Below are 57671 nucleotides of genomic sequence, written 5' to 3' on the forward strand. Positions count from 1 at the left end.
AAATAATGGCATCAACAAACAGACACGCTATTGAGATATCAAGCAACACGCGCACATCGTCATCTTCCCGCTCTAGCGGTGTGAGTCAGAGGCTCGGATGCGCCAGCCGGTCAACCCGGCCCACGACTTTCGTTCCGTCGTCGTCCTGGCGCGAGTCACTACTCTAGCAGTTCTTCGCGGCCCAGTCCAACTCCGCTTCCCGTGTCCTGCGTCTCGGTCAGATCGCGGTGCGATCGTCCCGGTGAGCTGGTCACGGCCGTTCTCTCGGTTGCCCTCGAGACCGGATCCTCAGCTCGTCCCCATCCGCTCCGTGCCGCTGCTCCCGGGGGAACCTCTCGGCCTTTCGCGTCTGCGTCCTCGCTGCTGACAAGAAAGAAGATTACGCGCCGAGGGCCGATGGGGCAAACCCGCGATTTCAGCCTCCGTTCACCTGTTCTGACCGCCATCACTGCAGGTCACTAAGCCTTTTCCCGAGTTGGGAAAGCGCTCGTTCACCCCGATGTGACCCACGTCTGAGAGGGGGGTCACGGGGAGTTGCGGCGGCGGCCTTCGCCATGGCACTCCTCGAGCCGCCTCCGCCCGCGGCATGTGCGTCCAGAGCACCGCCCTCAAGAGCCTGTTCGCTGGAGTGGTCTCGCTATCGAGGTGGAGGCACTGGGAGGTAGAGACCTTCCTGCGCCTCCCCCAGGATGCAGATCGCCCCGGCGCCTCCTGATCAGGAGATGCCGGGGCGACCGAGCGAGCTGGGCGATCAGCCGACCACGCGCACCATGGCGGCGTTCTTGCGACCGCGGCGCAGGAGGAGGTGCCGGCCAGGCAGCGCCTGGAGATCACCGATCTCCTGGGCGAGGTCGTCCGCGGTGAGCTTCTCGCCGTTCACCGACAGTCCTCCTTCGTCGGCGCCGCGACGGGCGGCGCCCTTGGACTGCACGATGCCACTGGCCACGAAAGCGTCCACCAGAGGCGTCGTCGGCGGCAGCTCTGCCCCAGGCAGCTCGCGGGCTATCGAGAGAACGGTCGGCTCCTCGAGCTCCCGCACGTCACCGCGGCCGAACAGCACGGCTGCCGTGGAGGTCGCCTGCGCGGTGGCTCGCGACCCGTGGACCAGCGTGGTCAGGTCATCAGCCAGGGTTCGCTGAGCCGTGCGCTGGTGGGAGGACTCCACGGTGGCGCGCTCGAGCTCGGCGATCTCCTCCTGCGAGCGGAACGTGAAGTACCTCAGGTAGTTCACGACGTCCGCGTCGGCCGCATTGAGCCAGAACTGGTGGAACGCATAGGGGCTGGTGAGCTCGGGATCGAGCCAGACGGCACCGCCTTCGCTCTTGCCGAACTTCGTGCCATCCGCCTTGGTGACCAGCGGTGTGGTCAGCGCGTGCGCGTCGTGTCCCTCGACCTTGTGGATCAGCTCGACGCCGGAGAGCAGATTCCCCCACTGATCGTTCCCCCCGTACTGGAGGCTCACCCCGTGCCGACGGTGCAGTTCGAGGAAGTCGATTCCCTGCAGCACCTGGTAGCTGAACTCCGTGTAGCTGATCCCCTCATCGCTCTGCAGGCGACGAGAGACGGTCTCCTTGCCGAGCATCGTGCCCATGCGGAAGTGCTTGCCCATGTCTCGCAGGAAGTCCAGGGCGCTCATCTGCCCGATCCAGTCGAGGTTGTTCACCATGGTCACGGCGAACTCCCCCTCCAGGTCGAGGAAGCGGGAGATCTGTCCCCGCAGGCTGTCCACCCAGGCACCGACGATCTCGGAGTCGTTCAGCACGCGCTCCCCGGACATCCGCGGGTCACCGATGAGACCGGTCGCGCCGCCCACCAGGGCGTAAGGATGGTGACCGGCCAGCTGCAGGCGCCGCATGGTCAGGATCTGGGTCAGGTGGCCGACATGGAGGGAAGCCGCCGTCGGGTCGAAGCCGCAATACAGGCTGACCGGTCCGTCCGCCAGAGCGTTGCCGAGCGCCTCGCGCCCGGTGGTCTGTACGACGAGTCCTCGCCAGGCGAGCTCGTCCAGGACGGAATGCATCGATCGGTTCCTCTCGGTGGGGCACTGGGTGCCGGATGGTTCGGTGCAGGGCGCCGACGCCGACGCCGGTTCGCGCGGTGCACCGCAGACGCGAGCGGGCGTCCAGCGCCATTGTCACAGATCGGCGCCCGCCCGGTCGGAGTGGGTCGCAGGTCGAGGACCGGCGGCCTTCAGCGAGCCCCGAGCCGGCCCCCGAGACGAGGAGATCGGTTCTTCGGTCCAGAAGCGCCCGAGTCGCGACAGGATCAACCCGCGTCGCGCTGGGCGTCACCTCTGGAATCAGGCGTGGCCGGTGACCTGTCCGGTCACCGGCCACTGCCAGGGCGCCTCATCCGTCGTCGTGGCTCATGAGCCGGCGCCGGATGGCGGCGCGTGCACGTTCACCGATCCCGGGTGAAGCCCCGCAGCGCGGTGATCGTCTCGGCGACCGCCTGCTCCTGCTCGGCCACTCGGACCGGAGCAGTCCCGCCCTTGGCATCGCGCGAGGCGATGGAGCCCTGGACGGTGAGCACCTCGCGCACGGAGGAATCGAGGTGCTCGGAGATCGCGGCGAGCTCTTCGTCGGTGAGGTCCCACAGCTCCTTGTCCTGGGACTCGGCGACCTTCACGCAGGAACCCGAGATCTCGTGGGCGCTGCGGAAGGGCACTCCGCGCCGCACCAGGTGATCGGCGATGTCGGTCGCGAGCGAGAAGCCCTGCGGCGCCAGCTCCGCCATCCGGTCGGTGTGGAACACGAGCGTGGCCATCATCCCGGTGAAGGCCGGCAGTACCAGCCCCAGGGAGTCGACCTGGTCGAAGACGGGCTCCTTGTCCTCCTGGAGATCACGGTTGTACGCGAGCGGAAGGGCTTTGAGCGTGGTCAATAGGCCCACCAGGTCGCCCACGATCCGCCCCGCCTTGCCACGGGCGAGCTCCGCGATGTCCGGGTTCTTCTTCTGCGGCATGATCGAGGAGCCCGTGGAGAAGGAGTCGTCCAGGGTGATGAACGAGAACTCCTTGGTGTTCCACAGGATCACCTCCTCCGCCAACCGCGACAGGTCGATGCCGATCATCGCGAGGGTGAAGGAGAACTCTGCGGTCAGGTCCCGTGAGGCGGTCCCGTCGATCGAGTTCCACACCGAGTCGGAGAAGCCGAGCTCAGCGGCGACGGCCTGCGGGTCCAGCCCGAGGCTCGACCCGGCGAGCGCCCCGGATCCGTACGGCGAGCTGTCCGCGCGACGATCCAGGTCACGCAGGCGCTCCACATCGCGGAGCAGCGGCCAGGCGTGGGCCAGCAGGTGATGGCTCAGCAGCAGCGGCTGGGCGTGCTGGAGATGGGTGCGCCCCGGCATCGCCGCCCCGTGCACCTCGAGCGCGCGGGCCTGCAGCACGTCGACGAGATCGAGCACCTGGTCGCCCACGACGCGCGCCTGATCTCGGATGAACAACCGGATCAGGGTGGCGATCTGGTCGTTGCGGGACCGCCCGGCCCGCAGCTTCCCCCCGAGGTCTCCCCCGGCCCGCTCGATGAGTCCGCGCTCGAGGGCTGTGTGCACGTCCTCGTCGTCGGGCCCGGCGACGAAATCACCGGAGGCGACGTCGGCGGCGAGCTGGTCGAGCGCCGCCTGCATCCCCGCCAGCTCGTCATCGGTCAGCAGCGAGGCGGCGTGCAGCACGTTCGCGTGCGCCTTCGAGCCCCGCAGGTCGTACTGGGCAAGTCGCCAGTCGAAATGCGTGGACACCGACAGTGCGGCCAGCGCGGCCGCCGGGCCGGTGCCGAAGCGACCGCCCCAGAGGGAGGCACGCTCCTGGGCGGCCGACGGATCCCCGGCAGGTGTCATGCCCTGCGAGCTCATGCGTCGTCCTGAGGAGAGGAGAGGTCCTCGCCATTGCCGAAGGCGACGTCGCGGGCCGCAGCCTGCTTCGCGGCCAGGCCGTAGATGTCGATGAAGCCGCGGGCGCTGCCCTGGTCGAAGGTGTCGCCCTCGTCGTAGGTGGCGAGGTTGAAGTCGTACAGGCCGGTCTCGGAGCGACGACCGGTCACGGTGGCGCGGCCGCCGTGGAGGGTCATGCGGATGTCGCCGTTCACATAGCGCTGGGTCTCGTCGATGAAAGCGTCCAGGGACTTCTTCAACGGGGAGAACCACTGCCCGTCGTAGACCATCTCGGTCCAGCGGTCGCCCACGGTGCGCTTGAAGCGGGCCTGCTCGCGCTCGAGGGTCACGCGCTCGAGCTCCTGGTGCGCGGTGATCAGGGCCATCGCGCCGGGTGCCTCGTAGACCTCGCGGGACTTGATGCCCACCAGACGGTCCTCGACGATGTCGATGCGGCCGATGCCCTGGGCGCCGGCGCGACGGTTCATCTCCTGGATGGCCTCCAGCGCCGAGACCTTGCGGCCGTCGATCGCGACGGGCACACCGCGCTCGAAGGAGATGACGACCTCGTCGGCGACCGGCGGGAAGGCCGGGTCGTCGGTGTAGCTGAAGATGTCCTTGGTGGGCTCGTTCCAGATGTCCTCGAGGAAGCCGGTCTCGATGGCGCGGCCCCACACGTTCTGGTCGATGGAGAACGGGTTGTGCTTGGTGGTCTCGATCGGCAGACCCTTGCGCTCGGCGTACTGGATCGCCTTGTCGCGGGTCAGCGCGAGGTCACGCACCGGGGCGATGCACTTGAGCTCGGGGGCGAGCGAGGTGATGGAGACCTCGAAGCGCACCTGGTCGTTGCCCTTGCCGGTGCAGCCGTGGGCGACCGTGGTGGCGCCGAACTTCTTGGCGGCCTTGACGAGGTGCTTGGTGATCACCGGGCGGGAGATCGCGGAGACGTTGGGGTAGGCGTCCATGTACAGCGAGTTCGCCTTGAGCGCCTGCATGCAGTACTCCTCGGCGAACTCGTCGCGGGCGTCGGCGACGTAGGCCTCGACGGCGCCGCAGTCCAGGGCGCGCTGGCGGATGACCTCGAGGTCCTCGCCGCCCTGGCCGACGTCCACCGCGCAGGCGATGACGTCGGCGCCGGTGGCGTCGTGGATCCAGCCGATGGCCACGGAGGTGTCGAGGCCGCCGGAGTAGGCGAGGACGATGCGTTCGGTCACGGGAATGCTCCTAGTCGAGTTCAATCGGATGTCGTGGTCGGCGCGGTGAGGCGGCGCCGGGGTCGTCGTCAGGGGGTCGAGTGCTGCGGGTCGGCGCGATGGCGGCGGGGCGGGGCCGGAGGGTCGGGGGTGTCCCGTCGGCCGTCGGCCAGGTCCAGCAGCCGGGCGGCGAGGCGGTCACCACCGGCCGGATCGCGGGCGACCAGCAGCACGGTGTCGTCGCCCGCGATCGTACCCAGGACGTCGGGCATGACCGACCTGTCCATGGCCGAGGCGAGATACTGCGCACCCCCCGGTGGGGTCCGGACGACGACGAGGTTCCCGCTGGCCTCCGCGGAGACCAGGAGCCCTTCGGCCAGTCGTGGCAGCCGCGCTTCGAGCAGCTCGTTCTCGGCCGGCGGGCCCGCGGGTCGGGATGTGCCGCCCTCGGGCGGGAGCCGATAGACCAGGCTGCCGGCGGAGCCGCGGACCTTCTCCGCCTGCAGCTCGACCAGATCGCGCGAGAGCGTAGCCTGCGTGACCTCGGTTCCCTCCCCGGTGAGCAGCTGCGCGAGCTGCGACTGCGAGGAGACCTCCTGGTGGGTGAGAAGCTGGACGATGCGCTGCTGGCGCGAGGTCTTGGTCTGCGCGAGGGCTCGTCGTTGCTCGCTCATCGTCGCTCTCCCAGGGGGCGGGCATGCCCAGCGGTGGCCTCGGTGTCCTCGTCGGGACGGGCGAGAAGCCAGGCGAGCAGCGCCTTCTGGGCATGCAGACGGTGCTCCGCCTCGTCCCAGACCACGGACTGCGGCCCTTCGAGCACCTCGGCGGAGATCTCCTTGCCCCGGTAGGCGGGCAGGCAGTGCAGGACGATGGCGTCCGGCAGGGCGTGCGCGAGCAGTGCGGTGTCCACCTGGAACGGCACGAACGGCCGCTCCCGCTCGGTGGCCTGGGACTCCTGTCCCATCGAGACCCAGGTGTCGGTGGCCACGGCGTCGGCCCCGGCGACGGCGGCGACCGGGTCGTCGGTCACGGTGATCGATCCGCCGGTCGTAGCCGCGATCGCCTCGGCCTTCGCCAGGATCTCCGGCGCCGGCGGATAGGCGGCAGGCGTCCCGATCCGCACGTGCAGGCCGGCGGTCGCGCCGCCCAGCAGGTAGGAATGCGCCATGTTGTTCGACCCGTCGCCGACGTACGCGAAGGTCTGTCCGGCCAGTGCGTCGACGCCACCGCGATGCAGCGCGATGGTGGCGAGATCGGCGAGGATCTGGCACGGGTGGAAGTCGTCCGTGAGCGCGTTGACCACCGGGACGCCGGAGAGCTCCGCCATCTCCTCGACGCGATCCTGCCCGTACGTGCGCCAGATGATCGCGCTGACCTGCCGGCCGAGCACCCGGGCGACGTCGGCGACCGATTCCCGGGTGCCGATCTGGGCGAGGTTGCCGTCGACCAGGAGCGGGTACCCGCCCATCTCGGCGATACCCGTCGTGAAGGAGACCTGGGTGCGCAGGGTGGGCTTGTCGAAGATGACGGCGACCGACTGCGGCCCCGCGAGCGGGGTGCGCACGTGGCGGTCCTCGCGGAACGCGGCGGTGAGCTCGAGGACCTCCTTCTGCTCGGCCGGGCTCAGGTCGTCGTCGCGCAGGAAGTGGCGGGGCATGTCAGTTCTCTCCTTCGGTGGCCGCGGCCGCGAGCAGCTCGGGCAGGGCTGCGGTGAACGTGTCGAGGTCCGCCTGGGTGATGATCAGCGGCGGGGCCAGGCGCAGGGTGGACTCGTCGGGCGCATTGAGGATGAATCCGGCCTCCAGGGCCGCCGCGGCGACCTGCTTGGCGATCGGCCGTGCGAGGCCGATGCCGAGCAGCAGTCCGGCGCCGCGCACCTCGGTGATCAGCGGGTTCCCGAGCGCGAGGAGGTCGCGGCTCAGCTGCGCCCCGACGGTGCGGACGTGCTCGAGGATGCCCTCTTCGAGGAGGGTGCCGATCACGGCGAGTCCGGTCGCGGCCGCCAGCGGGTTCCCGCCGAAGGTGGTGCCGTGCTGACCGGGCTGCAGCAGGTCGTGGACCCTCTGCCCGAAGGTGATGACGGCGCCGACGGGGAATCCGCCGCCGAGGCCCTTGGCCAGGGTCATGACGTCGGGCTGGAGATCTTCGATCCCCTGGTGGGCGAACCAGTTCCCGGTGCGTCCCATGCCCGTCTGGACCTCGTCGAGGACCAGCAGGGTGCCGTGCTCACGGGTGAGCCGGCGCAGAGCGCGGAGGTAGGTCGTGCTCAGCGGGCGCACGCCGGCCTCACCCTGGATGGGCTCGGCGAACACGGCGGCGACGTCCCCGGGGGCCAGGGCGGCCGCCAGCGCCTCCTCGTCGCCCGCGGGGAGGAACTCGACGCCGCCGGGCAGCGGCTCGAAGGGAGCTCGGTAGGCCTCCTTCGAGGTCAGCGCCAGAGCGCCCATGGTGCGGCCGTGGAAGGAGTTCGTCAGCGCCAGGATGCGCGGCCGGCCGGTGCGACGGGCGATCTTGAAGGCCGCCTCATTGGCCTCGGAACCGGAGTTCGCGAAGAACACGGCGGAACCGGCAGGCGCTGCGGCGAGGGTCAGCAGCTTCTCGGCGAGCTCGATCTGCGGTGCGGTCGCGAAGAAGTTCGAGACATGCCCGAGCGTCTCGGCCTGCTTGGTCAGTGCCGCCAGGATCGCGGGATGGGCGTGGCCCAGGGTGTTCACGGCGATGCCGGCCAGCAGGTCGAGGTACTCCCTGCCGTCGGTGTCCCACACCCGCACGCCCGCGCCGCGGGCCAGGATCCGCTGCGGGGTGCCGAACACCGGCAGCAGGGCTTCTCGGTACCGCGCCCCGAGATCGCCCGAGGGCTCCCCGGCCCCGGCGGAGTGCGTGCCGACGCTCGGGGCGGCCGCCGCCACGAGGGCGCCGCCGCCCATGGAGAGCCCCTGCGAGCTCTCCGTCGGCGTGGTCGGATCCTGCTCAGACATAGTCATCTCTCCTGACCATCGTGCCCACACCCTTGGTGGTGAAGACCTCCAACAGCACCGCGTGCTCGATCCGCCCGTCGATCATGGCGGCGGTGCGCACGCCGGAGTCGACCGCGCCCAGCAGCGCCTCGGCCTTCGGGATCATCCCGGAGGTGAGGGTGGGCAGCATCCTGCGGAGCTCGGAAGCCGTGATCTCGGGGATCAGGGAACCGCGATCGGGCCAGTCGCCATACAGCCCTTCGACGTCGGTGAGCACGACGAGCTTCTCGGCGTCCAGGCCTTCGGCCAGCGCGGCGGCGGCGAGATCGGCGTTGATGTTGAGCACCTCGCCGGTGGGCACGCCGTCGGCGCCGACCTCCGGGGCGATCGAGGAGATCACCGGGATGCGGCCGCTGTCCAGCAGGTCGCTGATCGCCTCGATGTTGACGCCGTTGACGGCACCGACGTGTCCGAGGTCGACGTCCTCGCCGTCGACCACGGTCCCGCGGCGGGTGGCGGTGAACAATCGGGCGTCTTCCCCGGACATGCCGAGGGCGAAGGGGCCGTGCTGGTTGATGAGTCCCACGAGCTGGCGACCCACCTGACCCACCAGGACCATGCGCACGACGTCCATGGTGTCGGAGTCGGTCACGCGCAGTCCGCCCTGGAAGGTGGAGTCGATGCCGACGCGGTCGAGCATCTCGTTGATCTGCGGCCCACCGCCGTGGACCACGACGACGTGGATGCCGGCCAGGCGCATGAAGACCATGTCGGCTGCGAAACCGCGGCGCAGCTCCTCGTCGATCATGGCGTTGCCGCCGTACTTGACCACGACGATCTTTCCCCGGAAGCGCTGCATCCACGGCATGGCCTCGATCAGGACCTCTGACTTCTCGCGCGCCTCGGTGCGCGCGGCGTCGAGCTGGGCGAGAGGGTTCTTGCCGACCAGGGGGCCGTCGGTGCTCGTGGCATCGTCGGGGTCCGGGCCCGAGGGAGATGCCGGGTCCGGTGCGGGGTCAGGGACGCTGTGCGACGGGTTCATGAGGAATATGCGCTGTTCTCTTCGACGTACTCGTGGGTGAGGTCGTTGGTCCAGATGTCTGCGGTGACGTCGCCCGCGCCGAGGTCGACCTCGATGAGGGTTTCGCGCGGGGTCATGTCGACCTCGGAACGGTCTCGGTGGGCACCGCCTGCGCGGCACACCTGGACCCCGTTGACATGGACCGACAGGTGCTGGACATCGAAGGGGGCACGCTGCTCGGGCACGCATCCGGCGGCGGCCACGATGCGACCCCAGTTCGGATCGTTCCCGAAGATCGCCGCCTTGACCAGGTTGGAGCGGGCGATCTCGCGGGCCACCGCGAGAGCTGCCTCCTCGGTCGTCGCCGAGTGGACGACGACGTGAACGTCATGGCTCGCGCCCTCGGCGTCGGCCACCAGCTGGCGGGCGAGATCGGCGCTCACCGCGCGCACGGCCTCGGTGAGCTCCTCGGTGCCGACGGTGATCCCGCTGGCGCCGGAGGCGAGCAGGATGACGGTGTCGTTGGTGGACATGCAGGCGTCGGAGTCGACCCGGTCGAAGGTGGTGCGGGTGGCTTCGCGCAGCGCCGCCTGCGCGGTCTCGGAATCGACGTCGGCGTCCGTGGTGAGCACCACGAGCATGGTCGCGAGCTGTGGGGCGAGCATGCCTGCGCCCTTGGCGATACCACCGACGACGGCCCCTGCGGCCGTGGTGACCTCGGCGGTCTTCGGCACCGAGTCCGTGGTCATGATCGCGCGTGAGGTGTCAGCGTCGACGTCGGCCCCGGCTCCGAGCCGTGCGGTGGCGGCAGTGACCCCGGACAGCAGAGGGTCCATCGGCAGGCGCTCACCGATCAGGCCCGTCGAGCAGACCAGCACGTCCTGCGCGGAGACATCGAGGACGTCGGCGAGGTGCTCAGCGGTGCGGTGGGTGTCGGCGAAGCCGTCGGGCCCGGTGCAGGCGTTGGCGCCGCCGGAGTTCAGCACCACGGCGCGGGAGCGGCCGTCCGCCACCGCCCGGCGCGACCACAGGACCGGGGCGGCCTGGACCCGGTTCGTGGTGAACACGGCGGCCGCGGTATCGCGGGGGCCATCGTTGACGATGAGTGCGAGGTCCAGGGCGCCGGTGGACTTGATACCGGCGGCGAGACCGGCGGCACGGAAGCCGAGGGGGCGGGTGATCGACACGGGGGTCTCCTCACGAAGTGGTCGGGTCAGAGGGGGCGCAGCGGCGGCACGTCCGGACTTTCGGGGCCGAGCACCGCCCAGCAGGGTCAGGGGGCGATCGCAGTGCGCGTGAGGCCGGTGGCCTCCGGCAGGCCGAGCGCGAGGTTCAGGGACTGGATCGCGGCGCCGGCGGTGCCCTTGACCAGGTTGTCGAGGGCGACGACCACGGTGGCCTGGCCGCTGTGGCGGTCCACCGCGGCGCCCAGGCGTGCGGTGTTCGCCCCGGTGACCTCGCCGGTCGACGGGAAGATGCCCTCCTCGAGCACGGCGATGAAGTGCTCGTCGGCGTAGTCGCCGCGCAGGGCCGCGAGCAGATCCGCCGTGGTGGTGTCGCCGGTGATCGGAGCGTTGATGACCGCGAGGATGCCGCGGCTCATGGGCACCAGCACCGGAGTGAAGGTGAGGCGCAGGCCGTCCTTGCCGGAGGCTCGGCGCAGGTTCTGCAGCACCTCGGGGACGTGCCGGTGACTGCCGCCGACGGCGTACGGCGAGGCCGAACCGGAGACTTCGCTGAACAGCAGATGCTGCTTGGGCGATCTGCCCGCCCCGGAGAGGCCGACCGGCAGCACGGCGCTGAGCTGCGAGCCGTCGACGAGGCCGGCGCGCACGAGAGGCGCCAGGGCGAGGGAGACCGCCGTGGCATTGCAGCCGGGGACCGCGATCTCGCGCGCTCCGACCAGCAGATCGCGCTGACGGGTGCCGTCGGCCAGGGGCAGCTCGGGCATGCCGTAGGCCCACGTGCCGGAGTGCTCGCTGCCGTAGTACTCGGCCCAGTCCTGCGCGCTGTCGAGACGGTGGTCGGCGCCCAGGTCGAGGACCAGCACATCGGGATCATCGGCGCGCAGGGCGGCGGCGATCTGCCCGGACTGCCCGTGAGGCAGAGCGAGGACCACGACGTCGTGACCGCGCAGCGTCTCGACCGTGGTCTCCTGCAGCACCGGGTCGTGGCCGAGGTCGATATGCGGTGCGACCTCGCTGAGACGCCTGCCGGCGCTCGAGTGCGCGGCCACGGTCGCGACCTCGACGTCGGGGTGCGCGGACAGCAGGCGCAGGGCCTCTCCCCCGGCGTACCCGGAGGCGCCGACCACGGCTGCGCGCAGGCGGCGGGCGGCGGCTCCCTGTGACGCGTGGGCGGGCGTGGGAGAGACGGATGCACCGGAGGCCGAAGTCATGCCGGAAGTATATACAGTTCATTGCATGATCAGCCAGCTGGTGGGGCGACGACTTCAGGCCCGCTCGAGCATGCGGTGCTTCAGAGCCTTGCTCCACTCGTAGTTCGTCTGCGAGATCGTGTCGTCCTTGAAGGCGACGCCGTCCCGATCGACGGCGTACGAGAAGACCCCTCCCTTGACGGCACCCTCGGGCTGCCAGTCGGCAAAGGCGACCGCACGCGATTCCTCGAACGGCTCGGACGTGTCGTTCCATTCGTTCCAGTTGTCGTTCTCCTCGTAGAACGAGAACCCGATGAGGTACTGCTCGGAGTCGATGTGCGGCGCGAAGGTATCCCACGTGCCGTGCAACGAGGAGACAGCACGCCCATAGGACTGCACGAGCACGAAGTCGAAGCACTCGGCCGTGGCCCGGAAAAGGGGCACGGTGCCGTCCCTGTTGGTGTCGTAGATGAAGAGTCGATCTGTGCCGCTCTGGGGCCCGATCAGTCGCGACAGCTCCTGGAAGACGCCCACTGCGCGAGCAGTCTCGGCTCCGTCGAGACTGCGCTCCATGTCGATGTCGAGTCCGTCGAGGCCGTGAGCGTCCACCAAGGTTTCGACGAGATGCTCGGCGTTGTCCCTATGCCCCTGCGGCGTGTCCGGAAAAGCGGGGTCGAGTACGGCGCGTATGTCAGTGGTCCGGACTGCGCGGGTGCCGCGGTCATGCAGCGTCGGAACATACTCGTCCCGCAGGATGCCCCAGAACGGACTGTCGTCCGGCGTGTAGTCCGGGAAGACGAAGACCAGGTCGATCTCCGGCGGGATCTCGCCGATCGAGTTCGGCCGCGACGGATCGACCGCCCTGTCGTGCCAGGTGCGGAAATAGGCGAACTCGAGCGGGGGCGCGAGCTCGCCGAGAGCCGTGGCCGCCGAAGCACCCGGAGACTGGGCATGACCGGGCATTTCACCGCGTTCGGCAACTCCGCGGCCTGCCCCGTCTCCTCGGGAATGTCCGGGAGGAGCAGCAATCGCCCACGGAGAGGCTCCGAGGACCGTTGTCGTGACGGCCCCCGCGAGCAGGGTCCGACGAGAGGTGGTGCGAGACATCGGTGTCCTTTCCTGGGACGGGAATCGTGACCCGTCGTCCTCACGGGCACCCACGAACGGGCAACCGCTTGATAAACCGGATCCGCTGCGTGAACGGCAGTCGGGTCACGAGTGGGTAACATCGTCCGGTGCGATCAAGTTAACCGCTAAAGTCGCCACGTACAACCAATCATCGACGATTGCTCGGACTCCGAGGGAGCGTCCCGTTCACGAGGCGGTGTTCATGACCGAGCCTGCGCCTATCGATGCCCTGGGGTCGGCGGCATCGACGCAGCGCCCAGCGGAAGCATCCGACGACGGGCCCACCTCGGGCCGCAGACGCCCGACTGCTCGGTCGAGTCGACTGGCGGGCCTGGTCTACCTCCGGCAGCGCCTGACGATGTACCTGATCGTCGCGTTCGCGAGCGTCCTGGTGAACTTCATCCTTCCGCGCTTCATGCCGGGCGATCCCGCTACGCAGATGATCCGCGACATCACCAACCGCACCGGCGCGCCGCCGTCGGGGTATCAGACCCGCATGATCAAGGCCCGGTACGGAGACCCGGAGCGCCCGGTGCTCCTGCAGTTCTGGGACTACATCTCGCGACTCGTCCAAGGTGATCTCGGACAGTCCTCGCAGTACTACCCGATCCCTGTCACCGAGCTCATCGGTCGTGCCCTGCCCTGGACGCTGTATCTCGCCATCGTCTCCACGATTCTGGGGTGGATGATCGGCACCTACCTCGGCGCCCGCCTCGGGTGGAGGCCCGGCCGACGCCTCGACGCGATCCTGACCCCCGTCTCGATGTTCTTCAGCTCGATCCCTGCGTTCTGGCTGGGCCTGCTGATCGTCTGGTACCTCGCCTACAGCAACGGGTGGTTCCCCAACCAGGGCGCGTACAACAACTCGCTGGAGATCGACTTCTCCGACCCGGACTTCTACCTCTCCGCGCTCTACCACGGGGCGCTTCCACTGGTCACGCTGATCATCGTCGGGTTCGCCCGGTGGCTGTTCTCCATGCGCAACATGATGATCACGACCGTCAACGAGGACTACGTCCAGCTCGCCCGCGCCAAGGGACTCCCCGAGAACCGGATCCGCAATCGCTACGCCGCGCGGAACGCCCTGCTCCCGAACTTCACGGGCCTCGCCCAGAGCATGGGCGGTGCGCTCACCGCAGTGATCCTCGCCGAGACCGTGTTCATCTACCCCGGCATCGGATCGCTCCTGACCGGCGCCCAGGCCGCCCGCGACTACCCCGTGATGCAGGGAGTGATGCTCATGGTCATCTTCGCCTCGCTGCTGTTCAACTTCATCGCCGACTCCGTGTACGTCCTCCTGGATCCGCGCACCCGGGAGGTGACGTGACGTGCTGACGCGATTCCTCCTCATCGGCAAAGTGCAGATCGGCCTCGCGATCATCGGTCTGTTCACCCTCACGGCGATTCTCGGACCATGGTTCAGCCGGAACGTGCTCGAGATGACCCCGCAGCAGGTCGACTACCTGCACCTCAACGGCGGTCCTCCGGATTCCACGCACTGGTTGGGTACGACCAGCCAGGGGCAGGACGTCCTGTCGTGGATGCTCTACGGCACCCGCACCTCCATGCTCGTCGGCTTCGCATCCGCCGTGATCGGCACCTTCCTCACCATCGTCATCGGGGCGTGGGCGGGGTTCGCCGGCGGTCTCATCGACCGATTCCTCAACGGCACGATCCTGGTATTCGGGAACTTCCCGACGTTCGCGCTGCTCTTCATCGTCGCGGCCGCGTTCCAGAACGCGAACTGGGTCCTGGTCTCGATCGTCATCGGCGGCATCGAGTGGGCCGGCGGCGCTCGTCAGATCCGAGCTCAGACGATGAGCCTGCGAGGGCGAGATTTCACGACCGCGCTCCGAACCGTCGGCGAGTCCCGCGCCCGGATCATCCTGGTCGAGGTCATGCCCCACCTGCTCGGCGTCATCTCCCCCATGTTCCTCGGCCTCATCGCCGCCGGTGTGAACCAGCAGGCCGCACTGGCCTTCTTGGGGATCGGCAACCCCTCGGAGCCCTCGTGGGGCCTGATGATCAACTGGGCCATGACGCAGAACGCGCTGTTCCGCGGCCTGTGGTGGTGGTTCATACCCCCGGGCCTCGCGCTGTGCCTCATCGGCTTCGCGACCACGATGGTCAATTTCGGTCTCGACGAGATCACGAACCCCACGTTGTCCAGCAAGCGGATGAAGCTCATGCGCATCTTCCTCCGGGACAAGGCACGACCAGCGTCACCGACGCGTCAGAAGGAGATGGCTACGCGATGACCCTCACCACCGTCCCGAAGAACCTCGAGACCGAATCCGAGATCATCGAACGACTCGAGAACTCCTCGACGCTGCTCGACGTGCGCGGCCTCTGCGTCGACTACGTCACCGAAGCCGGGAACATCCGCGCCTGCGACGACATCAACCTCACCCTCAAGCGGGGAGAGATCCTCGGCGTCGCCGGGGAATCGGCCAGCGGAAAGTCCACCCTGCTCAACGCGCTGGGCCGGTTGCAGCGGATGCCCGCGGCCACGAGCGCCGGGGAGATCCGGTTCCATCCGACCGATGGCACGGAGTCCCTCGACCTCGCCGCCCTCACCGAGGACGAGCTGAGGCCATACCGGTGGACGAAGATCTCCGTCGTCATGCAGTCGGCGATGGCGAGCCTGAACCCGGTGATCCGGCTCGGTGAGCAGTTCACCGACGTCATCCGCACACATGACCCACGGCTCACGCAGGAGCAGGCTCGAGATCAGGCGGCAGATCTGCTGACCATGGTCGGTATCAGCGCAGACCGCCTGACCGCGTTCCCGTTCCAGCTCTCCGGTGGTATGCAGCAACGGGCATTGATCGCCCTGTCGCTCGCCTGCGATCCGGACCTCGTCCTCATGGATGAGCCGACGACGGCAGTCGATGTCGTGATGCAGAGGCAGATCCTGGACCAGGTTCTCGCTGCGCAGGAACGGCTCGGCTTCGCCGTCGTGTTCGTGACCCATGACCTCTCGCTGCTCCTGGAGATCTCCGACCGCATCGCGATCATGTACGGCGGCAAGATCGTCGAGATCGGGACAGCGGCGAGGCTGCACGACAGCGCGAAGCACCCGTACACCCGCGCCCTGCGTCGGGCCTTTCCGCCCCTGTCCGAGCCGGTGCGTCGACTGTCCGGTATCTCAGGTTCCCCGCCTGATCTTCTGGACCTGCCCCCCGGATGCGCTTTTGCTCCGCGCTGTGAATCAGCCATGGCGATCTGCCACCAGCGCGTCCCCGAGCTCCGCGACGTCCCCGACGGCCGCAGTGCGTGCTTCCTCAGCAACGGCGAGCTCAGCGAATCCGAACTGACGCAACAGCTGCCCGCGACTTCGAACCCTGGCCCCAGCTCTCGCCCTGCGGAAGGAGGCGATCACCAGTGACCAGACCCGAACCCAGAGTTTCCGCGGGGACTGTTCCAGCGCAGGACGCTGATGGCAGGCTCGCGCTCGCGCCCGACCATGGAGAAGACGCCGTCCCGGTCCTGGAGGCCCGCGACGTCCACGTGCATTTCTCCGGCACGGACAGCGCCGGCCGGCCGGTGACGATCCGCGCGCTCGACGGAGTCGATCTCAAGCTCTTCCCCGGTCAGATCAGTGCCCTCGTCGGCGAGTCCGGTTCGGGGAAGACCACCATCGCGCGACTCTTCGCGCTGATCCACAAGCCCACTCACGGCGAGATCATGCATGACGGGAAGCCCATACGCGTACGAGGAGGCCGCGCCGAGCGTGCGTACTACCGCAAGGTGCAGTTGATCTACCAGGACCCCTTCGCCTCCCTGAACGGACTGAAGAAGGTCCGCACCATCGTCTCCCGAGTGGTGAAGATCCACTTCCCCCGACTGGGCCGGGTCAAGAACCGGGAGCGGACCGCGGAGCTGCTCGAGAAGGCGAATATGACGCCCTCGGCGCGCTACCTCGACCGCTACCCCACGGATCTGTCGGGTGGGCAGCGCCAGCGGATCGCGATCGCCCGCGCTCTCGCCGTCGATCCGGACGTGCTGCTGGCGGACGAACCGACCTCGATGCTCGATGCGTCGATTCGACTGGATGTCCTGAACCTGCTGGGCGACCTCCGCGAGTCCGAGAACATCGCGGTCCTGTACATCACCCACGACATCGCGAGCGCCCGGTATCTCTCCGACCAGATCCATGTCATGTACGGCGGGAAGATCATCGAGTCCGGGCCGACGGAGAGCATCATCTCCGCTCCCCTGCATCCGTACACGAAGCTCCTGCTCGGCGCAGCTCCCGACCCCGCACGGTTCAAGGGCTCCGGCACACCGACCCATGAGCCGATCACGGACTCCCGGCCCGTCGACAACTCCTCGGACATCCCAGGGTGCCGATTCGCGGACAGGTGCCCCGTGGCCATGCCGAAGTGCACCTCCGAAGCCCTCCCCCTGTTCCGCAGCACCCAGGATGCCCACACGGTGCAGTGCTGGCAGGCGGAGAACGCCGCTGAGTATGAGCGGCAGTCGTGACACCGATCCCGGAATCACACGGACACTGCAATGAAGGAGTAGCTCCATGACACACCGAATGTCCACCACCACGTTCACTCGTCGCTCTCTGCTCGGCCTGGGCGCTGCCGCACTCACCGCCACCTCCCTGGCCGCATGCGGCAGCGGAACAGGGAGCTCCGAGAGCGGTGCCTCGGACACCGGCGGCTCGGGCGCGCGATCCAGCGAAGGAACGATCGACAACGACGGCATCCTGCGCATCGGCGCCCTCGTCGCGACCTCGAACGTCTTCCCGGAGAACTTCAACGTCTTCGGCGGCGGCGAATCCGCCCCGGGCAACGCCCTGTTCTGGGAGACCCTCTTCCGGATCTCCTCGACCGACGGCTCAGCGCTGGTCCCCAACCTCGGCGAGGATGTCGAGTACACGGAAGGGGGCAAAGTTGCCACCTACACTCTGCGCGATGACGTGACCTGGAACGATGGCGAGAAGTTCACCTCGAAGGATGTCGCCTTCACCTACGGCTTCATCTACGAGGAGCCCGGAACCGAGCCCGACGCGGAAGGGAACCTGCCGTGGCTCGCCAAGGCCATCGAGACGCCCGACGAGCAGACCGTCGTCGTCACCTACAACGAGCCGCAGTACACACAGGACCTCCCCTTGTCGCTGTACTACCCGATCTACCCCGAGCACATCTACAAGGATCTCGACCGCCAGAACTACCTGGACAAGGACCCCGTGGGCACCGGCCCCGGCCGCCTGAAGAACTTCTCCGGACAGCAGATCGAGATCGAGATCCGCGACGACTACTGGGGTGAGGTGAGCCCGGATCTCGCAGAGGTGCACATCGTGCCCTCCGGCACCGCAGGCAATATCGAATCGCAGATCACCCAGGGTGAGGTCGACTGGTCCCAGGGCGGCGCCCCGGGCGTCGTCACCAACTTCGTGACCATGGAGGACCACAACGGGTACTACTACTACCCGGATGGTTCGACCCGGGGGATCATCATGGCAACGCACAAGGGACCCACGCAGGACCCGGCAGTACGTCGCGCGCTGCGCGCAGGCGCGGACATGGGGATCGTCGCCGAAGCGGCCGGGATCGCCTACACAGTCCCCTCGGTGAGCGGTCTCGATACCGGTATCTATGCGTCCATGCTGAAGGACGAGTACAAGAGCCCGATGACCCCGGATGTCGAAGCAGCCAAGAAGGAGCTCGCAGATGCCGGGTGGACCGTCAATGAGCAGGGGCATCTCGAGAAGGACGGACAGGAGTACCCCCTCAAGCTCGCCATCCAGAACGACAATCCCGCCGAGATGACGACGATGCCGATCGTGGTCGACCAGTGGTCCACGAATCTCGGACTGACCATCGAGTTCACGCCGCTCCCGCCCGACGTCTTCGGACCGGCGCAGGCCAAGGGTGACTACGAGCTGTCCCTGTGGACGACCAATGCTGCAGGCGGCGCGTTCCAGGCGTTCACCATGTACATGCATTCGAAGATCTACGAGATCGGCGACGAAGTCGCCGACGGCAACTATGGTCGCTGGCAGATGCCGGACGCCGCGCAGGAAGCGATCATGGCGATCACCCAGACCCCGCCGGACCAGGTCGATGCGATCATCGAGCATTGCCAGGTGCTGCAGCAGGCTGTCGCTGAGGACGCCCCGTACATCCCGGTGCAGTCCAACGGCGCAGGTGGCATGTTCTCGACGAAGAAATGGTCCGGCCTCGAGGAGGCGTCGGAGATCGACTACTTCCCGCGCGTCGACGGCTACAACAACGTGGTCCAGACGATCGCGCAGTTCACGCCCTCGACGTGAGGATGACGTGCGGGGCCACCCTGAGGTGGCCCCGCACTGATCCGTACCAGGTCAGCTGATGTGAGCCGGGCTGCCGTAGAGGGGCTCGGTGAAAGCGGACACCAGCTCGGACTGGTCCCCCTCCTGCAGCTGGTAGGTCACGAACGCACCGCAGCCCTCGGCCACCGTCCGTTCCGCCAGCTCCCGCACGTGGTCCGGCGTGGCCCCTCCTCCGGGGCCGAGGTCGACGGCCGCCGCACCGTACTGCGATCGCGGGAGACCCGGGACGTCGAAATCACGGAAACTTCCGTAGTAGGGGTTCCACGCGTAATCGACCATGTCTCCCACTCGCTTCCCGTCGTACTCCTGGTTCTCGGCGGAAGGGCCGATCACGTAGAAGGTGATCAGCGCGTTCGGGAGTCGCTGGCGCAACGACTGCACGAAGTACACGAAGGAGAACGCATTGGGCTGACCGGTGCCGTTGGCTCCGTACTCCACCCATTCGTCATCGAGGTCCACGCCATCGAGTCCGTAGCGACGCACGACCTTCGTCACCTGCTGGGCGAATTGATCTGCCGCGCGCTTGTCGGGGAAGTTGGCGAAGCCCGCCCCCTGATGATTCCCGAGCACAGAGAGCACCACCTTGATACCCATCTGCTGGAGCGGGCGGACATAGGTGTCGACGTTGTCCAGGACGTGCTGGACGTTCTCGTTGAGATGCAGGTACGCCTGCTCGCCGTCGTAGTTGATGTTCGCCGCGAAGATCACGGCGATGTCGAAGCCCGGGCCGCCGTCATCGAGCACGTAGTGGCCGACATTCAGGAGTGAATTGTCGTTGACTTCGATGTAGGCGACAGAGGCGATCCGGTCGCCCCGTCGCGTCGGATCCGCGGCGGCGGGCCCGGCGAGCACGCCCGCCCCGAGCCCTCCGGCAGCCAGGCCCCCGACACCTGTGAACAGTGTCCTGCGATTGATGAGTGTCATGCAGTGTCCTCCAGTACGGATCACGTCCGGGTGCTCCGGACGATCGGAGCAACGCTGCCCCGACCCTTCAGACCTTAGTTACTTAACCGCATTAGTGCCAGGGGTTGGCGTCGGTGAGGTGACGATGCAGGGCGGTCAACCCGAGCTCCGCCACACGACCGAGCAGGCCGATCACCCCCGTGGACCGTGAAGGACTTCCGAGCGGCGTCGAGGCTGAGGTCGATGTAGCGGCCGGAAGCGAGCCCGCTGTCGCGCGGCGATCCCACGTCCTGAGTCCCCACCGTCATCGGTGTCAGCTGCGTGGAGCGCGCAGGAAGGGGATCACCGGCAGGCGGACCTGCTTCCCCTGGGAGCACTTCACGGTGCCGACGATGGCGTAGATGAGCTGGAGGACACCGATGACGAGATACAGCCCCAGGACGGAGAAGACCACGACCTCCATCACGGGATGGAACATCATCCCGCCGGTCGGCGACGGGGCGCCGGTGAGGTACGCGATCGTCATGCTGACCGCCAGCAGCACCGGCCAGCACAGTTGGGTGAGCCCCCAGTTCGCGGCACGCACGCCGTTGACTGCGGCGAGGCCGCCGTGCTGGCGCTGGGCCAGCCCCACGATGAGCTGCACGATGCCGGCCACCAGCAGCCCGAGGAACGGCACCGGGATGTAGGCGAGAAAGCCCAGCGCCCAGGCCACGGTCCCGCGTTTCTCCGGCACGACCGGCGCCGGGCCCGGGACATCCGACGGTGCTGTGCTCACGCCCGCAGCACTCCCCCGACGGCGGTCTCGACCGCGGCGATGCAGCGTGCGCGGGCCGCGCCGATCTGCTCGGAGGTCAGCGTGGCCTCGGTCGAGCGCAGACGCACCGAGAAGGCCAGCGACTTCTTGCCCTCGCCGATCTGCTCACCGGTGAAGACGTCGAACAGATGCACGTCCTCGGCGAGGTCGCCGATGCCCACCACGATCGCGGCCTCGACGGCGCTCGCGGGCACGGACTCCTCGACCACGAAGGCGAAGTCCTCCTTGGCCAGCGGGTAGGTCGACACCGGGACGGCGGGCACGACGCTCGGGGCCGAGGCGATGAGGGCCTCGAGGTCGAGCTCGAGAGCGCTGGTGCGTGCCGGCAGGGCGAAGTCCTTGACGACCGCGGGGTGCAGCTCCCCGGCGTACCCGATGATCGCGCTGGTCCCGTCAGCGCTGGTGCTGCGCAGTTCACCGGCGCGGCCCGGATGGAAGGGGGCGCGCTCGGTCCGGCGCACCTCGAGGGTGGAGCCGACGGCTGCCGCGACCCGTCGGGCCAGGTCGAAGACGTCGGCCCATCCCCAGGGAGCGGGCTCGCCCTGCCAGGAGTCCGGGCCGGAGGGGCCGCCGACGACCGCGGCGAGCACTCGGGTCTGGATGGGCAGAGCAGCCAGGACTTCCTCGAGCTCGGCGTCGGTGGGCCGGCCTGCGGCCGACGGGATCGGAGAGCGGACGTCGGCTCCCCGGGAAAGGGAGGTGGCGCCGAGCTGGAAGATCGCCACCGACTCCTCGCCACGACCAAGATTGCGGCGCGCGACCGGCAGCAGGGACTGCAGCAGCTCGGTGCGCATCAGCGGTTCATCGTCGGCCAGCGGATTCAGCAGACGCACGGCGCCACGGCGCGCGTCGTCGGCCGAGTAGCGCAGCCGGTCGAAGATGCCCTCCCCGACGAACGGGGAGGAGGCGACCTCGGTGAGGCCCGCCTCGGCGAGCGCACGGTTCGCCGATCTCCGGGCGCGCTGGGCGACGGTGAGGCCACGTCCGCCGGGAGCGGTGGGCAGCACAGAGGGGATCGTGTCGTAACCCACCAGTCGGGCGATCTCCTCGACCAGGTCCTCACGGATGGTGAGGTCCGGGCGCCAGCTCGGCGGGGTGACCTCGAGCGTGTCGTCCGAACCGGTCCGGACGGTGCACCCGATCATCTCGAGGCTTCCACGCACCTGCTCGGGGGTGTAAGCGATACCGACCACCCGCTCGGCGTCTCCGAGGGGGAAGGTGACCGGGGCGGGCTCGGTGACCTCCCCCTCGTCGGTGACGCGGGAATCGATCTCGCCCCCGCCGAACCGGGCGATCAGTTCTGCTGCGCGGCGAGCGGCCACCAGCGGGAGATGCGGGTCCACGCCGCGCTCGAAGCGCTTGGACGCCTCCGACGGCAGCCGGTGGCGGCGCGCGGAGCGGGCCACGGTGATCGGCTGGAAGGTGGCGGCCTCGAGCACGATGCTCGTGGTGGTCTCGGAGACTTCGGTGGATTCCCCGCCCATCACGCCGGCGACGCCGAGCACGCGCGCACCGTCGCCGCCGTCGCTGTCGGTGATCAGCAGGTCTTCTACGTCGAGCGTGCGCGTGACGTCGTCGAGGGTGGTGAGCTTCTCGCCAGAGCGGGCGCGACGCACCACGATCGGTGCGACGACCTTCTGCGCGTCGTAGGCGTGCAGGGGCTGACCGAGGTCGAGCATGACGTAGTTGGTGACGTCTACGATCAAGGAGATCGGGCGCATCCCGGCCTGGGTGAGGCGGCGGGCCATCCAGCGCGGGGTCTGCGCGGTCGGGTCCACGCCATGCACCTCGAGGGCGACGAAGCGGGTGCAGCCCGCACCGCCACGGATCGGGGCATCGTCGCGCAGCTGCACGCCGATGCCGGCGCCGCTCGCGGAGGGCGTCTGCACGGTGGTGACCGGATCGGTGTAGGCGGCGCCGGTGGCGTGGGAGTACTCACGGGCGACTCCGCGCATCGAGAAGCAGTAGCCGCGGTCCGGGGTCACATTGATCTCGACGACCTCGTCGGCGAGCCCGAGCAGGGCGATCGCGTCGTCCCCGGGCTCGGCGCTCAGGCCCTCCGCGTGACCGCGACCGAGCACGATGATGCCGTCCTCGCCCGTGGGATCCGGGCCCAGGTCCAGTTCGTCGCCCGAGCAGATCATGCCGTCCGAGGTGTGCCCGTAGGTCTTGCGGGCGGCGATCGCGAAGTCGCCGGGCAGCACGGTGCCGGGCAGCGACACCACCACCAGATCGCCTGCGACGAAGTTGTGCGCGCCGCAGATGATCCCGCGGCTGGGGCGTTCCGTCCCCGGCTGGGGATCCTTGGGGTTGTCGGCGTCCTCGTTGTGCTCCGGGCCGACGTCCACGCGCACCCAGTTGATCGTCTTGCCGTTCTTCTGCGGCTCCTTGACGAGCTCCAGGACGCGGCCGACGACCAGCGGGCCGGTCACCTGCGCACCGTGGATCGACTCCTCCTCGAGGCCCACCCTCGCAAGGTCCGTCGCCACCTGCAGCGCCGAGGACCCCTCGGGCAGGGTCACGTGCTCGGCGAGCCAGGTCAGGGGAATGCGGGGCATCTCAGATCTCCGTACCGTAGTGCTGGGAGAAGCGGACGTCGCCCTCCACCATGTCGCGCATGTCCGAGACTCCGTTGCGGAGCATCAGGAGGCGCTCGATTCCGAGTCCGAAGGCGAAGCCCTGGTACTCCTCGGGGTCCACCCCTGCGGCACGCAGCACGCTGGGATGGACCATGCCGCAGCCGCCCATCTCGATCCAGCCGGTCCCGCCGCACACGCGGCAGTTCGGGTCCGCATCATGCTCGACGCCCAGGCGGGCGTCACAGTTGAAGCAGCGGAAGTCCATCTCCGCGCTGGGCTCGGTGAAGGGGAAGTGGTTGGGCCGCAGGCGCGTGATCGGCTGACCGCCGAAGAGGTGCGCCGCGAAGGCGTCCAGGGTGCCGACGAGGTTCGCCATGGTCAGGTCCTTGTCGATCGCGAGACCCTCGACCTGGTGGAACATCGGCGAATGCGTCGCATCGATCTCGTCCGCTCGGTACACGGTGCCCGGGCAGGCGATGTAGAGGGGCGCGCCCCGCTCGATCATCGCGCGGATCTGCACCGGTGAGGTCTGGGTCCGCAGGAGCATCCCGGAGTTCTCCGGAGCCACGTACAAGGTGTCCTGCAGGGATCGCGAGGGGTGCTCGGCATCTGCGTTCAGCGCATCGAAGTTCAACCACGCCGACTCGATCTCGGGCCCTTCGGCGATCTCCCACCCGATGCCGACGAAGAAGTCGTTGATGCGGTCCTGCAGGGTGGTCAGCGGATGCGTGGCACCACGGGAACGCAGGTCAGTGGGGAGGGTGACATCGACCGTCTCCGCCGCAAGCGCAGCCTCCTCCTCGGCGGCGGCGAGCTCGTTCTGGCGCGCGGCCAGCTCCTTCTGCACCCGGCCCTTGCCCTGCCCGATCAGCTTGCCGGCAGCGGCCTTCTGATCCTTGGGCAGATCCTTGATGGCGCGGTTCGCGGCGGTGAGCACGCTGTGGTCGCCGACGTGCTCGATGCGCACCTGCTTCAGGGCGGCGGTGTCGGGGGCAGCGGCGATCGCTGCGAGCGCGGCATCGATCGCGACGGTGATCGTCGCGTCGTCGATGACCGGCATGTCGGGGGTCGAGGATGACTCGGACACGGGTATCGCTTTCGTCCAGGGGCAGGAGGGCGTGGGCGCCGGAGCGCTGTCACCGCCGGCCATTCTATGAGTCGATGCATGGGGAGTTCTCCCCGGTGCGTGCTCCCCATTCCGTCGGGTGCCCGATCTCTCTAGAGTTGACACTACCGAGGAGCAGTCTCCCTCGACGGCACCGACTCGGGCCACACGGTCCCGGGGCTCCGGGACGCGTCACCAGGTCCCGGAGCTGCGGCGCCCGGTCGGTGCGAGCGATCAGCGCCCGTACCGGAATGCAGAACGACGATGGGGGATATCGGGCGTGACCTTTTATGGAGCAGATACGCAGACGCTGCGGCAGCACGCCGAGGGAACGCGCCGTGCTGCGCAGGATCTCGGCATCCACGGGCGGCAGATCCTCCAGGTGACCGCCTCGGTCTCCTGGGAAGGAGAGGACGCCGCTGGCTTCCGTGACCGCTGCGCCGCCGTGACCCGGCAGGTCGAGGAGACGGCGTCCCGGCTCTCCGCGTTCGGCCTGCTGCTTCAGCAGCAGGCTGACGAACAGGATCAGGCTTCGAGCACCTCGGGGGACGTCGGATCGCTGCTGGGGCTGCTGCGCGGAGGCCTGCTGGGGGACGTCTTCGGGATGCTGGGGGGATTGCGGCCGGGCGACGGGTCGGTGGCATCGGCCGGGGTCGGGTTCGGTGGCTTCGGCCTCGGAGGCTTCGGAGGCTTCGGAGGGGGCATGGGCGGTGGGCTGACGAACACGCTCGATGCCCCGATCGATCCGAGCACGTTCGAGCCCGAGACCTCGACGACGGCCCACGGGACCGCCAGCACCAAGACCGGGGACACCACGACGTCCACCACCGTCTCGGAAACGGATGACGGCACCGTCACCACGGGCTTCGAGGTCGAGAAGGAGCGCTCCGTCCTCAAAGTCGGCGACGACGCGGCCTCCTCCGAGGTCACCCTCACCCGAGCCGAGTCCGGGAGCAAGACGGTCCACCCCGACGGCACGATCACCTACACCTTCGGTGCCTCGGTCGGGATGAACGGCGAAACCCAGGGCGAGGTTCGCGGGGTCGAGGCGGGCGTCGAAGGAAGCGCCGAGGCCACCAGCGGTTATTCCGTGACGCTCCCACCCGGCTCCACGATCGACGACGCACTCGCCGTCAACCCTTTCGATCCGACCACGATCCCGCAGGGCGGTTCCGTCACCATCACCAACTCCCTCGCGGGAGAGGTCGGTGGGAGCCTCGGCTACAAGGACGTGGTCACAGGATCCGCCAGCCTCAGCGGCAGCGAGCAGTACGTGACCACCGTTGCGCACACCGAGGGCGGCACATTCACCGTCGACCAGGGCCCGGGCAGTGTTCGCGGCATCAATTACGGGTTGCAGATCGGCCCCGATCAGGCCAACGTCACGATCGAAGGCGGCTGGGGAACGAAGGAGACAGTCGTCTCCCACGCTGAGTTCGAGAACTCGGAGGCGGGGCGCGCCGGCTTCACCAGCATGGTCACGACGGGGAACATGCCCCCCGCCGGGGCGGAGGGCGTCGTCGACCAGTTCACGGACACCATCCGTTCCCAGACCGACTCCGGGGGCCTGTCCGTGGGTGGTGAAGGCGACGCCGGCGAATGGTCCGCCGGCGTTTCTCAGGAGTCGGCCACCGTCTATGACGTCACGCGCGAGTACGCGGACGGATCCTGGGTGCGCGAGGAGCGTGCCGGGGTCCATTCGCCGGGCGGATCGGGGGACGAACCATATGGCGTCCGCCATACATCCTCCGCCGGCGAGCCCGAGTACGAGCTGCGGTACACCGTGAAGGGCAGCGCCGCACCCACCTCCTTCCACGACAAGTACGACGTGCCGTGGAGCACCGAGGACCAGCAGATCCGCGTCTCCCTCACCCAAGCGGAGATGGATCAGATCATGGAGAACACCGGGGGCATCTACTCGAACGAGAACACCGGGGGCCTCTACGCGAACGAGCTGGAGGCTCTGAGGACCTACGCGGGGGAAGGTCCCGACGGAGCCAGGAGGATGGCCGCGGAGTACAGCGGGGTCCCGGTCACCCAAGGCGCCGAGACCCAGCCGGGCATCGCTCCGGGCGTCACGCTCGAGGAAGGAGAATCACCCGAGCCCGGGCAACGGGGCGCCTCCGGTGGCGGCACGTCGTCCGGCGGCACTGTGGCCATACCCTCCGCCCGGTGACGAGTCACGACCTCCACGTCTGGGCCGCGAGGAGTCCCGGCCCGCCGTGCGGGCTCCCCATCGGCGCGCTCCGTCACCACCTTCCCATGGGGACCGCATAGCCTGGTGAGAACATCGTCTACCCCTCACGTCGAGGAGTCAGGAAGGTTCCCATGCCTACGACCGTCAAGGGCGTCGTCGCCCGAGCCGAGAAGCAACCCGCTCAGCTGGTCGACATCGTGATCCCCGATCCCGGCCCGAACGATGTGGTCGTCGACATCGAGGCCACCGGCGTCTGCCACACGGACCTCGCCTACCGCGACGGCGGCATCAACGACGAGTTCCCCTTCCTGCTGGGCCATGAGTCCGCCGGCCGCGTTTCCGTGATCGGCGAGAACGTCACGCACGTGGAGGTCGGCGACTACGTCGTGCTGAACTGGCGCGCCGTGTGCGGCCAGTGCCGCGCCTGCAAGAAGGGCGTCCAGCAGTACTGCTTCGATACCCATAACGCCTCGAAGCCCATGACGCTCACCGATGGCACAGAGCTGACCGCGGCGCTGGGCATCGGCTCCTTCGCCGAGAAGACGCTGGTCCATGAGGGCCAGTGCACGAAGGTCTCCGAGGAGGCTCCGCCGGAGGTCGCCGGGCTTCTCGGGTGTGGCGTCATGGCCGGCATCGGGGCCGCGATCAACACCGGGGCCGTCCAGCGCGGCGAATCCGTCGCCGTGATCGGCCTGGGCGGCGTGGGCTGCGCGGCGATCGCCGGTGCGAAGCTGGCCGGAGCCACCACGATCATCGGCCTCGACGTCGACGAGAAGAAGCTGGCCGCCGCGACGGAGCTCGGTGCCACCCACACGCTGCTGACCAAGGATCTCTCCCCGCAGCAGGTCGCCGAGAAGGTCCAGGAGCTCACCGACGGTTTCGGGGCAGACGTCGTCATCGACGCGGTCGGCATCCCGCAGACCTATGAGACCGCGTTCTACTCCCGCGACCTCGCCGGCCGCGTCGTGCTGGTCGGAGTTCCGCGCCCCGACGTAAAGATCTCGCTGCCGATGCTCGATGTGTTCGGCCGCGGCGGCTCGCTGAAGTCGTCCTGGTACGGCGACTGCCTGCCCGAGCGGGATTTCCCGTACCTCACGGACCTGTTCCTGCAGGGCCGCCTCCCGCTGGACCGTTTCGTCACCGGCCGGACCGACCTGGCCGGGACCGATGAAGCGCTCGATGCCCTGCACGAGGGTGACACCCTGCGCACCGTGGCGGTGATCGGCCGATGAGCGCCCGCCTCGCCCACGCCGTCACCTCCGGCACCTTCAGCCTCGACGGGGAGACCCACGAGGTCGACAACAACGTGTGGGTGCTCGGTGACGACGAGCAGTGCGTCGTCTTCGATGCCGCACACGACGTGAATACCGTCCTCGAGCTCGTGGGCGATCGTGAATGCGTGGGCATCCTGCTGACCCACGCACACGACGACCACGTGCGGATGGCGCCGGAGCTCTCCGAAGAGCTCGACGCACCGATCCTGCTGAACCCCGCGGATCGCGAGGTCTGGCAGCTCACCCACGGCGACCTTCCCTGGGACGACGAGGTGAGCGACGGCGACATGTTCACCATCGCCGGGGTCGACCTCGAGGCACTGCACACTCCGGGCCACTCCCCCGGTTCGACCTGCTACTACGTCGAGGAGATCGGCGCCCTGTTCAGCGGCGACACCCTGTTCCAGGGCGGTCCCGGCGCCACCGGGCGCTCGTTCTCCTCGCGCGAGACCATCGAGGAATCGGTCCGGGAACGCCTCTTCGTCCTGCCCGACGACACCGTGGTGCACACCGGCCACGGCCCGGACACGACCATCGGCGCCGAGAAGAAGGCCGCACGCGGCGACTGGCTGTGAGGGCGGCCGGGGGCGTCGAGAGCGGTGACGTCGGTGCCCCTCGGATCTGCTCTCGATCGGCACGCGGTGGGGCGGGTGATCCTGCCTCAGTGCCCCCGATCGTCTCGACGGCGGTCGCGTTCGCGCGGCCGCCGTCGTCGCGTGCGGTCACGAGTGCTACGACGCGACCAAGTGACTGAACTGCCGAGCACGATGCAGGACACACGACAGCCTTCAGCCTTCAGCCCTCAGCCCTCAGCCCTCAGCCCTCAGCCCTCAGCCCTCAGCCCTCAGCCCTCAGCCCTCAGCCCTCAGCCCTCAGCCCAGAATCGCACACAGCTTCGAGAGGCCATCCGTGCAGGTCGCAAGCGCAATAGAGTTATCCACATACCTAGATCTCACGAGCGCGGCGACGTAGAATAGTACTGACATTCGACGTAGCGGCGGGCTCGGTTCTCGCCAAGGATCGCGAGGAGGCGAGAGGCGATGGGCGAGTTCGACGACAACTCGGAACCCCTGCTTCTGGCACCTCCGAGCCCCGAGGCAGCCGCCGCCATGAAACAGGCGGCCGCCCGCAGGCGTCGACGTCGTCCGGTCACGCGTGAGGGCGTCCGCCAGGTCGGCATGATCCGCTCGCCGCAGGCGGCGCAGAAGCTCGCAGAACTGTGGGACGGCGGGAAACAGGACTCCCGCCGCCTCGCCGAACGGCATCACGTCGTCATTGCGACCTCGCAGGATCCACTGGGGCCCGAGGTGGACAAAGACGGCACGGCCATGGAGGCGTTGCACGTCTCCCTCGCCCTGCGCTGCACCCGGGCCCAGGCTTCCAGCACCATTCGCGAGTCCCACCGGATCGGCGCGCTCCTCCCCCGCTGCCTCGAGCGTCTGGGGCGCGGGGAATTCCCGGCCGCGTGGTTCGAGAAGCTCGTCGAGCGCACGAGCGACCTCGAGGACGATGCCGTTCTCGAGGTCGATAGCGCGCTCGCGGAGTGGGACCTCTCCGTGAGTCCCGAGTCGTTCAGCCTCCGCCTCGGGCATCTTCTGACGGCTGTCGCCTCGCGCAGCGAGGTGCCCCAGCATGCGACGCCCGAGGCGCGACGCCGTGTCGTGCTCGACCCTCCCCGGCCGGACGGCACCGGGTGCCTGCGTATCATCGGGCCGATCCCTGAGATCCTGGACCTCAGCCGCCGGTTGGACCTGGCGGCCCATGCCGTGAAGAACGCTCAACTGTCCGCCCTCGAGGCCGGCACGCCGATCCCGGCCGATGCTGATGGCTATATCGAACGCACCGGTGAGGTGCCGTCCATCGCGGGTACCCGCTACGACGTGCTGAAGGGCACCGCCTTCGACACCGCCGGAGTCGAGGTGCCCGAGGCCCGATTCCGCCTGAACGTGACCGTGCCCGTCATGACGCTGCTCGGGGAGTCCGATGCTCCCGGAATGCTCGACGGCACCACCCCTATCCCCGCCTCGATGGCCCGCGACCTCGCCGGGCGTGAGAGCACCTGGTACCGGGTTCTCACCGATCCGACCTCCGGCCGCTTCCTGCCCGTCCCTGCCGATCGCTACCGCCCGCCCGCCGAACAGATCGAGCATCTTCGCCTGCGCCATCCCACCTGCGCGGTACCCGGGTGCAATCGCCCCACCTCCTGGCTGACAGAGTCGGACCACATCAAGGAGTTCGACCACGAGGATCCCGCCTCCGGCGGCCCGACAGATGTGGTGAACCTGCACGAGCTGTGCCGCGAGCACCACCGGCTCAAGACGTTAGGGCTGCTCGATCCGGTGCGCGACGATGCGGCAGGGAAGACCTGGTGGGACGTCTCCGAGATTCTCATGACCATGCAGGAGGACGGTCGTGATCTGGCCACGGAGCAGGTCGTGGCCGAGATGACCGCCGTGTGGGATTCCTATGAAACGGCGCGGGCGATGCGCGAAGAGACCGCACAAAGGTGGCGCGAACTGCGAGAACAAGGGCTGGCGCCCGGTGACGAAGTGACCGGGCCGGACGGCGAGGACGGATGGTGGGTGGATGAGGACGGTCGACTGCGCCCGCCACCCGATCCGCCGCCGTTCTGACCTGCCCCGGCCAGCATCCCGGGGTCGAAGACGTCCCCGTCAGCGCCACCAGCCCGGTCTCACAACGTGAGGGGGATCAACGCTGCTCGCCAGGGTGCAGGGCCGTGCTCGCCAAGGTGAACGGTTGTGCTCGCCAGGGTGCAGGGCCGTGCTCGCGAGGAATCTCAGACGGACGGCTTCGCTCCACCGTCTCGCGAAGTCTCCTCGTCGGCGTTCTTCTCAGTCTCCGTCTCGGTGCTCTGGTCGGCGTTCCTGTCAGAGATCCTGTCGAAGCCCTGCCCCTCGGCCTCGGGACGGCTCTGCGCATCTGAGTCATGAGCACGCTGCCCGCCGGTGCCCGCCTTCCCGTGCAGCCCCGCGAGATACGCGTTGTAGGCCTCCAGCTCCGCACCCCCATCACGTTCTGCCTTGCGGTCGAACTGGCGGGCTCGTCGGTCCTCGGACTTCATCCACAGCACCGCGACGATGATCGCGTACCCGACAGTGGGGATCTCAGAGACCGCCCACATGATCGATCCGCCACGGATCTGGATCAGCTCCAGCTGCTCGGTCCCGTACATGCCGAGCTCGGCATACCAGGCCGGCGCGATCAGCCAGGAAGCCGAGACCAGCGCGATGCCGAAGAACGCATGGAAGGCAAGAGTGACCAGCAGCGTGATCAGCTTCAGCAACGGGTTGATCGTCTTGGTCGCGGGATCGATGCCGATCAGCACCCAGGCGAACAGATACCCCGAGGCGAGGAAGTGCACCGTCATCAGCACATGCCCGACATGGGTGTACATCGCGGCCTCGAACAGCGGCGAGAAGTAGAAGACCACCAGGGAACCGGCGAACACCAGGCCGGCCAGCGGCGGCGACGAGACGAACTGTGCGTACCGGGAGTGCAGCGCCGCCAGCACCCATTCACGAATGCTGCGAGAACCGTCGGTCCGCGGAGCGACAGCTCGGGAGAGCAGGGTGACCGGTGCGCCCAGCACCCACAGCGGCGGCGCGATCATCATCATCGCCATGTGCTGGACCATGTGGGCGTCGAAACGGAACCGGCCCCACGCAGCAGCTCCCCCGCTGGTGACCCACGCGAGGGCCACGCAGCCCAGTACGAAGGCGAGGGTGCGGTGCCATGCCCAGGCGTCGCCGCGCCGCGCGAGACGCACCACGCCGACCACGTAGAAGACGGCCATGGTCGCGGCGAGCAGCAGCGCGATCCAGTCGGGCTGGACCAGCGTGAACATCGTCTTGGGGCCGAACTCCTGCTCCGGCGGCAGATACCCCACCAGCGAGAGGATCTTCCGAGCGCCCTCGGCGGGGACCTCCTGCGGCACCGGCGGCGCGGAACGACCCAGGGCGATCGAAGCGCCGATCACGGCGGCCATCACGACGCCCTCTGTCGCGGCCAGGTGGCGGAAACGGAGCCGCTCGCCGAGCCGTCGACGCTGCACCGCCCCGATCCCTGCCAGGGCGATGAGGCCGATGGCCTTGGCGAGCACCACACGCCCATAGCCGGTGGTCAGCAGTTCTTCCCACCCGGACATCCGGATCGAGGCACTGAGCAGGCCGCTGATCGCCAGGCAGATGACTGCAGCCAGTGCCCAGGGCGAGAAACGACGCACCGTCACCGAGACCTGCTGATCATTCAGTCGCGGGGAGATCAGCGCGATCACCAGCAGCCCACCGGCCCACACGGAGACGGCCATGAGGTGCAGGACCATCGCGTTGACGGCATTGACGTGATCGAGGCTGGCCCCGGCGTGCCCGGCCAGGCCCAGAGCGGCGACTCCCACACCGGACAGCGCCAGACCCCAGCAGGCCAGAACCGTGGAGCGTGCGAGCGCGTATGCGAGGGCCGAGAGCCCCGCCGCGATGGCGATGGTGAGCTGCACCCGACCGAGATCCCCGTCCAGGGCGATGTCCCAGACGTTCAGCCCGGAGCCTGCACCGGCGGACTCAAGACCGCCCAAGGGGATCTGCGCCACCGAGGCCACCGCCCACAGCAGGGCACCGGCCGCCCCGAGACGCACCGTGCGTCGGCGCACCGGATCCAAGGTGGTGGCCTCGCGACGGGACGGGCCGGGCAGCAGCAGCACCGCCGTGCCGCCGGCGCCGACGGCGAGCAGCAGCCCGAGGTGGTGCAGAGCACGCACGACCGGCAGACCCCAGGTGACCAGCGGTGAGGCCGGGACAAGGGTCGCCGGCTCCGCAGCACCGGTGGCGAACAGACCGACCAGAGCCGTCGCGACGGTCACAGCGAACAGCACCGGGACGGCGAGAGCGCTGACCCGCGAGGCGCGAGAGGTCATTCCCCCGCCTGTCTGCGCCGCAGTGTCTCGAACAGGCAGACCGTCGCCGCAGTGTGGACGTTCAAGGATTCGGCGTGACCGGCGAGCGGGATGCGCACCGCGAGCGGTGCAGCAGCGAGCGTGCGCTCATCCAGGCCATGGGCCTCATTGCCCAGGATCCAGGCGAGACGAGTCGGCAGCTCGGCCGTGAACAGCTCTGAGTGCGCGTATCCGCTGGTCGCTGCGGCAGTCACGTCGGCCTCGGCAAGGCCGTCGAGCACCTCGGTGATCTCCGCGCCGGTGACCACGGGAAGGTGGAAGAGGCTGCCCACGGCGGCGCGGACAGCCTTGGGCGCATAAGGGTCCGCGCACGTGCGGGTGAGCACGACCAGATCTGCGCCGGCTGCGTCGGCCGTGCGGATCAGGGTGCCCACGTTGCCGGGATCGCGCACCTCGTGCAGCACGACGACCGTGACGGGACGCCCCACGGGGAGGTTCCCGATCGCGATGAGCGCGTCGGTGACGGTCTCGGCGGGAAGGCGCCCGAGCGCGAGCACGCCCTGCGGGCTCACCAGGGACGTCGTAGCGGAGGCGCCGGCAGTCCTGTCGGCGGTGCCTGTCCCGTCGGCGGGCTCCCCCTCGGGTCCGTTCTCGCGGACCATGGCGCGGATGATCTGCTCCTCGACCTCGCGCACGGGCACCCCGGCATCGCGTGCGAGGCCGGTCAGCTCGGGGTGGGCGGCAGCGGCGCGCGCGGTGGTGAAGACCTCCACGGCGAGCTCGGCCCGGTGGGTGAGCAGCGAACGGATCGCCTGCGGACCCTCGATGCGGAATCGCTGCTGCTTGCGACGCGCAGAGCGCCCGGTCAGTGCGGCCACCTTCCGCACCCGCTCGGAGCGGGGAGAGGTGATCGGAGACTGATCCGGGCGCTCGGTCATCGCGTGATGGTGCGCGATGTCAGACTGCCGGGGCGTTGACGTCCTCGGGGAGGGCGTTCTTCGCGACCTCGACCAGAGCGGCGAATGCCGGGGCGTCGTGGACCGCGAGCTCAGCGAGCATGCGACGGTCGACCTCGACACCCGCGCGGCCGAGGCCCTGGATGAGGCGGTTGTAGGTCAGACCGTTGGCGCGGGATGCAGCGTTGATGCGCTGGATCCAGAGCTGACGGAACTTGCCCTGACGCTTCTTACGGTCACGGAAGTTGTAGGTCTGCGAATGGAGGACCTGCTCCTTCGCCTTACGGTACAGACGGGAGCGCTGGCCGCTGTAACCGCTGGCCTGCTCGAGAATTTCCCGACGCTTCTTATGGGCGTTTACCGCCCGCTTCACGCGTGCCACGTGATACTCCTTCGATCGTGTCGTTCAGGGACGCGAGAGCAGGGCTCCCACGTGGGCGATCAGCGGCCCAGCAGCTTCTTCATACGCTTGACGTCGGACTTGGCGACAGAGGTGTCGTTGCCAAGACGGCGCTTGCGGGTGGAGGACTTGGTCTCCATGAGGTGGCGTGCATTCGCCTTCTCCCGCATGAGCTTCCCCGTGCCGGTCACGCGGATGCGCTTCTTGGTCCCCGAATGGGTCTTGTTCTTCGGCATGTTGCCTGTTCTCCTTCGTACGTTCTCAGGACTCGGAGCCGGTGTCGGCGTCGGCCTCGGTCGTGGACTCGGGGTCCTCGTCGCGGGCGGCAGCCTTCTCGGCGTCAGTCTTGCGCTTGCGGGCCTCGGCCATGGCCTGGGCCTTCTTCTTGTGCGGCCCGAAGACCATCACCATGTTGCGACCGTCCTGCCGCGGGTGCGACTCGACGAATCCGTACTCGGCGACATCCTCGGCCATACGCTGCAGCAGCTTCACGCCGCGCTCAGGACGGGCCTGCTCACGACCGCGGAATCGGATGATGACCTTGCACTTGTCGCCGCCATCAAGGAACTTCTCAACATTGCGGCGCTTGGTCTCGTAGTCATGCTGGTCGATCTTCAGGCCCATACGGATTTCCTTCTGGACCGTATTCGCCTGATTCTTCCGCGCCTCACGGGCCTTCAGGTTGGCTTCGTACTTGTACTTGCCGTAATCCATGAGACGGGCGACCGGCGGGTTCGCGCCGGGTGCGACCTCGACGAGGTCGAGGTCTGCTTCCGCGGCGAGACGCAGAGCGTCCTCGACACGGACCTCGCCGACCTGCTCGCCGGCGGGGCCGACCAGAAGGACCTTGGGGACCCTGATCTGACCATTGATGCGCTGTTCGCTGATGTTGGCTCCTCACCTTGGTTCGAGTCGGACACGACGAAAGGCCCCCGCTTCATGCGGAGGCCCCAAGGTGCGCGGCGTCGGAACGCCGATCGGACACTACTGCCCGACGACCAGGCGATGACGCCCGGCTGCAATACTGACCTGGCGACGGTTCGCTCCGAGCCCGAGGGTTCAGAGCTGCTTGCCACGAGGTGGGAAGGGACTCCACTTGAGGAACGATGTGACGAGGGTTTCGACCTGTTCCAATCGACTATCCTAGCAGGAGCGTCCGTGCAGTCCAGGTGATGTGCGTCGCGTCCCGCGAGCTGCGACCAGCGAGGAGTTTTTGGTGGATACCGACCGCGACCCTACCGGGGAACCTGAACCGGAGAGCGGCTGGCCCCTCTCGCCTGGCAACGCCCCTGACAATCCCTCTGGCAGCGCTCCTGACCAGGCCGGACAGGAGCAGTCACCGCCTTCGACGAGGCAGTCACCGCCGCCCGAGCAGGCGCCGCCGAGACCCGAGCAGGCGACGTCCGCGGCGGCCGGCACCTCCCCGGGGTACGGGTACGGCTACGAGGCGGCCCCGCCCGACTCCTCCGGGAGCACTGGATCCGACGAGCCCGCCGGATCCGAGGCGGGTGCAGCTCCGAGTCACAGCAGCGGCCCCGGCACTGCCTCTGGCGACGCCGGGACCTCAGCGGCAGGCTCTGATCCGTCCACCGGCCTGCATCCGCCCACCGGCGTGCACTCCCCGACCGGCCTGCGCGGCGCCACCACGCCCCGCGCGGTGCTGCGCCCGGTTCCCGACGGTTTCCCGACGCCTCCCCCGCGGCCCACCCGCCCCAATCGTCGCCCGGCCCCGAAGCTCGAACAAGAGGCAGCGCCCCCGCGAAACCGCTGGGTGATCGCCTCGGTCGCCGTGGTCGTGGCGCTCGTACTGGTCGTCGCCATCAGCGGCAGCATCCTCGCCTACCGGGCCCTCAGCCCGGAGTCGCCCGCCGCCTCCGCGCCGTCCCCGGCCGGTGAGGACGCCGGCGGCGCGTCCGCCACCGGCGAGCTCGCGCTCGGCGATGTGACCGTCCGCGAGGCCAGCACCGAGCTCGGCGTGCGCCAGGTCGGCAACGGGGCGAGCGAACCCATGACGCCCGAGGGCGAGTTCGTGATCGTCACGATCGACGTCGACAACGGCAGCGATGCCTCCGTCACGATCGAGGGCGGCGAGCTTCTGACGACGGCCGATGGCGAGACCTACGAGCCGAACGCGGACGCCGCTCAGGCGCACGTCGCCGACTCCCAGGGCTACGGCCTGGTCACCGCTGGCCAGAGCGGCACCTTCCACTTCGTGTACGACGTCCCGGTCGGCTCCGAGCCGACCGGTGTGCACCTCGACTTCTCCGGGAACGACTCAGCCGGAGAGGGAGACCTCCCTGTGGGCGGGTGACGCCGGCGGCCGCGGCGCGACCGTCGCGGCCCCTGCCCCCATCCTGCTCTGCCCGGCGAACCTGCTCTGCCGGCGAAGCCCTGGTCACCTCTGGTGGCCACCCTGGTCACCACCGGTGACCGTCCTGGCCACTATCCGTGGCCACACCACCTGACGACGAAGGACACCCAGTGAACGAGAACCAGAACCCCGCCGCCGCTCCCCTGGACGACACGGGCGCCGACGAGCTGCGCGACATCTCCGAGGTGGCAGCGGTCGAGATCATCACGTCGGCCTGCGTGCACCTGCTGAGCGCCGCCGCGGTGAAGGTCGGACTTGCGGAGGACGAGGAGACCGGGCAGTACCAGGATCTCGCCGAAGCGCGGAAGCTGATCATCGCCCTGGCCGGTCTGGTGACCGCCGCGGCCCCCGAGATCGGCAACGAGCATGCGAGGTCCCTGCGCGATGGGCTGCGTTCCCTGCAGCTCGCCTTCGCCGAGGCGCTGCCGTTCCCGGACGCTCCGGGCGAGGCCCCGGGCGAGAAGTACACCGGCCGGGTCTCCTGACGCCCGGGGCGCGTGGTCAGGAACCGAGGACGAGCCGCAGCGAGCTGATCCGTTCAGCGACCAGCGGCTCCGCGCCGAGCCGCGCGGAGACTTCGTCGACCACGGTGCGGACCGTCTGCGCGGTGAGGCCGGGAGACAGCTGGACATGCAGGTCGACCTCGCTGCGCTCCCCCGCCCTGGCCACCAGGTCCCTCACCTGATCCGTCGCCTCGGCGATGCGGGTCAGCGAATCGGCGACCTCGGGGTCCAGATGCGGGGGGATCCACTCTCGGCCCTGCGCGAGCGCCCACAGCACGGAGCGGGGCAACTGGATCGGGCCGCCCTCGGCGGCAGGAGTCGCCGCGTCCACGAGCAACGAGGTGCAGCCTTCCTGCACGGCGGCCTGCGCAGCCTGCGGTGCCACCACGGGAACCGGGCGGGCGTCGGCGCGCCACGCGGACAGCGCCGCGGACGAGGCGAAGATCGGCAGCACCCGGCCACCATCGGGCGCGATGATCGAGACCATCGCCATGTCAGCGCCGTTGTCCCCGGTCAGCCCGTGCGCGGTGGTGCCCGTCTCGGTGGCGACCGCCATGATGGGCACCAGCACGCGGCTCTCGGCGAGCGCGGCCACCAGTGCCTGGCGGTGCGGGTCCTGGCCGGCGCGATGCGCGGCCAGGGCGTGCGCGAGAGGGGCCGGGGCAGAACCGTCATCGTCCGGGAAGGGGCTGAGCGAGTAGTCGCGGCCTTCCCAGGACACGCCCGCGGTGTCGGTCAGGGGGGACTTCTCGCGGAAGTGGGCGGGCAGCGCAGGTCGCGCCTGCTCGCCGCGCGCTGTGGCAGCGGGGTCGCGGCGCCGGCGGTCGTCCCGGTCGGTCACGGGCGCCCCGCGACGTCCAGCGCCTCACCCATCGTGAACGCCTTGGAGTACAGGGCCTTGCCCACGATGGCGCCCTCGACACCCGCGGAGACCAGCTCGCGCAGGACACGAAGATCCTCGAGCGAGGAGATCCCGCCGGAGGCGACGACCGCGGCATCGGTGCGCGCACACACGTCGCGCAGCAGCTCGACGTTCGGGCCGCGCAGGGTGCCGTCCTTGGTGACGTCGGTGACGACGTAGCGCTGGCAGCCTGCCTCGTCGAGACGCTCGAGGGTCTCCCACAGGTCACCGCCCTCACGGGTCCAGCCGCGGGCGGCGAGCGTGGTGCCGCGCACGTCCAGGCCGACGGCGATGCGGTCTCCGTGCTCGGCGAGGATCTCCGCGGTCCACTCCGGGTTCTCCAGGGCGGCGGTTCCGAGGTTGACGCGTCGGCAGCCGGTGGCCAGCGCCGCGGCGAGCGACTCGTCGTCACGGATACCGCCGGAGAGCTCGACATTCATGTCGACGGCCGCGACGACCTCTGCCAGCAGAGCCGCATTGCTGCCGCGGCCGAAGGCGGCATCGAGGTCGACCAGGTGCAGCCAGCTCGCACCTCCTTCCTGGAAGGCGAGCGCGGCGTCCAGGGGCGCACCGTAGGCGGTCTCGGAGCCGGCTTCGCCCTGCACGAGGCGCACGGCTTGGCCGGACTGCACATCGACGGCGGGGAGCAGCTCGAGGATCGGAGCGGTCATGGGTGCCTCCTGGAAGCGGGATGGTGCGGGGTCGATGCCCGCGCAGGGGATGGAGTTCAGGGGTCGAGCACGGGCGGGCGCCGCGGCGATCAGCCGGTCTGGATCCTCCAGATCGCCACGGCGAAGCAGGCGAGACCTATCAGCGCGAGGCCGGCGATGGCCCACCACGGCTTCTGGGACCGGTAGAAGGACCAGGCACCGCCGAGGAACATGCCCCCGGCGAACAGCACGGCGAACGCGAGGAGCATCAGTGGTTCTCCTGCCCGGTCGCGGGGGTCGAGGAGCCGCCGGCCTCTCGATGCGGCAGCGTGGCCAGCCAGTTGGTCAGCAGCCTCGCGCCCGCGTCCCCGGACTTCTCGGGGTGGAACTGGGTCGCGGTCAGCGCATCGTTCTCGACGGCCGCGATGAAGCGGTCGCCGTCATGCTCGGCCCAGGTGACCTTCGGCGCGGGAAGGGAACCGATCTGTTCCATCTGCCACTGACGAGCCGCATAGGAGTGCACGAAGTAGAAGCGCTCCCCTTCGATGCCGTCGAACAGGCGCGTGCCCTCAGCAGCTTCGACGGTGTTCCAGCCCATGTGGGGCACGACCGAAGCGTCGAGCCGCGTGATCTCGCCGGGCCACTGCCCCAGCCCGTCGCTGCGCTCACCGTGCTCGGTCCCGGCGTCGAACATGATCTGCAGTCCCACGCAGATGCCCAGGACGGGGCGCCCGCCGGCGAGACGACGCTCGATGATGCGGTCCCCGCCCACGGCGAGCACCTGCTCGAACGTGGCGGCGAAGGCTCCGACGCCGGGGACGACGAGCCCGTCGGCCGCGAGGGCACGCTCGCGGCTCGCCGTGAGCTCGACGTCGGCCCCAGCCGCCTCGAGGGCGCGCACCACGGAGCGGACGTTGCCCGAGCCGTGATCGAGGACAACGACCCGCGGGCCGCACCCTGCGAGGTCCGGTCCCGCCGGCGCCGGGGTGGCCTGCGCGAGTTCGGGCTGCGCTGTGTGATCCGTCGAGGAGCCGGCCTCGGTCACTTGCGCTTCTTCCCGCGGGCGATCCATTCCAGGGCGTCGGCCCGGGTGACCGTGGAGGGGTCGATGCCCTCGTCCAGCTCGTCGAGCCCGGTCGCGCCGAGCAGAAGCTCCTCGACGACATCATCGACCGCTCCGAGCACGATCGCGGGCGAGACGTCCTCGCCGCGATCCCCGTTCTTGTATCGGGTCGCGGTCATGCGGTCGCCGCGGCGCCAGAACAGCACGATGCCGTTGCGCTGCAAGGCGGTCGAGGCGATCGAGGCGAGGTCATGGGCGGCAGTCTCCGCGAGCGGGCCGACAGCGATGGCACCCGTGCTGGTGTCGAGCGAGCGGCTGCCGGTGGGGATGTCGATCCCGTCGGTACGGGCCTCACGGCCCAGACGGATCGCGCCGGCCAGGGCCTTCGCGGAGGCGACGGAGGTGGCGACCACCGCGATGGTCGGTATCTCGGCCTCTGCCTCGTCCTCGGCCGCATCGGACAGGACGTCCTCGACGGTCAGCGGGGCGTCCTCGAGCGAGAGCCCCTCGGTCAGACGCGCGAACTCGGCATCGATGTCGTCCGCAGGCTGGCCGGACGCGTTCTCCTCCGGTTCCTCCGGGGAGCCCTCATGCGGATCGCGGGGGTCGGCGGTGCTCACAGGGCTCCCTTCGTGGAAGGCACGTCCAGGACGCGCTCATCGTAGGCGCAGGCGGCGCGCAGCGCACGGGCGAGAGCCTTGAACTGCGCCTCGACGACGTGGTGCGGGTCGCGTCCGGCAAGCAGCCGGATGTGCAGGCAGATCGCCGCGTGGTGCGCGAGGGACTCGAAGACGTGACGGGTCAGCGAGCCGGTGAAGTGCCCTCCGATGAGGTGCAGGGCCTGGGCCTCGCTCTCGCCGGTGTGCACGCAGTACGGGCGACCGGAGAGATCGACCACGGCCTGGGCCAGCGACTCGTCCAGCGGGACCATCGCGTCCCCGAAGCGGGCGATGCCCTTCTTGTCACCGAGGGCCTCGCGCAGTGCCTGACCGAGCACGATCGCCGTGTCCTCGACGGTGTGGTGCGCGTCGATGTCGATGTCACCGGTGGCCCGCACCGTCAGGTCGAAGCGGGCGTGGGTGCCCAGCGCGGTGAGCATGTGGTCGAAGAACGGCACGGACGTCGACACGTCGACCTGGCCGGTTCCGTCGACGTCGAGGGTGACCTCGACGGAGGACTCGCGGGTGCTGCGCGTGATGCTCGCCGTGCGGGACGGGCGTGCAGGGGTGGTGGGGTCGGTCATCGGGGGTCTGCCTCCTCGAGGGCGGTACGGAATGCGGCGTTGTTCTCGGGCGTGCCGACGGACACGCGCAGCCAGCCGGTGGGGCCGACGGCACGGACCAATACGCTGCGCTGCAGGAGCGCCTCGAACACGGCGTCGCGGTCGGCGAAGGTGCGGAACAGGATGAAGTTCGCGTCGGACGGTGCCACGGCGTGGCTCCGGGCGCTCAGGTGCTCGGCCAGGGCGTCACGCTCCGCGCGCAGCAGCGCCACCTTCCCGAGCAGCTCGTCACGGTGGGCGAGCGCCGCGCGAGCGACGGCCTGGGTGATGGCGGAGAGGTGGTACGGCAGGCGGACGACCCGCACGGTGTCGACGATCGTCGGCGCGGCGACCAGGTAGCCGAGTCGGGCACCGGCCAGGGCGAAGGCCTTGGACATGGTGCGGGTGACGACGAGGTTCGGGTGCTTCTCCAGCAGGGTGAGCGCGCTGGGCACGCCGTCACGACGGAACTCGCCGTAGGCCTCGTCCACCACCAGCAGGCCGCGAGTCTCGGCCAGGGCGGTGGCGGCAGCGTCGACCACGTCCAGCGCGAGCGCGGTCCCGGTGGGATTGTTCGGGCTGGTCAGCACCACGATGTGCGGCCGGTGCGCGGCGATCGCCGCGGTGACCGCCTCGACGGTGAGCGCGAACTCGGGCGGTGCCCCCCGTTCGGCCGTGACCCACGTCGTGTAGGTGTCTCGCGCATACTCCGGATACATCGAGTAGTGCGGGGTGAAGCCGAGCGCGGTGCGGCCCGGGCCGCCGTACGCCAGCAGCAGCTGATGCATGATCTCGTTGGAGCCGTTGGCGGCCCACACCGCCTCCGGCGCGGGGGCGCTGATGGCGGACTCCGCGGCGAGGTACTGCCCGAGATCGGCGCGCAGGGCGAGAGCCTCCCGATCCGGGTACCGATTCAGACCGACGGCGGCCTCGGCGGCGGCCCGGCCGATGTGTTCGGCGAGGGCGGGCGAGGGTCCGTAGGGGTTCTCGTTCACGTTCAGCGCATGCTCGACCTCGAGCTGCGGAGCACCGTAGGGCGCGTCGCCCGCGATGCCGTCGCGCGGCAGGGGCAGCGCGGCGGTGGCCGTGGTCGGAGTGGAGTTCTCAGGCATGGCCTCCATGGTAGTTCGCGAGTGGCCCGGACGACCCGCGCGACCACCACCGGGACGGGTCACGGCTCGGTCCCGCGGGCCGGGCGTGGCACCGTTCACAGGTGGCGGCAGCTGGGACGGCCGGGCCGGGCTCGCCAGTACCCTGGTGCGATGTTCCGTTCCCTGGGTGCCCTGGTCGGCGACCTGCTGGTCGTCATCCTCTTCGTCGCAGTCGGTTTCGTGCAGCACGGCACGCCGCTGACCTCGGAGAACATCTTTCTGGTGGGCTGGCCGTTCGCCGTGGGCGTGCTGCTGGGCCATCTCGCGATCCGGGCCTGGCGGGCACCGTTCCGGATCTGGCCGCACGGGGTGTTCGTGTGGGCGATCACTCTCGCGACCTCGATGGCGATCCGCACCCTCTTCTCTGCGGGCACCGAGGTGTCCTTCCTCATCGTCACTGCCGTGACGACCGCTGTGCTGATGCTCGGCTGGCGCGCGATCGCGCTGTTCGCCACCCGCAGCGAGCGGCCGCGACCGACAGTCGTCACCGGCGGCGAAGCCTCGACTCCGGCCGCTGCCGACAAGAAGCACACCTCGTCGAACTCCTGAACTCCTCGACCATGAAGCCTCCCCGGCAGGGCGCGATCTTCATGCCGCAGTAGGTGGGTCGCTGTCGAGGACGGTCGCCGGAACACCGCGATGCACTGACAGGGCTGTGGTGTTCCAGGCATACACCGACTCGAACGAGATTCTTGCTCGCGGGCAGCGCGGTGGCCGCGCTGCCCGCTCCCCCGGTCAGCTCTCGAAGCGGATATCGATCGCGGTGCCGTGGGCGGGCAGGCCTTCGGCCGCTGCCAGGGTGGTCGCGGCGCTGCGTGCAGTGGCCAGGGCGTCGCGGTCGTAGTGGACCACGTGGATGCCGCGCAGGAAGGTCTGCACCCCCAGGCCCCCGTTGAAGCGCGAGCTGCCGCCGGTGGGAAGCACGTGGTTCGAGCCGGCGGCATAGTCGCCCAGGCTCACCGGACTGTGGGACCCGACGAAGACGGCCCCGGCATTGGTGACCCGGGCGGCCACTGCGGTGGCGTCGGCTGTCTGGATCGCGAGGTGCTCGGCCCCGTACGCATCGACCACGGCGAGGCCCTGGTCGATGTCGTCGACCAGAACGACACCGCTCTGCATCCCGCGCAGCGCCTCCTCGATGCGACCCCGGTGCAGGGCCTTCGGGACCTGTGCGGCAAGCTCCGCCTCCACGGCACCGACCAGGGCCTCGTCGTCCGTGACCAGAACACTCGCTGCCAGCGGGTCGTGCTCGGCCTGGGAGATGAGGTCCGCGGCGACGAATGCGGGGTTCGCGGTGGCGTCGGCGAGGATCGCGATCTCGGTGGGACCCGCCTCGGCGTCGATCCCCACGACCCCGCGCACCAGACGTTTCGCGGCGACGACATAGACGTTCCCCGGCCCGGTGACGAGGTCCACGGGCTCGAGCGCCACCCCGTCACCGAGGTCCTCGGCACCGTGCGCGAGCAGGGCGATCCCTTGGGCGCCGCCGGCGGCGACCACCTCGCGCACGCCCAGCAGCGCGCAGGCGGCGAGGATCGTGGGATGGGGCAGGCCGCCGAACTCCTTCTGCGGCGGGGAGGCGAGCACGATCTCCTCGACACCCGCGACCTGAGCGGGCACCACGTTCATCACCACGGAGCTGGGCAGCACTGCTCGCCCGCCGGGGACGTAGAGGCCGACGCGGCGCACCGGCACCCAGCGCTGGGAGACCGTGCCGCCGGGGACCACCTCGACCGTCTCCTCGGGTCGTTCCTGGGCGGAGTCCACGCGGCGCACGCGGGCCGCGGATTCCTCGAGCGCAGCGCGGATCTGCGGATCGAGCTCCTCGAGGGCGCGCTGCAGCTCGGCCTGCGGGACCCGCAGATGCTCCGGCCGCACCCCGTCGAAGCGCTCGGAGGCGTCGAGCACGGCCGCGGCGCCGCGTGCGGCGACGTCCTCGACGACAGGACGCACGGCCGCAGTCGCGGCGTCGACGTCCAGCTCGGCGCGCGGCAGCGCCGCCGTGAGCTCGGCGGCGGTCAGGGTGCGCGCACGCAGGTCGGTCACGGCGAGGAACGGGGCAGGAACGGACATGGGCTCAGTCTAGGAGTTCGCCGAGCAGGCGGATCTCCCGGGCCGTGGAGTGGTCGGACCAGGAGATCACGGGTGGCCACTCCGCGATCTCTGCTTCCGCACTGGTCACGGCAGCGCCGGTGACCACCAGGATCCGCCCCCGAGGGAGCAGATGACCCGTGGCCGCCCGGTTCCAGGCCGTGCGCGCGGCGAGCTGCGGGAGGCGGAACCAGACGGCGACGATCGCCTCGAACTGCCGCCCGTCCTCCACGGGATAGGGCTCACCGCTCAGATCGGCCGTGATCGCCGTGTAGTCGCCCGGGGTCTCCGCCGCCCGGCGTCGCGCATCGCGGGTCGCCGTCTGCGAGAGGTCGATCCCGAGCACTCGATGTCCACGCTCGGCCAGCCAGATCCCGTGGCGCCCGTACCCGTCGCCGGGGCACAGGATCCGCGCGCCGGGCACGAGGCCCGCAGCCAGAGGACCGTCGGTGATGGCCCACGCCACGAATTCGTTCGGCTCGTCCCCGAACGGGCGACCGTGCTTCGCATAGCGCTCGTCCCAGTCCATGGCCTCCCCTCCGGTGTGCAGCAGACGCCATCCCGGGCATCGCGTCCACGATCGCACGAGGCAGGGGGATGCCCCGACGCAGTCACCAACTCGCCGTGCTCACCCCGGGGGAAGGACCTCCGGCGCCGTGGCGTCTCCCGAGGCGGCTAGTGTCATCCCCGTGCTCGTCGCCTTCCTCCTCACCCTCGTCGCCGGTGGCGCCACCAGCATCGGCGCCGCGCTCGGCGTCCTCGGCAGAGGCACGAATCCGAAGATGCTCGCCGGCGGTCTCGGGCTGTCGGCCGGGGTGATGCTCTACGTCTCCTTCGTCGAACTCATGCCTCAGGGCGCGCTCGTCCTCTCCGGCGGCGGCGCCCCGACCACGCGCGGCACGTCGCTCGCCGTGGTCTCCTTCTTCGTCGGCATCGCGCTGATCGCCGTGCTGGATCGCCTGGTGCCGACGGCGGTCAGCCCGCACGAGTTCGCCGGGCGCATGAGTGGCACCGCCGGGCAGGCCGAGGTGCGCGAACCTGATGAGCAGGCCGCCGACCGCGCCCTGCGGGCGCGGCTGCTGCGCACCGGAACGGTGACCGCCGCGGCCCTCGCCCTCCACAACGTGCCCGAAGGGTTCGCGACGTTCGTGGCGGCCCTGCAGGCCCCCGAGATCGCGATCCCCGTGGTCGCCGCGATCGCCCTGCACAACATCCCCGAAGGACTCGCCGTCGCGGTGCCGGTGCGCCGCGCGACCGGCTCCCGGAGCAAGGCGTTCTGGCTGGCCACGATGACGGGTCTCGCCGAGCCGGTCGGCGCGATCCTCGGGTTCCTGCTGCTCGCACCCCTGCTCAGCGGCAGTGCGATGGGCGCGATCCTGGCCGGCGTCGCCGGGGTGATGGTGTTCGTCTCGCTCGATGAGCTGCTGCCCGCCGCCGAGGAGACGGGCGAGCACCATACGGTCATCTACTCGCTGATCGCCGGGATGGCGATCATGGCGGTGACCCTGATCGTGCTGTGAGCGCGCACCACCTCGGGTACGTTGCTGCGTCAGGGGACGTCCCCCGGGGTCGGAACGTCCCGGGGCGATCGGCAGAGGGGGCACGCGGCATGGTCGGGCACAGCAGAGGCGCGCGCCGCCGTACTCGCACGGCGAGCGCGCTCGCCATCGCGGCGATGGTGCTGGCCCTGGCGGCCTGCGACGGGAGTCCCCGCGGGGACGTTGACGACACCACCCGGCCCGCCGACCCCCTGGACCCCCGCGTCGTGGCCGAGTCCGCGACCACCAGCGTCGATCCCTCCTGGCTCTGCGATCCCGGAGGCGACGCCGACGCCCCCGAGCACAGCGGGGAGCCCGGCGTGCTCTCCCCCGGGTCGGTGCAGGCCGAGGGCAACCACGTGACGGTCACCGGAGCGTTCCGACTCGGCGAGGATTCCGAGTACGGCGGTTTCATCCCTGACGCGGAGATCGTGCCCTCGCATCCGGAGAACCGGGGCGCCCCCGCGCAGGGGTACGAGGGCCAGCTGGGCGTCGAGGGTGCGCCGGCACCGCCGATGGTGGCCCGTGAGCGGGTCGAGGTCCCGGGCGAAGGTGCGGCTCCGTCCTCCGCGACCGCCCAGCTGACCCTCGGCACCTGCGATGACGCCCCTCTGCCCGATGGCCAGTACCTGCTCTCCCTCTCCGGCGGCGGGGTCGACGGCCCCGGGCGCGACGAGGACGGCTGGAGCTCGTCCCAGGATGTTCTGCTCGACGTCGTCGGCGGCGAGCTGCGAGCGGTGCCCGGCGCGGTCACCGCCCCTGAGGGCGAGATCCCCGCGGATCTCTCGCCGCTGGGGTGCCGCGCCCCGCTGAAGGCCGTCGGCGACGGCGACGGCCTGAACGTCGCTGTGAGCGAGCAGGAGACCAGCGTCTCGACGCTCTTTTCCGAGGAGGCGGACGGCGTCGCCGTCGATGCCCAGGTCACCGTCACCGCGAAGGATCTCGGCACCCGGGCCCTGCTGCAGGGCGTCGTCCTCACGTCCCCCGACAGCGGCACCGTCGTGGCCGGTGCGCGCAACGCCCCCGCTGTCGGCCTGCAATGGATCGACGAGGACGGTGTGAGCACGGCGGAATCCGCCTGGACCACGCGACTGACCTGCACCCACGCCCCGCTGAATGCCGGAAGCTATGAGGCCCATGGCTTCGCGGTCACGGTCGACCAGGAGGGGGCGACGCACATCGTCCTGTCGGACCCGTGGACCGTCGACGTCGTCGAGGGCGACGCGGCGGCCTGAACCGCGCTGCTCGGGCACCCGCCGACGGGCTCCGCGAGAGCCTGCACGAGGAGCGCCGGGAGGCCCTCGTCACGTACCGTGGTGGCATCCGCACCGACTCCGCGGGCTTCTGCCCGCCGTCCATTAGTCTTGACGTCAAGACAAATGCCGCACCGACCCGAGGGAGCCCCGCGACACATGGCGCGCATCATCTACACCCACACCGACGAGGCACCGATGCTGGCGACCGCATCGTTCCTGCCGATCCTCGACGCCTTCTCGAACACCGCCGGGATCGACGTCACCACGCGTGACATCTCCCTGGCCGGTCGCATCGTCGCGGTCTTCTCCGACCTGCTGCCCGAGGACCAGCGCGAAGCAGATGCACTTGCCGAGCTGGGCGAGCTGGCCAGGACCCCCGAGGCCAACATCATCAAGCTGCCCAACATCTCCGCTTCGGTGCCGCAGCTGAAAGCCGCCATCGCGGAGCTGCAGGGCCTGGGCATCTCCCTGCCGGACTACCCCGAGTCCCCGTCCACCGACGAGGAGAAGGACATCCGCGCCCGCTACGACTCGGTCAAGGGCTCGGCCGTGAACCCGGTGCTGCGCGAGGGCAACTCGGACCGCCGTGCGCCTGCCGCGGTGAAGAACTTCGCCAAGGCGCACCCGCACCGGATGGGCGAGTGGAGCACGGACTCCAAGACCTCCGTGCCGACCATGGGCAAGGACGACTTCCGCGACAACGAGCAGTCCGTCGTCCTTCAGGCCGAGGACACCTTGTCGATCGTGCACATCGCCGCCGACGGCAGCGAGAGCGTGCTCAAAGCATCGCTGCCGGTGCTGACCGGAGAGATCGTCGACTCCACCGTGATGCGCGCCGCAGCGCTGGACGCGTTCCTGCGCGAGCAGATCGCCGCTGCCAAGGAGCAGGGTGTGCTGTTCTCCCTGCACCTCAAGGCCACCATGATGAAGGTGTCCGACCCGATCCTGTTCGGTCACGCAGTGACCGCCTTCTTCCCCACCCTGTTCACCCAGTTCGGTGATCAGCTCGCCGCAGCGGGCCTGTCCGCGGACCACGGCCTGGGCGGCATCCTCGCCGGCGTCGAGGACCTCGAGGAATCCGTGCGCGAGGGCGTCAAGGCCGCCATCGAGCAGGATCTCGCCGACGGCCCGGACCTGGCGATGGTCAACTCCCACAAGGGCATCACCAACCTCCACGTCCCCTCCGATGTCATCGTCGATGCGTCGATGCCCGCGATGATCCGCACCGCGGGCCACATGTGGAACCAGGACGACGCCGAGCAGGACACCCTCGCGGTGATCCCCGATTCCTCCTACGCCGGCGTCTACGCGGCGACCGTCGAGGACTGCCAGACGAACGGGGCCTTCGATCCGACCACCATGGGCACCGTCCCCAACGTCGGCCTGATGGCGCAGAAGGCCGAGGAGTACGGCAGCCACGACAAGACCTTCGAGATCGAGGCCGACGGCCGGGTCGAGGTGCGCGACGCCTCCGGTGCCGCTCTGATGAGCCACGACGTCGCCACCGGGGACATCTTCCGCGCCTGCCAGGCGAAGGACGCCCCGATCCGCGACTGGGTGCAGCTCGCGGTGCGCCGCTCGCGCGAATCCGGGATGCCCGCCGTGTTCTGGCTCGACGAGTCGCGTGCCCACGACCGCAACCTCATCGCCAAGGTCGAGGCGTACCTGGCCCAGGAGGATGTCGACGGACTCGACCTCCAGATCCTGTCACCCGTCGCGGCCACCCAGCACACCCTGGCGCGCGTGCGCCGGGGCGAGGACACCATCTCGGTGACCGGCAACGTGCTGCGTGACTACCTCACCGACCTGTTCCCGATCATGGAGCTGGGCACCAGCGCCAAGATGCTCTCGGTGGTGCCGCTGATGAACGGCGGCGGCCTGTTCGAGACCGGTGCGGGCGGCTCCGCGCCCAAGCACGTCCAGCAGCTCGTCGAGGAGAACTACCTGCGCTGGGACTCCCTCGGCGAGTTCCTCGCCCTGGCCGAGTCGCTGCGTCACCTCGCGCGCACCGCGGACAACGCGCGCGCCCGAGTTCTGGCCGACGCGCTGGACCGCGCCACCGAGACCCTGCTCAGCGAGGGCAAGTCCCCGCAGCGCAAGCTCGGCTCGATCGACAACCGCGGCAGCCACTTCTACCTCGCCCTGTACTGGGCGCAGGAGCTGGCCCAGCAGAGCGAGGACACCGAGCTCGCCACCGCCTTCGGCCCCATCGCGAAGGAGCTCGTCGACGGCGAGCAGACCATCGCCGAGGAGCTGCTCGCGGTGCAGGGCGAGCCAGCGGATATCGGCGGCTACTACCGCCCGGACCTGGAGAAGATCGCCACGGTGATGCGTCCGTCGGCGACCTTCAACCGCATCCTCGAGGAGATCTCCGCGGCGCTGTGACGCCGCAGCCCTCCTGAAGACCGCTGTCGACGCCGGTCCGGCCGCCCTGCGCGGACCGGGCCGGCGTCGGCCGTTGTCACGTCCGATCCTGTTTCCGCCCGGTCGGTGGCCGGCTTGCCCCTCACCTGGAAGGTGCGTCCGTGACCGTCATCTCCTCCCCCGTCGACGGCATCGACCTGCGCTACGACGTCCGCGGCAGCGGCGCCCCGGTCGTGCTGCTCCACGGCTCCGTGCTCTCGCGGGCGATCTGGCGCGGGCTCGGCTACCTCGAGCCCCTCGCCGCCGATCACACGGTGATCCGGATGGACCTGCGCGGCCACGGCCGCTCCGGCGCCCCGCACGATCCTGCCGCCTATACCCAGGAGGTCTTCCTCGCGGACCTGCTGGCCGTCCTCGACGCCGAACGCATCGGCCGCGCCGCGCTGGTCGGCTACTCGCTCGGCGCCCGCATCGCCCTCACCGCGGCGCTCGAGCATCCTGCGCGCGTCTCGCGCCTGGTGAGCCTCGGAGGGTCTGCCGCCGCGCAGAGGGGGCAGGTGGACTCGGTGTTCTTCCCAGGAGTCATCGACGCGGTGCACGAGGGCGGGATGGAGGCGTTCTGCGCCGGACAGGAGCTGGGGCCGGAGGTCACGTCGCGCCGCGCCCGTGCCACCCGTACCGCGTTCCTCGCCGCCGACCGCCGCGCGATGGCAGCCCTGTTCACGGCCACCGATGCCACCGCCGGCGTGCCCGAAGAGACCCTCGCGCACTGCCCGGTCCCCGCGCTGTGGATGGCGGGCACGCAGGATCACCCGCGGTACGAGGAATCGCGTCGGGCCGCCGCCGCCATGCCTGATGCAGACTTCGTGGCGCTGCCCGGCCGCGATCATGGCGGGACCCTGTTCCCCGCGGACGAGGTCCTGGACCATGTCCTGCCGTTCCTGTCCTGACCCGCAAGGAGGAGTTCCATGGCCGTGATCCGTGACATCGTCCTGGACTGTCGGCACGCCGCCGCCCTGGCCCGTTTCTGGGCGCTGGTCCTCGACGACTACGAGGTGGCTCCGTACGACGACGAGGAGCTGGCGCGGCTGCGCTCCCTCGGGATCACCGACCTGGAGGACGATCCCACGGTCCTCGTCGAGGGCCCCTCGGGCGCCCCGCGGCTGTGGTTCCAGAGCGTCCCGGAAGCGAAGACCGTCAAGAACCGAGTCCATCTCGACGTGACCGCCTCAGACCTCCGGGCGGAGGTCGAGCGGCTCATCGCGCTGGGGGCGACACGGTACGAACCTTCTTCCGCGCAGGACGACCTCGTGGTGCTGTGCGATCCCGAAGGCAATGAGTTCTGCGTGGTCCGTGCCTGATCCTCGGCCGCTGCGCCGCGCCCGTCACCCCACGAACTGGCGTACGAGGGCGATCAGCGCGACGACGACGATGATGCCGCGCAGCAGCCACTCGGGCATCAGCTTGGCCAGGTGTGCGCCGAAGTAGCCGCCCAGCAGTGCCCCGACCGCGATGGCCGCGGTCGCAGCCCAGACGATCTCCGCACCGGCCACGACGTACGCGATGACATACACGAGTGCGGCCGCGAGGTTCACGATCAGGCTCATGAGGTTCTTGACGCTGTTCACGGATCTCATGGATCGCCCTGTGAAGGTGCCGAGGATGCCCAGGTAGAGGATGCCCTGCGCGGCGGTGAAGTACCCGCCGTAGACGGATGCCGCACCCATGGAGCCGATCAGAGCCGGCGAGCGCAGGGGGCTGCGCTCGGGCGCGGCGTCGGCGGTCCCACCCCGACGTGTCGCTCGTCGGTCCTGCCTCAGACGGAGCGCCGAGGTGAGGCGCTTCTGGAAGATGACCATGAGCAGGGCGACCACGATGAGCACGGGGACGACGACGTCGAGTGCCTCGGCCGGGGACACCAGCAGCAGGATCGATCCGAGGGTGGCGCACAGCGCCGCCGTGATCGCAACAGGGGGTAGATCGTGCTTCTCAGCGGCGATCTCCTTGCGATAGCCGACGACGGAGCCGATCGTCGAGAAGAGCATGCCGACGGTGTTCGTTCGCACCGCGACGCCGGGCGGGATGCCCAGAGCCAGCAGTACCGGGAGTGTGAGCAGGGACCCCGAGCCGACGGCCGCATTGATAGCACCTGCGAGCGTGCCCATCACGAGCAGGACGATGAGGGAGACGGGTTCCACGAGGGACGACCCTACTGCTGGGAGCGATCCGGTGGCGCGCCGTCCGGGCCGCGGGCACCCTGAGGCGGGACCGGGGAGATCAGTCCGCGAGGTCTTCGAGCGCCTCCTGGAGCACCACGGCATGATTGTGCTCGCGGTCCTTCGACGCGTACAGCAAGGTGATACGGGTTGCTGCTGCCTTCCGAGCCCGCTCCAGCAGCTCCTTCGCGGCGCCGCTGTCGTCGAGCTCGCGGCGATAGTGGCGGGAGAACTCCTGGAAGTCCAGGTCGCCGCTGTGGAAGGCCGTGCGCAGTTCCGAGCTCGGGGCAGCGTCCTTGTCCCAGACGTCGTGCGCCACGCGTTCCTTCTTGATGCCGCGCGGCCACAGTCGGTCCACCAGCACCCGGTGCTCGCCGGTGCCGGAGCCGTCATCATTCAGAATGTCGTGCACCTTGGCCACGGTGATGTCGATCGTGCTCATGGCGTGCTCCTTCCCGCGTGGAGAGAACAGGACCCGGCACGCGCAGTGCGGGCCGGGTCCTGGTGGCCGGATCGTGCCGGCCTCAGCTCAGCTCAGTTCGGGCGATCACCGGGTCAGGCGAGAGCGGCCTTCGCGGCGTCGTAGTCCGGCTCCTCGCTGACCTCGGCGACCTGTTCGGTGTAGACGACCTTGCCCTTGGCATCGGTCACCATGACCGCGCGGGAGTGCAGGCCGGCCAGCGGCCCGTCGGTCATGGTCACGCCGTAGTCCTCGCCGAAGGAGGAGCGGAAGTCGGATCCGGTGACGACGTTCTCGAGGCCCTCGGCTCCGCAGAAGCGGGCCTGGGCGAACGGCAGGTCCTTCGAGACGCAGACGACCACGGTGTTCTCGAGGCCGGCGGCGAGCTCGTTGAACGCGCGCACCGACATCGCACAGGTGCCGGTGTCCAGCGAGGGGAAGATGTTCAGGACGACGCGCTTGCCGGCGAGGTCATCGCTGGCGATGGGCGCGAGATCCTGGCCGACGAGCTCGAAGTCCGGAAGGGCAGAGCCTTCGGCGGGCAGTTCGCCGAGAGTGCTGACGGGGGTGTTCTTGAAGGTGATGGAAGCCATGACCCCATACTCCCGTTCCTCCCTGTACGTCACAACCTGCGCCCTGGGAGTCCCGGCACCGCACAAGCACGGTCATGCCGTCGCGAGAGCGATCAGTCCATGGTGGCTTCGAGCCGCTGCGTCTGCTCGGCGACATCGAAGTCGGCGGCAGGCCACTGCGGATCGATGCCCTCGAGCGCATCCTTCAGCAGCTGCTGGACAGCGATCCGCGCGTACCACTTGCGATCCGCCGGGACCACGGTCCACGGGGCGTGCTCGGTCGAGGTGGCGCGCAGCGCTCGGGAGTACGCCTCCATGTAGGCGTCCCAGTGAGATCGCTCGTCCACGTCGCCGGGGTTGAACTTCCAGTACTTGTCCGGGCGCTCGAGCCGCTCCATGAGTCGCTCCCCCTGCTCTTGGCGGGAGATGTGGAGCATGACCTTCACGACGACGGTTCCCGCCTCGGTGAGCTCCTTCTCGAAGGCGTTGATCGCCGTGTACCGGCTCCGGATCTCCTTCGCATCGGCCCAACCGTGGACCCGATGGATCAGCACGTCCTCGTACTGGGAGCGATCGAAGACGCCGATCATCCCCGGCCCGGGGGTCCGCTTGCGGATCCGCCACAGGAAGTCGTGGCGCTTCTCCGCCGCCGTCGGGGCCTTGAAGGCCGTGATGTCCACTCCCTGCGGATCGACGCTGCCGACCACGTGGCGCATGATGCCGCCCTTGCCGGAGGTGTCCATCCCCTGTACGAGCAACAGCACGCTGCGCCCGTGCCGGTCTCCGTGGTGGGTCGCGTAGAGCCGCTCCTGCAGGTCGTCGAGGACTCCGTCGCGCGCGGCGAGCAGCTCCTTGCCGTCGGCCTTCTTCCCCTCGAAACCCGGGGTCGCGCGAGGATCGAACTCGGTCACATCCCCCTTCCACCCTGGGGAGATGGTGAAGCCCTCTGGGCTCCGGTCTGCGGACTTGTTCTTTTTCGCCATGTCGGCAGGCTAACGCGTGCGACCTCGCCGCGCGACGGACCCACCGCATTTGACTCTCCCGATCCGGCGGCGGAGTGTCGAGCCATGACGATCACCGCCATCACGAACGCCCACGTCCTCCCGGTCTCCTCCGCCGCCTTCGACGGCACGGTCCTCTTCGAGGACGGACGGATCGCCGACCTCGGCCCCGACATCGCTGTTCCGGCGAGCGCCACGGTCCTGGATGCCGACGGGGCCTGGCTGCTGCCGGGCTTCGTCGACGCGCACGTGCACCTCGGCGTCGACGAGGAGGGCGAGGGTTGGGCCGGCCAGGACACCAACGAGATGACGGCCCCGGTGATGGCCGCTGCGCGGGCGATCGATGCGATCAATCCGCGAGATATCGGTTTCGACGACGCGATCATCGGCGGGGTCACCTCCGTGAACGTCAATCCGGGCTCCGGCAACCCCATCGGTGGCCTCGCTGTCGCCCTCCGTACGCACGGTCGGGTCGTGGACGATATGGTCCTGCGCAGCCCGTCCGGGTTGAAGGCGGCCCTCGGGGAGAACCCCAAGCGCGTGTACGGCGAGCGCCAGCAGACCCCGTCGACCCGGCTCGGCGTCGCCCTGACCATCCGTCAGGCCTTCGCGACCGCGCGCGCCTGGATGGCGAAGGACGAGGCGGATCGTGAGGCAGACCTGATGTCGCTGGCCCTGTCCCGCGTGCTGAGCCGGGAGATCCCGTGGCGCCAGCACTCCCACCGGGCCGACGACATCGCCACCGCTCTGCGGATCGCCGAGGAGTTCGGCTACGAGCTGGTCCTGGACCACGGCACCGAGTCGTACCTGATCGCGGACAAGGTCGCCGCCGCCGGTGTCCCGGTCCTGTACGGGCCGTTGATCGTCTCCCGTTCGAAGGTCGAGGTGCGCCATCGCACCCCGAAGGCGCCCGGCATCCTCACCGCGGCCGGGGTGAAGGTCTCGATCATCACCGACCATCCCGTGGTGCCGATCGAGTTCCTCATCCACCAGGCGGCGCTCGCAGTCAAGCACGGTATGGACCCGGCCGACGCCCTGCGCGCGATCACCCTGAACCCTGCGGAGGTGCTGGGCCTCGGTGACCGCATCGGCTCGATCGAGGTGGGCAAGGACGCTGACCTGGTGCTGTGGGAGGGCGACCCGCTGGACGTGCGAAACCGATCCCTGCGCGTGTGGCAGAACGGGCTCGAGGTCATGCACCGCGACGAGGCCGGGGAGCCGGTGATCGCCGCGCGCTGAGAGGGGCGCAGGTGCGGATCAGTCGTCCACGGTGACCTCACGGGACTCGACGTCGACCTCGACCTCGACGTCGTCGCCGTCAGAGCGCTCGATGTCGATCTGGTAGCGGACGCGACCATCATCGGAGTCGAGATCCCAGCCGGAGACCCGACCGTCCTGCTCCTGCAGCGCCAGCTCGATCGCTTCGGCGGCCGGGAGCGGAGCGCTGACGTCCACGGCCGGATCGTCCACCTTGTCGTCCTCCTCCTCGTGCTCGACGACCTCCCCGGTCGCGGCGTCGACGTCCAGGTCGTGCTCTCGCCCGTCGACGGCCACCTCGATCTCCCATATCCAGCCGCGATCGTCGTCGTGATCGATCTCGATCGAGACCAGCTCGCCGCCGCCTGCCGCCTCCACGGCGATCGCCACGGCGTCCGCGGCGGGAACCGGCAGCTCTTCGGTCGCCAGATCGGCGGACTCCGGCAGCTGCGCGGCGGCGCCGGCGGAGCCCGCGTGCCCTCCGCCATCACTGCTCGCAGAATCCTCACCCGTGTCGGAGGCGGCACCGCCGCCGTCGCTTGAAGAGCCGCCGTCATCGCCCCGCTCGATGCCGCCCGCCTCCCCGTCGCCGGCCCCGCTGCACCCGGCGGCCAGCGCGAGGACGAGCGTGCCGAGCGCTGCCGCGCGAGCAGCGTGGACGGCGCGGGGACGGATGATGGTGCGGGCCATGGTGGATCTCCTCCTGGCGGGGCGAGGCCCCGCGTGACTGAACGATGACCCCAGGTTACGGACGCCCGCCGTGCCCGAGAAGGACCCTGAGAACACTCTCATCGGGGCCTCATCGACGCCGAACCGCGCCCCCGCTGCCTCGTCCGGGAAGGTCGGCTGCGCGGTCGGCGTCGCAGGATCCCCGAAGGTCCCTTCCCCCACCTCGGTCCCGGCCGTACGGTGAGTGGAGTCCCTCCGGGATCCCCGTTGGCTCCAGCAGCAGGAAGGCGTCATGACCACCATGTTGAACTGGCCGAACTCCCCCGCCCACGCCCCCACCGACGAGGAGCTGGAGCAGCTCCATGCCTGGTGGCGGGCCGCGAACTACCTGTCGGTCGGGCAGATCTACCTGATGGACAATCCCCTGTTGCGCCGTCCGCTGCAGAAGGAGCACGTCAAGCCCCGTCTGCTGGGACATTGGGGAACGACTCCGGGCCTGACCTTCCTGTACGCCCACGCGAACCGGGCGATCCGCCAGCGCGGGCTGAAGGCCATGTACATCACCGGGCCCGGCCACGGCGGCCCGGGACTGGTGGCCGCGAGCTACCTCGAAGGCACGTACTCCGAGGTCTATCCCGCCGTGAGCCGGGACGACGACGGCCTGAAGCGCCTGGTCACCCAGTTCTCCTTCCCCGGCGGGATCCCCTCGCACGTCGCCCCGGAGACCCCCGGGTCCCTCCACGAGGGCGGCGAGCTGGGCTACGCCCTCTCCCACGCCTACGGCGCGATGTTCGACCGCCCCGAGGAGATCGCCTTCACGGTGATCGGCGACGGTGAGGCCGAGACCGGCCCGCTGGCCACCTCCTGGCACTCGAACAAGTTCGTCAATCCGCAGCAGGACGGCGTGGTGCTGCCGATCCTGCACCTGAACGGGTACAAGATCGCGAACCCCACGGTGCTGGCCCGCATCGGGGACGAGGAACTCGCCTCGCTCCTGCGCGGCTACGGGCACACCCCGCTGTTCTTCACCGGCGGCTTCGACGACGAGGACCCGATGGAGGCGCATCAGCGCTTCGCCGCGGTGCTCGATACCGCGCTGGACCAGATCGCACAGATCAAGCAGGACGCCCGCGTCGACGCCGAGGCCGGCCGCGAGACCGCACGTCCCGCCTGGCCGATGATCGTCTTCCGCACCCCCAAGGGCTGGACCGGCCCGAAGGAGATCGACGGCAAGCAGACGGAGGGCTCGTGGCGCTCCCACCAGGTGCCGCTGGCGAGTGCCCGGGACACCGAGGAGCATCTCGCCGATCTCGATGCCTGGCTGCGCTCGTACCGGCCCGAGGAGCTGTTCGATACGGACGGACGGCTGCTGGAACCGATCGCGGCCACGGCCCCGGCCGGCGAGCAGCGGATGTCGGCGAACCCGGCGACCAACGGCGGCTCCGTGCTGAAGGCGCTGCGTCTTCCCGACTTCCGCGAGTACGCCGTGGAGGTTCCCGCGCCGGGTGGCACGATCGCGGAGGCGACGAAGGTACTGGGCACGTGGCTGCGTGACGTCATCCGCGACAACCCGGACAACTTCCGGATCTTCGGTCCCGACGAGACCGCGTCGAACCGACTCCAGTCGGTGTACGAGGTGACCGACAAGCAGTGGAATGCGGACTTCGAGGACCACGATCGCCAGGAGCATCTGGCCCGCGCGGGCCGCGTCATGGAGGTGCTCTCGGAGCACCAGTGCCAGGGATGGCTCGAGGGGTACCTGCTCACGGGCCGTCACGGGATGTTCTCCTCCTACGAGGCGTTCATCCACATCGTCGACTCGATGGTCAATCAGCACGCGAAGTGGCTGAAGGTGACCAATGAGCTGGAGTGGCGTCGGCCGATCGCCTCGCTGAACTATCTGCTCAGCTCTCACGTCTGGCGCCAGGACCACAACGGGTTCTCCCACCAGGACCCCGGCTTCATCGATCATCTGGTCAACAAGAAGGCCGAGATCGTGCGGGTGTACCTGCCGCCGGACGCCAACACCCTGCTGTCCACGTACGACCACTGCCTGCGCTCACGGCAGTACGTGAACGTGGTGGTGGCCGGGAAGCAGCCGGGCCCGACCTGGCTGAGCATGGACGAGGCGATCGTGCACTGCACGCGCGGCCTGGGCATCTGGGAATGGGCCGGCACCGAGCGTGAGGGCGAGGAGCCGGAGGTCGTGCTCGCCTGCGCCGGGGACATCCCCACCATCGAGACCCTCGCGGCCGCGAAGATCCTGCGCGAGCAGGTGCCGGGTCTGCGGGTGCGGGTGGTCAACGTCGTGGATCTGATGCGTCTGCAGG

The 57671-nt window shown here is 69.4% G+C and carries 52 protein-coding genes (1 of these 52 running past the window's edge); 19 read left to right on the forward strand and 33 right to left on the reverse strand.

Annotated features, from left to right (window positions below; genetic code table 11):
• Positions 1–751: 751 nt before the first annotated feature.
• From tyrS to INT51_RS00050, 10 genes are all read right to left on the reverse strand, one after another.
• The gene (gene tyrS / locus INT51_RS00005) at positions 752–2020 is read right to left on the reverse strand and encodes a tyrosine--tRNA ligase (protein WP_193103146.1); all 1269 of its coding nucleotides are present in this window, start codon (positions 2018–2020) and stop codon (positions 752–754) included.
• Between the two features lie 380 nt (positions 2021–2400).
• On the reverse strand, positions 2401–3855 hold the full coding sequence (argH, locus tag INT51_RS00010) for an argininosuccinate lyase (RefSeq protein ID WP_193103147.1): 1455 nt from the start codon (positions 3853–3855) through the stop codon (positions 2401–2403).
• On the reverse strand, positions 3852–5087 hold the full coding sequence (locus INT51_RS00015; protein WP_193103148.1) for an argininosuccinate synthase: 1236 nt from the start codon (positions 5085–5087) through the stop codon (positions 3852–3854). Before INT51_RS00015 ends, argH begins: the two co-directional genes overlap by 4 nt.
• A 68-nt stretch (positions 5088–5155) precedes the next feature.
• Positions 5156–5740: an arginine repressor gene (locus INT51_RS00020; protein WP_193103149.1), complete on the reverse strand. Its 585-nt coding sequence runs from the start codon at positions 5738–5740 to the stop codon at positions 5156–5158.
• On the reverse strand, positions 5737–6723 hold the full coding sequence (gene argF / locus INT51_RS00025) for an ornithine carbamoyltransferase (RefSeq protein WP_193103150.1): 987 nt from the start codon (positions 6721–6723) through the stop codon (positions 5737–5739). The genes INT51_RS00020 and argF overlap by 4 nt, the downstream gene beginning before the upstream one ends.
• 1 nt (position 6724) lies before the next feature.
• On the reverse strand, positions 6725–7993 hold the full coding sequence (locus INT51_RS00030; protein WP_370540774.1) for an acetylornithine transaminase: 1269 nt from the start codon (positions 7991–7993) through the stop codon (positions 6725–6727).
• Positions 7994–8036: 43 nt separating this feature from the next.
• Complete coding sequence (gene argB, locus INT51_RS00035) at positions 8037–9065, reverse strand: acetylglutamate kinase (protein ID WP_226831785.1); 1029 nt, start codon at positions 9063–9065, stop codon at positions 8037–8039.
• Positions 9062–10231, reverse strand: coding sequence for a bifunctional glutamate N-acetyltransferase/amino-acid acetyltransferase ArgJ (argJ, locus tag INT51_RS00040; RefSeq protein WP_193103152.1), 1170 nt, complete (start codon positions 10229–10231; stop codon positions 9062–9064). Before argJ ends, argB begins: the two co-directional genes overlap by 4 nt.
• An 86-nt stretch (positions 10232–10317) precedes the next feature.
• A complete protein-coding gene (argC, locus tag INT51_RS00045; protein ID WP_193103153.1) occupies positions 10318–11442 on the reverse strand; it encodes an N-acetyl-gamma-glutamyl-phosphate reductase in 1125 nt (374 codons plus the stop codon).
• 54 nt (positions 11443–11496) lie between these two features.
• Complete coding sequence (locus INT51_RS00050; protein WP_193103154.1) at positions 11497–12384, reverse strand: endo-beta-N-acetylglucosaminidase; 888 nt, start codon at positions 12382–12384, stop codon at positions 11497–11499.
• A gap of 367 nt (positions 12385–12751) precedes the next feature.
• Here INT51_RS00050 and INT51_RS00055 point away from each other — a divergent pair, with 367 nt between their 5' ends.
• The 5 genes from INT51_RS00055 to INT51_RS00075 are packed head-to-tail and all read left to right on the forward strand — an operon-like array spanning position 12752 to position 18838.
• A complete protein-coding gene (locus tag INT51_RS00055) occupies positions 12752–13876 on the forward strand; it encodes an ABC transporter permease (protein ID WP_193103155.1) in 1125 nt (374 codons plus the stop codon).
• A 1-nt stretch (position 13877) separates the two neighbouring features.
• Positions 13878–14807, forward strand: a complete 930-nt coding sequence (locus tag INT51_RS00060) for an ABC transporter permease (RefSeq protein WP_193103156.1) — start codon at positions 13878–13880, stop codon at positions 14805–14807.
• Entirely contained in the window at positions 14804–15937 is a 1134-nt protein-coding gene (locus INT51_RS00065; protein WP_193103157.1) for an ABC transporter ATP-binding protein, read from the forward strand. The genes INT51_RS00060 and INT51_RS00065 overlap by 4 nt, the downstream gene beginning before the upstream one ends.
• Entirely contained in the window at positions 15934–17037 is a 1104-nt protein-coding gene (locus tag INT51_RS00070; RefSeq protein WP_193103158.1) for an ABC transporter ATP-binding protein, read from the forward strand. Before INT51_RS00065 ends, INT51_RS00070 begins: the two co-directional genes overlap by 4 nt.
• Before the next feature lie 46 nt (positions 17038–17083).
• A complete protein-coding gene (locus tag INT51_RS00075; protein WP_226831787.1) occupies positions 17084–18838 on the forward strand; it encodes an ABC transporter substrate-binding protein in 1755 nt (584 codons plus the stop codon).
• 51 nt (positions 18839–18889) lie between these two features.
• On the opposite strand, the gene INT51_RS00080 is transcribed toward INT51_RS00075, so the two are convergent.
• The 4 genes from INT51_RS00080 to pheS form a co-directional block, all read right to left on the reverse strand.
• Positions 18890–19801, reverse strand: a complete 912-nt coding sequence (locus INT51_RS00080; protein WP_193103159.1) for an endo-beta-N-acetylglucosaminidase H — start codon at positions 19799–19801, stop codon at positions 18890–18892.
• Between the two features lie 292 nt (positions 19802–20093).
• On the reverse strand, positions 20094–20558 hold the full coding sequence (locus INT51_RS00085) for a DUF4870 domain-containing protein (RefSeq protein ID WP_193103160.1): 465 nt from the start codon (positions 20556–20558) through the stop codon (positions 20094–20096).
• Positions 20555–23155, reverse strand: a complete 2601-nt coding sequence (gene pheT / locus INT51_RS00090) for a phenylalanine--tRNA ligase subunit beta (RefSeq protein ID WP_193103161.1) — start codon at positions 23153–23155, stop codon at positions 20555–20557. Before pheT ends, INT51_RS00085 begins: the two co-directional genes overlap by 4 nt.
• A gap of 1 nt (position 23156) precedes the next feature.
• Complete coding sequence (gene pheS / locus INT51_RS00095) at positions 23157–24236, reverse strand: phenylalanine--tRNA ligase subunit alpha (protein WP_226831821.1); 1080 nt, start codon at positions 24234–24236, stop codon at positions 23157–23159.
• 325 nt (positions 24237–24561) lie between these two features.
• Between pheS and INT51_RS00100 the strand changes: the two genes are divergently transcribed.
• From INT51_RS00100 to INT51_RS00115, 4 genes are all read left to right on the forward strand, one after another.
• Complete coding sequence (locus INT51_RS00100; RefSeq protein ID WP_193103163.1) at positions 24562–26457, forward strand: hypothetical protein; 1896 nt, start codon at positions 24562–24564, stop codon at positions 26455–26457.
• A 152-nt stretch (positions 26458–26609) separates the two neighbouring features.
• Positions 26610–27710 carry an S-(hydroxymethyl)mycothiol dehydrogenase gene (locus INT51_RS00105; RefSeq protein ID WP_193103164.1) on the forward strand — a complete coding sequence of 367 codons (1101 nt, stop codon included), beginning with the start codon at positions 26610–26612 and terminating at the stop codon, positions 27708–27710.
• A complete protein-coding gene (locus tag INT51_RS00110) occupies positions 27707–28327 on the forward strand; it encodes an MBL fold metallo-hydrolase (protein WP_193103165.1) in 621 nt (206 codons plus the stop codon). The genes INT51_RS00105 and INT51_RS00110 overlap by 4 nt, the downstream gene beginning before the upstream one ends.
• A 465-nt stretch (positions 28328–28792) precedes the next feature.
• Positions 28793–30385, forward strand: coding sequence for an HNH endonuclease signature motif containing protein (locus INT51_RS00115; protein WP_193103166.1), 1593 nt, complete (start codon positions 28793–28795; stop codon positions 30383–30385).
• Positions 30386–30549: 164 nt separating this feature from the next.
• Here INT51_RS00115 and INT51_RS00120 read toward each other — a convergent pair whose 3' ends face one another.
• From INT51_RS00120 to infC, 5 genes are read right to left on the reverse strand one after another with little or no spacing between them, the layout of a single operon-like run.
• Positions 30550–32682, reverse strand: a complete 2133-nt coding sequence (locus tag INT51_RS00120; protein ID WP_193103167.1) for a cytochrome c oxidase assembly protein — start codon at positions 32680–32682, stop codon at positions 30550–30552.
• A complete protein-coding gene (locus INT51_RS00125) occupies positions 32679–33599 on the reverse strand; it encodes an RNA methyltransferase (RefSeq protein ID WP_193103168.1) in 921 nt (306 codons plus the stop codon). The genes INT51_RS00120 and INT51_RS00125 overlap by 4 nt, the downstream gene beginning before the upstream one ends.
• Positions 33600–33618: 19 nt before the next feature.
• The gene (gene rplT, locus INT51_RS00130; RefSeq protein WP_193103169.1) at positions 33619–33999 is read right to left on the reverse strand and encodes a 50S ribosomal protein L20; all 381 of its coding nucleotides are present in this window, start codon (positions 33997–33999) and stop codon (positions 33619–33621) included.
• A gap of 59 nt (positions 34000–34058) precedes the next feature.
• Positions 34059–34253, reverse strand: coding sequence for a 50S ribosomal protein L35 (rpmI, locus tag INT51_RS00135; RefSeq protein ID WP_193103170.1), 195 nt, complete (start codon positions 34251–34253; stop codon positions 34059–34061).
• Between the two features lie 25 nt (positions 34254–34278).
• Positions 34279–34905 (reverse strand): translation initiation factor IF-3, encoded by a 627-nt coding sequence (infC, locus tag INT51_RS00140; RefSeq protein ID WP_193103520.1) that lies wholly within the window; start codon positions 34903–34905, stop codon positions 34279–34281.
• A gap of 724 nt (positions 34906–35629) precedes the next feature.
• Here infC and INT51_RS22600 point away from each other — a divergent pair.
• A complete protein-coding gene (locus tag INT51_RS22600) occupies positions 35630–36328 on the forward strand; it encodes a DUF4352 domain-containing protein (RefSeq protein WP_193103171.1) in 699 nt (232 codons plus the stop codon).
• Positions 36329–36498: 170 nt separating this feature from the next.
• Positions 36499–36873: a DUF1844 domain-containing protein gene (locus tag INT51_RS00150; protein ID WP_193103172.1), complete on the forward strand. Its 375-nt coding sequence runs from the start codon at positions 36499–36501 to the stop codon at positions 36871–36873.
• Positions 36874–36889: 16 nt separating this feature from the next.
• On the opposite strand, the gene INT51_RS00155 is transcribed toward INT51_RS00150, so the two are convergent.
• The 7 genes from INT51_RS00155 to INT51_RS00185 all read right to left on the reverse strand — a co-directional run bounded on the left by INT51_RS00155 (position 36890) and on the right by INT51_RS00185 (position 41887).
• Complete coding sequence (locus INT51_RS00155; protein ID WP_193103173.1) at positions 36890–37732, reverse strand: SseB family protein; 843 nt, start codon at positions 37730–37732, stop codon at positions 36890–36892.
• Positions 37729–38463, reverse strand: a complete 735-nt coding sequence (gene priA / locus INT51_RS00160; RefSeq protein WP_193103174.1) for a bifunctional 1-(5-phosphoribosyl)-5-((5-phosphoribosylamino)methylideneamino)imidazole-4-carboxamide isomerase/phosphoribosylanthranilate isomerase PriA — start codon at positions 38461–38463, stop codon at positions 37729–37731. Before priA ends, INT51_RS00155 begins: the two co-directional genes overlap by 4 nt.
• An 89-nt stretch (positions 38464–38552) precedes the next feature.
• A complete protein-coding gene (locus INT51_RS00165; RefSeq protein ID WP_193103175.1) occupies positions 38553–38711 on the reverse strand; it encodes a hypothetical protein in 159 nt (52 codons plus the stop codon).
• Positions 38711–39487: an imidazole glycerol phosphate synthase subunit HisH gene (hisH, locus tag INT51_RS00170; RefSeq protein WP_304502032.1), complete on the reverse strand. Its 777-nt coding sequence runs from the start codon at positions 39485–39487 to the stop codon at positions 38711–38713. The genes INT51_RS00165 and hisH overlap by 1 nt, the downstream gene beginning before the upstream one ends.
• Entirely contained in the window at positions 39484–40125 is a 642-nt protein-coding gene (locus tag INT51_RS00175) for a hypothetical protein (RefSeq protein ID WP_193103177.1), read from the reverse strand. The genes hisH and INT51_RS00175 overlap by 4 nt, the downstream gene beginning before the upstream one ends.
• Positions 40122–40748 carry an imidazoleglycerol-phosphate dehydratase HisB gene (hisB, locus tag INT51_RS00180; RefSeq protein ID WP_193103178.1) on the reverse strand — a complete coding sequence of 209 codons (627 nt, stop codon included), beginning with the start codon at positions 40746–40748 and terminating at the stop codon, positions 40122–40124. Before hisB ends, INT51_RS00175 begins: the two co-directional genes overlap by 4 nt.
• On the reverse strand, positions 40745–41887 hold the full coding sequence (locus tag INT51_RS00185; protein ID WP_193103179.1) for a histidinol-phosphate transaminase: 1143 nt from the start codon (positions 41885–41887) through the stop codon (positions 40745–40747). The genes hisB and INT51_RS00185 overlap by 4 nt, the downstream gene beginning before the upstream one ends.
• A 141-nt stretch (positions 41888–42028) precedes the next feature.
• On the opposite strand from INT51_RS00185, the gene INT51_RS00190 reads away from it, so the two are divergent.
• Complete coding sequence (locus tag INT51_RS00190) at positions 42029–42466, forward strand: DUF3054 domain-containing protein (protein ID WP_193103180.1); 438 nt, start codon at positions 42029–42031, stop codon at positions 42464–42466.
• Between the two features lie 186 nt (positions 42467–42652).
• Here INT51_RS00190 and hisD read toward each other — a convergent pair whose 3' ends face one another.
• Both hisD and INT51_RS00200 read right to left on the reverse strand, forming a co-directional pair.
• On the reverse strand, positions 42653–43990 hold the full coding sequence (gene hisD / locus INT51_RS00195) for a histidinol dehydrogenase (RefSeq protein WP_193103181.1): 1338 nt from the start codon (positions 43988–43990) through the stop codon (positions 42653–42655).
• Between the two features lie 4 nt (positions 43991–43994).
• Entirely contained in the window at positions 43995–44537 is a 543-nt protein-coding gene (locus INT51_RS00200) for a bifunctional 2-polyprenyl-6-hydroxyphenol methylase/3-demethylubiquinol 3-O-methyltransferase UbiG (protein WP_193103182.1), read from the reverse strand.
• 160 nt (positions 44538–44697) lie between these two features.
• Between INT51_RS00200 and zupT the strand changes: the two genes are divergently transcribed.
• The 5 genes from zupT to INT51_RS00225 all read left to right on the forward strand — a co-directional run bounded on the left by zupT (position 44698) and on the right by INT51_RS00225 (position 50527).
• Positions 44698–45528: a zinc transporter ZupT gene (gene zupT / locus INT51_RS00205; RefSeq protein ID WP_304502047.1), complete on the forward strand. Its 831-nt coding sequence runs from the start codon at positions 44698–44700 to the stop codon at positions 45526–45528.
• An 89-nt stretch (positions 45529–45617) separates the two neighbouring features.
• Positions 45618–46781, forward strand: coding sequence for a hypothetical protein (locus INT51_RS00210; protein WP_193103184.1), 1164 nt, complete (start codon positions 45618–45620; stop codon positions 46779–46781).
• A 177-nt stretch (positions 46782–46958) separates the two neighbouring features.
• A complete protein-coding gene (locus INT51_RS00215; protein ID WP_193103185.1) occupies positions 46959–49187 on the forward strand; it encodes an NADP-dependent isocitrate dehydrogenase in 2229 nt (742 codons plus the stop codon).
• A 140-nt stretch (positions 49188–49327) separates the two neighbouring features.
• Positions 49328–50116 (forward strand): alpha/beta fold hydrolase, encoded by a 789-nt coding sequence (locus INT51_RS00220; RefSeq protein WP_193103186.1) that lies wholly within the window; start codon positions 49328–49330, stop codon positions 50114–50116.
• 18 nt (positions 50117–50134) lie between these two features.
• A complete protein-coding gene (locus tag INT51_RS00225; protein WP_193103187.1) occupies positions 50135–50527 on the forward strand; it encodes a VOC family protein in 393 nt (130 codons plus the stop codon).
• Positions 50528–50551: 24 nt separating this feature from the next.
• On the opposite strand, the gene INT51_RS00230 is transcribed toward INT51_RS00225, so the two are convergent.
• The 4 genes from INT51_RS00230 to INT51_RS00245 all read right to left on the reverse strand — a co-directional run bounded on the left by INT51_RS00230 (position 50552) and on the right by INT51_RS00245 (position 53397).
• On the reverse strand, positions 50552–51364 hold the full coding sequence (locus INT51_RS00230; protein WP_193103188.1) for a sulfite exporter TauE/SafE family protein: 813 nt from the start codon (positions 51362–51364) through the stop codon (positions 50552–50554).
• A gap of 79 nt (positions 51365–51443) precedes the next feature.
• Complete coding sequence (locus INT51_RS00235; RefSeq protein WP_193103189.1) at positions 51444–51824, reverse strand: DUF488 domain-containing protein; 381 nt, start codon at positions 51822–51824, stop codon at positions 51444–51446.
• Positions 51825–51937: 113 nt separating this feature from the next.
• Positions 51938–52435 (reverse strand): thiol peroxidase, encoded by a 498-nt coding sequence (gene tpx / locus INT51_RS00240; protein WP_193103190.1) that lies wholly within the window; start codon positions 52433–52435, stop codon positions 51938–51940.
• Positions 52436–52527: 92 nt separating this feature from the next.
• Positions 52528–53397 (reverse strand): polyphosphate kinase 2 family protein, encoded by an 870-nt coding sequence (locus INT51_RS00245; protein WP_193103191.1) that lies wholly within the window; start codon positions 53395–53397, stop codon positions 52528–52530.
• An 84-nt stretch (positions 53398–53481) separates the two neighbouring features.
• Between INT51_RS00245 and INT51_RS00250 the strand changes: the two genes are divergently transcribed.
• Positions 53482–54654 (forward strand): amidohydrolase, encoded by a 1173-nt coding sequence (locus tag INT51_RS00250; RefSeq protein ID WP_193103192.1) that lies wholly within the window; start codon positions 53482–53484, stop codon positions 54652–54654.
• 18 nt (positions 54655–54672) lie between these two features.
• On the opposite strand, the gene INT51_RS00255 is transcribed toward INT51_RS00250, so the two are convergent.
• Entirely contained in the window at positions 54673–55362 is a 690-nt protein-coding gene (locus INT51_RS00255; protein WP_193103193.1) for a PepSY domain-containing protein, read from the reverse strand.
• 271 nt (positions 55363–55633) lie between these two features.
• On the opposite strand from INT51_RS00255, the gene INT51_RS00260 reads away from it, so the two are divergent.
• Positions 55634–57671 carry the 5' portion of a phosphoketolase gene (locus INT51_RS00260; protein ID WP_193103194.1) on the forward strand. 443 nt of this gene lie beyond the right edge of the window, so only the first 2038 of its 2481 coding nucleotides appear in the window; its start codon is at positions 55634–55636; the stop codon falls past the right edge of the window.

This window comes from Brachybacterium sp. FME24 (assembly GCF_014897705.1).
Classification (GTDB): domain Bacteria; phylum Actinomycetota; class Actinomycetes; order Actinomycetales; family Dermabacteraceae; genus Brachybacterium.

Coding starts and splice junctions, on each gene's coding strand:
- INT51_RS00185 (WP_193103179.1), bottom strand. CDS start 41,887: ATGGAGGCCATGCCTGAGAACTCCACTCCGACCACGGCCACCGCCGCG.
- INT51_RS00020 (WP_193103149.1), bottom strand. CDS start 5,740: ATGAGCGAGCAACGACGAGCCCTCGCGCAGACCAAGACCTCGCGCCAG.
- INT51_RS00215 (WP_193103185.1), top strand. CDS start 46,959: ATGGCGCGCATCATCTACACCCACACCGACGAGGCACCGATGCTGGCG.
- argC (WP_193103153.1), bottom strand. CDS start 11,442: ATGACTTCGGCCTCCGGTGCATCCGTCTCTCCCACGCCCGCCCACGCG.
- rpmI (WP_193103170.1), bottom strand. CDS start 34,253: ATGCCGAAGAACAAGACCCATTCGGGGACCAAGAAGCGCATCCGCGTG.
- argF (WP_193103150.1), bottom strand. CDS start 6,723: ATGCCCCGCCACTTCCTGCGCGACGACGACCTGAGCCCGGCCGAGCAG.
- INT51_RS00190 (WP_193103180.1), top strand. CDS start 42,029: ATGTTCCGTTCCCTGGGTGCCCTGGTCGGCGACCTGCTGGTCGTCATC.
- INT51_RS00255 (WP_193103193.1), bottom strand. CDS start 55,362: ATGGCCCGCACCATCATCCGTCCCCGCGCCGTCCACGCTGCTCGCGCG.
- INT51_RS00050 (WP_193103154.1), bottom strand. CDS start 12,384: ATGCCCGGTCATGCCCAGTCTCCGGGTGCTTCGGCGGCCACGGCTCTC.
- INT51_RS00115 (WP_193103166.1), top strand. CDS start 28,793: ATGGGCGAGTTCGACGACAACTCGGAACCCCTGCTTCTGGCACCTCCG.
- INT51_RS00120 (WP_193103167.1), bottom strand. CDS start 32,682: ATGACCTCTCGCGCCTCGCGGGTCAGCGCTCTCGCCGTCCCGGTGCTG.
- INT51_RS00200 (WP_193103182.1), bottom strand. CDS start 44,537: ATGGACTGGGACGAGCGCTATGCGAAGCACGGTCGCCCGTTCGGGGAC.
- tpx (WP_193103190.1), bottom strand. CDS start 52,435: ATGGCTTCCATCACCTTCAAGAACACCCCCGTCAGCACTCTCGGCGAA.
- INT51_RS00225 (WP_193103187.1), top strand. CDS start 50,135: ATGGCCGTGATCCGTGACATCGTCCTGGACTGTCGGCACGCCGCCGCC.
- hisB (WP_193103178.1), bottom strand. CDS start 40,748: ATGACCGACCCCACCACCCCTGCACGCCCGTCCCGCACGGCGAGCATC.
- INT51_RS00055 (WP_193103155.1), top strand. CDS start 12,752: ATGACCGAGCCTGCGCCTATCGATGCCCTGGGGTCGGCGGCATCGACG.
- hisD (WP_193103181.1), bottom strand. CDS start 43,990: ATGTCCGTTCCTGCCCCGTTCCTCGCCGTGACCGACCTGCGTGCGCGC.
- argH (WP_193103147.1), bottom strand. CDS start 3,855: ATGAGCTCGCAGGGCATGACACCTGCCGGGGATCCGTCGGCCGCCCAG.
- priA (WP_193103174.1), bottom strand. CDS start 38,463: ATGACCGCTCCGATCCTCGAGCTGCTCCCCGCCGTCGATGTGCAGTCC.
- INT51_RS00235 (WP_193103189.1), bottom strand. CDS start 51,824: ATGAGCACGATCGACATCACCGTGGCCAAGGTGCACGACATTCTGAAT.
- INT51_RS00030 (WP_370540774.1), bottom strand. CDS start 7,993: ATGGGCGGCGGCGCCCTCGTGGCGGCGGCCGCCCCGAGCGTCGGCACG.
- INT51_RS00165 (WP_193103175.1), bottom strand. CDS start 38,711: ATGCTCCTCGCGTTCGCCGTGCTGTTCGCCGGGGGCATGTTCCTCGGC.
- argB (WP_226831785.1), bottom strand. CDS start 9,065: ATGAACCCGTCGCACAGCGTCCCTGACCCCGCACCGGACCCGGCATCT.
- INT51_RS00125 (WP_193103168.1), bottom strand. CDS start 33,599: ATGACCGAGCGCCCGGATCAGTCTCCGATCACCTCTCCCCGCTCCGAG.
- pheS (WP_226831821.1), bottom strand. CDS start 24,236: ATGCCGGTCATCGACGACGCGACGATCACCGTCGCGATCGATGCCGCG.
- INT51_RS00210 (WP_193103184.1), top strand. CDS start 45,618: ATGGTCGGGCACAGCAGAGGCGCGCGCCGCCGTACTCGCACGGCGAGC.
- pheT (WP_193103161.1), bottom strand. CDS start 23,155: ATGCCCCGCATTCCCCTGACCTGGCTCGCCGAGCACGTGACCCTGCCC.
- INT51_RS00110 (WP_193103165.1), top strand. CDS start 27,707: ATGAGCGCCCGCCTCGCCCACGCCGTCACCTCCGGCACCTTCAGCCTC.
- tyrS (WP_193103146.1), bottom strand. CDS start 2,020: ATGCATTCCGTCCTGGACGAGCTCGCCTGGCGAGGACTCGTCGTACAG.
- INT51_RS00250 (WP_193103192.1), top strand. CDS start 53,482: ATGACGATCACCGCCATCACGAACGCCCACGTCCTCCCGGTCTCCTCC.
- INT51_RS00075 (WP_226831787.1), top strand. CDS start 17,084: ATGACACACCGAATGTCCACCACCACGTTCACTCGTCGCTCTCTGCTC.
- INT51_RS00065 (WP_193103157.1), top strand. CDS start 14,804: ATGACCCTCACCACCGTCCCGAAGAACCTCGAGACCGAATCCGAGATC.
- INT51_RS00245 (WP_193103191.1), bottom strand. CDS start 53,397: ATGGCGAAAAAGAACAAGTCCGCAGACCGGAGCCCAGAGGGCTTCACC.
- INT51_RS00080 (WP_193103159.1), bottom strand. CDS start 19,801: ATGACACTCATCAATCGCAGGACACTGTTCACAGGTGTCGGGGGCCTG.
- INT51_RS00105 (WP_193103164.1), top strand. CDS start 26,610: ATGCCTACGACCGTCAAGGGCGTCGTCGCCCGAGCCGAGAAGCAACCC.